Origin of the sequence: Burkholderia aenigmatica (assembly GCF_902499175.1) — a bacterium.
GTDB lineage: Bacteria > Pseudomonadota > Gammaproteobacteria > Burkholderiales > Burkholderiaceae > Burkholderia > Burkholderia aenigmatica.
Genome location: NZ_CABVQC010000040.1, coordinates 1 through 54,482, shown reverse-complemented (window position 1 = coordinate 54,482; position 54,482 = coordinate 1). Strand labels below are relative to the sequence as shown.

59 protein-coding genes, 2 pseudogenes and 1 riboswitch (1 of these 62 running past the window's edge) are annotated in these 54,482 nt (G+C 65.3%); of the genes and pseudogenes, 54 read left to right on the top strand and 7 right to left on the bottom strand.

The genetic code is table 11. The features are described from left to right. The 27 genes from rplB to dsbD form a co-directional block, all read left to right on the top strand. On the top strand, positions 1-420 hold the 3' portion of the coding sequence (rplB, locus tag BDO18943_RS25835; protein WP_006482900.1) for a 50S ribosomal protein L2. Its footprint begins 408 nt before the window's first position; 420 of the gene's 828 nt are visible here — the last part of the coding sequence; the start codon falls outside the window, past its left edge; it ends in the stop codon at positions 418-420. A gap of 10 nt (positions 421-430) precedes the next feature. Further along, complete coding sequence (gene rpsS / locus BDO18943_RS25830) at positions 431-706, top strand: 30S ribosomal protein S19 (RefSeq protein WP_004199273.1); 276 nt, start codon at positions 431-433, stop codon at positions 704-706. Between the two features lie 12 nt (positions 707-718). Beyond that, a complete protein-coding gene (rplV, locus tag BDO18943_RS25825) occupies positions 719-1,048 on the top strand; it encodes a 50S ribosomal protein L22 (RefSeq protein WP_004199272.1) in 330 nt (109 codons plus the stop codon). An 11-nt stretch (positions 1,049-1,059) separates the two neighbouring features. Next, positions 1,060-1,860, top strand: a complete 801-nt coding sequence (gene rpsC, locus BDO18943_RS25820) for a 30S ribosomal protein S3 (RefSeq protein ID WP_006482899.1) — start codon at positions 1,060-1,062, stop codon at positions 1,858-1,860. A 2-nt stretch (positions 1,861-1,862) separates the two neighbouring features. After that, positions 1,863-2,279: a 50S ribosomal protein L16 gene (rplP, locus tag BDO18943_RS25815; RefSeq protein WP_006752927.1), complete on the top strand. Its 417-nt coding sequence runs from the start codon at positions 1,863-1,865 to the stop codon at positions 2,277-2,279. A 9-nt stretch (positions 2,280-2,288) separates the two neighbouring features. Then, the gene (gene rpmC / locus BDO18943_RS25810) at positions 2,289-2,483 is read left to right on the top strand and encodes a 50S ribosomal protein L29 (RefSeq protein ID WP_006400652.1); all 195 of its coding nucleotides are present in this window, start codon (positions 2,289-2,291) and stop codon (positions 2,481-2,483) included. Continuing rightward, the gene (gene rpsQ, locus BDO18943_RS25805; protein ID WP_043191859.1) at positions 2,480-2,752 is read left to right on the top strand and encodes a 30S ribosomal protein S17; all 273 of its coding nucleotides are present in this window, start codon (positions 2,480-2,482) and stop codon (positions 2,750-2,752) included. The genes rpmC and rpsQ overlap by 4 nt, the downstream gene beginning before the upstream one ends. Positions 2,753-3,061: 309 nt before the next feature. Beyond that, the gene (gene rplN, locus BDO18943_RS25800) at positions 3,062-3,430 is read left to right on the top strand and encodes a 50S ribosomal protein L14 (RefSeq protein WP_006482918.1); all 369 of its coding nucleotides are present in this window, start codon (positions 3,062-3,064) and stop codon (positions 3,428-3,430) included. Between the two features lie 9 nt (positions 3,431-3,439). Then, positions 3,440-3,748, top strand: coding sequence for a 50S ribosomal protein L24 (gene rplX / locus BDO18943_RS25795; protein ID WP_006477187.1), 309 nt, complete (start codon positions 3,440-3,442; stop codon positions 3,746-3,748). Positions 3,749-3,764: 16 nt separating this feature from the next. After that, a complete protein-coding gene (rplE, locus tag BDO18943_RS25790) occupies positions 3,765-4,304 on the top strand; it encodes a 50S ribosomal protein L5 (RefSeq protein ID WP_006477186.1) in 540 nt (179 codons plus the stop codon). Between the two features lie 7 nt (positions 4,305-4,311). Then, positions 4,312-4,617 carry a 30S ribosomal protein S14 gene (gene rpsN, locus BDO18943_RS25785; RefSeq protein ID WP_011350676.1) on the top strand — a complete coding sequence of 102 codons (306 nt, stop codon included), beginning with the start codon at positions 4,312-4,314 and terminating at the stop codon, positions 4,615-4,617. Between the two features lie 14 nt (positions 4,618-4,631). Then, positions 4,632-5,027: a 30S ribosomal protein S8 gene (gene rpsH / locus BDO18943_RS25780; protein WP_011350677.1), complete on the top strand. Its 396-nt coding sequence runs from the start codon at positions 4,632-4,634 to the stop codon at positions 5,025-5,027. An 18-nt stretch (positions 5,028-5,045) separates the two neighbouring features. Beyond that, the gene (rplF, locus tag BDO18943_RS25775; RefSeq protein ID WP_006758786.1) at positions 5,046-5,576 is read left to right on the top strand and encodes a 50S ribosomal protein L6; all 531 of its coding nucleotides are present in this window, start codon (positions 5,046-5,048) and stop codon (positions 5,574-5,576) included. Between the two features lie 12 nt (positions 5,577-5,588). Further along, complete coding sequence (gene rplR / locus BDO18943_RS25770; RefSeq protein ID WP_006477183.1) at positions 5,589-5,954, top strand: 50S ribosomal protein L18; 366 nt, start codon at positions 5,589-5,591, stop codon at positions 5,952-5,954. A 14-nt stretch (positions 5,955-5,968) separates the two neighbouring features. Continuing rightward, positions 5,969-6,487: a 30S ribosomal protein S5 gene (gene rpsE / locus BDO18943_RS25765; RefSeq protein ID WP_006752931.1), complete on the top strand. Its 519-nt coding sequence runs from the start codon at positions 5,969-5,971 to the stop codon at positions 6,485-6,487. Between the two features lie 15 nt (positions 6,488-6,502). Next, positions 6,503-6,685, top strand: coding sequence for a 50S ribosomal protein L30 (gene rpmD / locus BDO18943_RS25760; RefSeq protein ID WP_006400644.1), 183 nt, complete (start codon positions 6,503-6,505; stop codon positions 6,683-6,685). A gap of 26 nt (positions 6,686-6,711) precedes the next feature. Beyond that, positions 6,712-7,146, top strand: a complete 435-nt coding sequence (rplO, locus tag BDO18943_RS25755) for a 50S ribosomal protein L15 (protein ID WP_006477180.1) — start codon at positions 6,712-6,714, stop codon at positions 7,144-7,146. A gap of 42 nt (positions 7,147-7,188) precedes the next feature. Continuing rightward, positions 7,189-8,538, top strand: coding sequence for a preprotein translocase subunit SecY (secY, locus tag BDO18943_RS25750; RefSeq protein WP_006482915.1), 1,350 nt, complete (start codon positions 7,189-7,191; stop codon positions 8,536-8,538). A 7-nt stretch (positions 8,539-8,545) separates the two neighbouring features. After that, entirely contained in the window at positions 8,546-8,764 is a 219-nt protein-coding gene (gene infA / locus BDO18943_RS25745; RefSeq protein ID WP_004521905.1) for a translation initiation factor IF-1, read from the top strand. Between the two features lie 20 nt (positions 8,765-8,784). Next, a complete protein-coding gene (gene rpmJ, locus BDO18943_RS25740; RefSeq protein WP_004199844.1) occupies positions 8,785-8,901 on the top strand; it encodes a 50S ribosomal protein L36 in 117 nt (38 codons plus the stop codon). A 38-nt stretch (positions 8,902-8,939) separates the two neighbouring features. Further along, positions 8,940-9,305 (top strand): 30S ribosomal protein S13, encoded by a 366-nt coding sequence (gene rpsM, locus BDO18943_RS25735; RefSeq protein WP_006477178.1) that lies wholly within the window; start codon positions 8,940-8,942, stop codon positions 9,303-9,305. A 28-nt stretch (positions 9,306-9,333) separates the two neighbouring features. Next, a complete protein-coding gene (rpsK, locus tag BDO18943_RS25730; protein ID WP_004197937.1) occupies positions 9,334-9,735 on the top strand; it encodes a 30S ribosomal protein S11 in 402 nt (133 codons plus the stop codon). Positions 9,736-9,889: 154 nt separating this feature from the next. Further along, a complete protein-coding gene (rpsD, locus tag BDO18943_RS25725) occupies positions 9,890-10,513 on the top strand; it encodes a 30S ribosomal protein S4 (protein WP_011350679.1) in 624 nt (207 codons plus the stop codon). Positions 10,514-10,637: 124 nt separating this feature from the next. After that, a complete protein-coding gene (locus BDO18943_RS25720; RefSeq protein WP_006477176.1) occupies positions 10,638-11,615 on the top strand; it encodes a DNA-directed RNA polymerase subunit alpha in 978 nt (325 codons plus the stop codon). Positions 11,616-11,753: 138 nt separating this feature from the next. Continuing rightward, positions 11,754-12,149, top strand: a complete 396-nt coding sequence (gene rplQ, locus BDO18943_RS25715) for a 50S ribosomal protein L17 (protein ID WP_006477175.1) — start codon at positions 11,754-11,756, stop codon at positions 12,147-12,149. A gap of 202 nt (positions 12,150-12,351) precedes the next feature. After that, positions 12,352-12,678: a divalent-cation tolerance protein CutA gene (cutA, locus tag BDO18943_RS25710; protein ID WP_043191857.1), complete on the top strand. Its 327-nt coding sequence runs from the start codon at positions 12,352-12,354 to the stop codon at positions 12,676-12,678. Next, a complete protein-coding gene (dsbD, locus tag BDO18943_RS25705) occupies positions 12,671-14,518 on the top strand; it encodes a protein-disulfide reductase DsbD (protein ID WP_175024574.1) in 1,848 nt (615 codons plus the stop codon). The genes cutA and dsbD overlap by 8 nt, the downstream gene beginning before the upstream one ends. A 155-nt stretch (positions 14,519-14,673) precedes the next feature. On the opposite strand, the gene hemB is transcribed toward dsbD, so the two are convergent. Both hemB and yihA read right to left on the bottom strand, forming a co-directional pair. Further along, positions 14,674-15,672, bottom strand: coding sequence for a porphobilinogen synthase (hemB, locus tag BDO18943_RS25700; RefSeq protein WP_174952939.1), 999 nt, complete (start codon positions 15,670-15,672; stop codon positions 14,674-14,676). A gap of 253 nt (positions 15,673-15,925) precedes the next feature. Further along, the gene (gene yihA / locus BDO18943_RS25695; protein ID WP_043191851.1) at positions 15,926-16,585 is read right to left on the bottom strand and encodes a ribosome biogenesis GTP-binding protein YihA/YsxC; all 660 of its coding nucleotides are present in this window, start codon (positions 16,583-16,585) and stop codon (positions 15,926-15,928) included. A 214-nt stretch (positions 16,586-16,799) separates the two neighbouring features. Here yihA and BDO18943_RS25690 point away from each other — a divergent pair, with 214 nt between their 5' ends. The 5 genes from BDO18943_RS25690 (at position 16,800) to msrQ (ending at position 22,943) form a co-directional block, all read left to right on the top strand. Further along, positions 16,800-17,453 carry a c-type cytochrome gene (locus BDO18943_RS25690; RefSeq protein WP_175024580.1) on the top strand — a complete coding sequence of 218 codons (654 nt, stop codon included), beginning with the start codon at positions 16,800-16,802 and terminating at the stop codon, positions 17,451-17,453. A 217-nt stretch (positions 17,454-17,670) separates the two neighbouring features. Further along, a complete protein-coding gene (locus BDO18943_RS25685; protein WP_089449755.1) occupies positions 17,671-19,887 on the top strand; it encodes a cytochrome c biogenesis protein ResB in 2,217 nt (738 codons plus the stop codon). 4 nt (positions 19,888-19,891) lie between these two features. Beyond that, the gene (gene ccsB, locus BDO18943_RS25680; protein ID WP_089449756.1) at positions 19,892-21,082 is read left to right on the top strand and encodes a c-type cytochrome biogenesis protein CcsB; all 1,191 of its coding nucleotides are present in this window, start codon (positions 19,892-19,894) and stop codon (positions 21,080-21,082) included. Between the two features lie 158 nt (positions 21,083-21,240). After that, positions 21,241-22,236, top strand: coding sequence for a protein-methionine-sulfoxide reductase catalytic subunit MsrP (gene msrP, locus BDO18943_RS25675; protein WP_175024573.1), 996 nt, complete (start codon positions 21,241-21,243; stop codon positions 22,234-22,236). 20 nt (positions 22,237-22,256) lie between these two features. Beyond that, positions 22,257-22,943: a protein-methionine-sulfoxide reductase heme-binding subunit MsrQ gene (msrQ, locus tag BDO18943_RS25670; RefSeq protein ID WP_175024572.1), complete on the top strand. Its 687-nt coding sequence runs from the start codon at positions 22,257-22,259 to the stop codon at positions 22,941-22,943. A 78-nt stretch (positions 22,944-23,021) separates the two neighbouring features. On the opposite strand, the gene lptM is transcribed toward msrQ, so the two are convergent. Then, complete coding sequence (lptM, locus tag BDO18943_RS25665; RefSeq protein WP_043191837.1) at positions 23,022-23,300, bottom strand: LPS translocon maturation chaperone LptM; 279 nt, start codon at positions 23,298-23,300, stop codon at positions 23,022-23,024. A 36-nt stretch (positions 23,301-23,336) separates the two neighbouring features. Here lptM and cyaY point away from each other — a divergent pair, with 36 nt between their 5' ends. Then, a complete protein-coding gene (gene cyaY, locus BDO18943_RS25660; protein WP_043191836.1) occupies positions 23,337-23,666 on the top strand; it encodes an iron donor protein CyaY in 330 nt (109 codons plus the stop codon). Positions 23,667-23,759: 93 nt separating this feature from the next. On the opposite strand, the gene BDO18943_RS25655 is transcribed toward cyaY, so the two are convergent. After that, a complete protein-coding gene (locus BDO18943_RS25655) occupies positions 23,760-26,144 on the bottom strand; it encodes a penicillin-binding protein 1A (protein ID WP_456151301.1) in 2,385 nt (794 codons plus the stop codon). A gap of 227 nt (positions 26,145-26,371) precedes the next feature. On the opposite strand from BDO18943_RS25655, the gene BDO18943_RS25650 reads away from it, so the two are divergent. The 12 genes from BDO18943_RS25650 (at position 26,372) to ugpQ (ending at position 38,490) form a co-directional block, all read left to right on the top strand. Beyond that, positions 26,372-27,298, top strand: coding sequence for a type IV pilus biogenesis protein PilM (locus BDO18943_RS25650; protein WP_175024570.1), 927 nt, complete (start codon positions 26,372-26,374; stop codon positions 27,296-27,298). After that, on the top strand, positions 27,295-27,903 hold the full coding sequence (locus BDO18943_RS25645) for a fimbrial protein (protein WP_235996192.1): 609 nt from the start codon (positions 27,295-27,297) through the stop codon (positions 27,901-27,903). Before BDO18943_RS25650 ends, BDO18943_RS25645 begins: the two co-directional genes overlap by 4 nt. After that, positions 27,900-28,766, top strand: coding sequence for a pilus assembly protein (locus BDO18943_RS25640; protein ID WP_175024569.1), 867 nt, complete (start codon positions 27,900-27,902; stop codon positions 28,764-28,766). Before BDO18943_RS25645 ends, BDO18943_RS25640 begins: the two co-directional genes overlap by 4 nt. Next, complete coding sequence (locus tag BDO18943_RS25635) at positions 28,763-30,397, top strand: type IV pilus secretin PilQ (protein WP_175024568.1); 1,635 nt, start codon at positions 28,763-28,765, stop codon at positions 30,395-30,397. The genes BDO18943_RS25640 and BDO18943_RS25635 overlap by 4 nt, the downstream gene beginning before the upstream one ends. Before the next feature lie 40 nt (positions 30,398-30,437). Next, positions 30,438-30,992: a shikimate kinase AroK gene (gene aroK / locus BDO18943_RS25630; RefSeq protein ID WP_175024578.1), complete on the top strand. Its 555-nt coding sequence runs from the start codon at positions 30,438-30,440 to the stop codon at positions 30,990-30,992. Beyond that, positions 30,989-32,068, top strand: coding sequence for a 3-dehydroquinate synthase (gene aroB / locus BDO18943_RS25625; RefSeq protein WP_175024567.1), 1,080 nt, complete (start codon positions 30,989-30,991; stop codon positions 32,066-32,068). Before aroK ends, aroB begins: the two co-directional genes overlap by 4 nt. Before the next feature lie 41 nt (positions 32,069-32,109). Continuing rightward, positions 32,110-33,318 carry a deoxyguanosinetriphosphate triphosphohydrolase gene (locus BDO18943_RS25620; RefSeq protein WP_175024566.1) on the top strand — a complete coding sequence of 403 codons (1,209 nt, stop codon included), beginning with the start codon at positions 32,110-32,112 and terminating at the stop codon, positions 33,316-33,318. A gap of 90 nt (positions 33,319-33,408) precedes the next feature. Further along, on the top strand, positions 33,409-34,743 hold the full coding sequence (gene ugpB / locus BDO18943_RS25615; protein WP_175024565.1) for a sn-glycerol-3-phosphate ABC transporter substrate-binding protein UgpB: 1,335 nt from the start codon (positions 33,409-33,411) through the stop codon (positions 34,741-34,743). A 103-nt stretch (positions 34,744-34,846) separates the two neighbouring features. Then, the gene (gene ugpA, locus BDO18943_RS25610; protein WP_175024564.1) at positions 34,847-35,731 is read left to right on the top strand and encodes a sn-glycerol-3-phosphate ABC transporter permease UgpA; all 885 of its coding nucleotides are present in this window, start codon (positions 34,847-34,849) and stop codon (positions 35,729-35,731) included. Further along, positions 35,728-36,573: a sn-glycerol-3-phosphate ABC transporter permease UgpE gene (gene ugpE / locus BDO18943_RS25605; RefSeq protein ID WP_175024563.1), complete on the top strand. Its 846-nt coding sequence runs from the start codon at positions 35,728-35,730 to the stop codon at positions 36,571-36,573. Before ugpA ends, ugpE begins: the two co-directional genes overlap by 4 nt. A 32-nt stretch (positions 36,574-36,605) precedes the next feature. Beyond that, positions 36,606-37,691 carry a sn-glycerol-3-phosphate import ATP-binding protein UgpC gene (locus tag BDO18943_RS25600; RefSeq protein ID WP_175024562.1) on the top strand — a complete coding sequence of 362 codons (1,086 nt, stop codon included), beginning with the start codon at positions 36,606-36,608 and terminating at the stop codon, positions 37,689-37,691. A 28-nt stretch (positions 37,692-37,719) separates the two neighbouring features. Beyond that, a complete protein-coding gene (gene ugpQ, locus BDO18943_RS25595; protein WP_175024561.1) occupies positions 37,720-38,490 on the top strand; it encodes a glycerophosphodiester phosphodiesterase in 771 nt (256 codons plus the stop codon). A 169-nt stretch (positions 38,491-38,659) separates the two neighbouring features. On the opposite strand, the gene BDO18943_RS25590 is transcribed toward ugpQ, so the two are convergent. After that, positions 38,660-39,391, bottom strand: a complete 732-nt coding sequence (locus tag BDO18943_RS25590) for an OmpW/AlkL family protein (protein ID WP_175024560.1) — start codon at positions 39,389-39,391, stop codon at positions 38,660-38,662. Between the two features lie 193 nt (positions 39,392-39,584). On the opposite strand from BDO18943_RS25590, the gene BDO18943_RS25585 reads away from it, so the two are divergent. The 5 genes from BDO18943_RS25585 to thpR all read left to right on the top strand — a co-directional run bounded on the left by BDO18943_RS25585 (position 39,585) and on the right by thpR (position 49,262). Next, positions 39,585-40,298: a transposase gene (locus tag BDO18943_RS25585; protein ID WP_006477151.1), complete on the top strand. Its 714-nt coding sequence runs from the start codon at positions 39,585-39,587 to the stop codon at positions 40,296-40,298. A 289-nt stretch (positions 40,299-40,587) separates the two neighbouring features. After that, positions 40,588-45,291, top strand: coding sequence for a glutamate synthase-related protein (locus tag BDO18943_RS25580; RefSeq protein ID WP_175024559.1), 4,704 nt, complete (start codon positions 40,588-40,590; stop codon positions 45,289-45,291). Positions 45,292-45,376: 85 nt separating this feature from the next. After that, positions 45,377-46,843: a glutamate synthase subunit beta gene (locus BDO18943_RS25575; RefSeq protein WP_043191801.1), complete on the top strand. Its 1,467-nt coding sequence runs from the start codon at positions 45,377-45,379 to the stop codon at positions 46,841-46,843. 365 nt (positions 46,844-47,208) lie between these two features. Then, a complete protein-coding gene (locus tag BDO18943_RS25570) occupies positions 47,209-48,699 on the top strand; it encodes an alanine/glycine:cation symporter family protein (RefSeq protein WP_175024558.1) in 1,491 nt (496 codons plus the stop codon). Beyond that, positions 48,696-49,262 carry an RNA 2',3'-cyclic phosphodiesterase gene (gene thpR, locus BDO18943_RS25565; protein WP_175024557.1) on the top strand — a complete coding sequence of 189 codons (567 nt, stop codon included), beginning with the start codon at positions 48,696-48,698 and terminating at the stop codon, positions 49,260-49,262. The genes BDO18943_RS25570 and thpR overlap by 4 nt, the downstream gene beginning before the upstream one ends. 199 nt (positions 49,263-49,461) lie before the next feature. Here thpR and BDO18943_RS42735 read toward each other — a convergent pair. Then, positions 49,462-49,634, bottom strand: a pseudogene (locus BDO18943_RS42735) (short-chain dehydrogenase); the annotation flags it as partial. A gap of 25 nt (positions 49,635-49,659) precedes the next feature. After that, positions 49,660-51,429 (bottom strand): ABC transporter ATP-binding protein/permease, encoded by a 1,770-nt coding sequence (locus BDO18943_RS25560; RefSeq protein ID WP_175024556.1) that lies wholly within the window; start codon positions 51,427-51,429, stop codon positions 49,660-49,662. Between the two features lie 269 nt (positions 51,430-51,698). Then, a riboswitch (TPP riboswitch) is annotated at positions 51,699-51,822 on the top strand. Positions 51,823-52,053: 231 nt separating this feature from the next. On the opposite strand from BDO18943_RS25560, the gene BDO18943_RS25555 reads away from it, so the two are divergent. The 4 genes and pseudogenes from BDO18943_RS25555 to BDO18943_RS25540 form a co-directional block, all read left to right on the top strand. Next, complete coding sequence (locus BDO18943_RS25555; RefSeq protein ID WP_175024555.1) at positions 52,054-53,190, top strand: FAD-dependent oxidoreductase; 1,137 nt, start codon at positions 52,054-52,056, stop codon at positions 53,188-53,190. Between the two features lie 32 nt (positions 53,191-53,222). Then, positions 53,223-53,420 (top strand): sulfur carrier protein ThiS, encoded by a 198-nt coding sequence (gene thiS, locus BDO18943_RS25550; RefSeq protein WP_043191789.1) that lies wholly within the window; start codon positions 53,223-53,225, stop codon positions 53,418-53,420. A gap of 38 nt (positions 53,421-53,458) precedes the next feature. Further along, complete coding sequence (locus BDO18943_RS25545; RefSeq protein ID WP_043191787.1) at positions 53,459-54,274, top strand: thiazole synthase; 816 nt, start codon at positions 53,459-53,461, stop codon at positions 54,272-54,274. After that, a pseudogene (locus BDO18943_RS25540) lies at positions 54,271-54,482 on the top strand (thiamine phosphate synthase); the annotation flags it as partial. The gene BDO18943_RS25545 and the pseudogene BDO18943_RS25540, both read left to right, overlap by 4 nt.

Here is a 54,482-nt window from a genome sequence, read left to right as displayed (position 1 = left end):
GTCGGTACGACGATCCACTGCATCGAGATGCTGCCGGGCAAGGGCGCGCAAATGGCGCGTTCGGCTGGTACGTCGGCCATGCTGCTCGCACGTGAAGGCGTCTACGCGCAGGTTCGTCTGCGTTCGGGCGAAATCCGCCGCGTGCACATCGAGTGCCGTGCAACGATCGGTGAAGTCGGCAACGAAGAGCATAGCCTGCGCCAGATCGGCAAGGCTGGCGCGAACCGCTGGCGCGGTATCCGCCCGACGGTGCGTGGCGTTGCGATGAACCCGGTTGATCACCCGCACGGTGGTGGTGAGGGCAAGACGGCTGCAGGTCGCGATCCGGTTAGCCCGTGGGGTACGCCGGCTAAGGGTTATCGCACCCGTAGCAACAAGCGCACGACGACGATGATCGTCCAGCGCCGTCACAAGCGTTAAGGAGTAGGCAATGGCACGTTCTGTTAAAAAAGGTCCGTTCTGCGACGCCCATTTGCTGAAGAAAGTTGAGGCGGCTGCAGCTTCGCGCGACAAAAAGCCGATCAAGACCTGGTCGCGTCGCTCGACGATTCTGCCGGATTTCATCGGCCTGACGATCGCTGTTCACAACGGCCGTCAACACGTTCCGGTGTACATCTCGGAAAACATGGTCGGCCACAAGCTTGGCGAGTTCGCACTGACCCGTACGTTCAAGGGTCACGCAGCCGACAAGAAGGCCAAGAAATAAGGGGCAATCAAGATGGAAGTGAAAGCAATTCATCGCGGTGCCCGCATCTCGGCGCAAAAAACGCGCCTTGTGGCTGACCAGATCCGCGGTTTGCCGGTCGACAAGGCGCTGAACGTTCTGACGTTCTCGCCGAAGAAAGCGGCTGGCATCGTGAAGAAGGTTGTGCTGTCGGCAATCGCGAATGCGGAGCACAACGAAGGCGCCGATATCGACGAGCTCAAGATCAAGAGCATCTACGTCGACAAGGCTGCATCGCTCAAGCGTTTCACCGCGCGCGCCAAGGGCCGCGGTAACCGCATCGAGAAGCAATCCTGTCACATCACTGTGACGGTCGGGAATTAAGGAGCCATACGATGGGACAGAAAATTCATCCGACTGGCTTCCGCCTGGCTGTCAGCCGCAATTGGGCTTCGCGTTGGTACGCGAACAACAACAATTTCGCGGCGATGCTGCAGGAAGACATCGGTGTTCGTGAATACCTGAAGAAGAAGCTGAAGAACGCTTCGGTCGGTCGGGTCGTCATCGAGCGTCCGGCGAAGAACGCGCGCATCACGATTTACAGCTCGCGTCCGGGTGTGGTCATCGGCAAGAAGGGCGAGGATATCGAGCAGCTGAAGACGGAACTGCAACGCCGCATGGGCGTTCCGGTTCACGTCAACATCGAAGAAATCCGCAAGCCGGAAACCGATGCTCAGCTGATCGCTGACTCGATCACGCAACAGCTCGAGCGCCGGATCATGTTCCGCCGCGCGATGAAGCGTGCGATGCAGAACGCGATGCGTCTGGGTGCTCAAGGCATCAAGATCATGAGCGCGGGCCGTCTGAACGGTATCGAAATCGCTCGTACGGAGTGGTATCGCGAAGGTCGCGTGCCCCTTCACACGCTGCGTGCCGATATCGACTACGCGACCTCGGAAGCGAAGACGACCTACGGGATCATCGGCGTCAAGGTGTGGGTTTACAAGGGCGACACGCTCGGCCGCAACGACGCACCGGTGGTGGAAGAAGTAGCCGAAGACAAGCGTCCGCGTCGCAATGCGCGTCCGGGCGACCGTCGTCCGCGCCGTGACGGCGAAGGCGGCGCTCCGGGTGCTCGCCGTGGCGCACCGCGCCGTGGCGCCGGCAAGCCCGAAGACGGCAAGACTGGAGAATAACGATGCTGCAACCGAAACGCAGGAAGTATCGTAAAGAGCAGAAGGGTCGTAACACCGGCAAGGCGACGCGCGGCAACGCAGTGTCGTTCGGTGACTTCGGCCTGAAGGCTATCGGTCGCGGTCGTTTGACCGCACGCCAGATTGAAGCGGCGCGTCGTGCAATGACGCGTCACATCAAGCGTGGCGGCCGCATCTGGATCCGGATCTTCCCGGACAAGCCGATTTCGCAGAAGCCGGCCGAAGTGCGTATGGGTAACGGTAAGGGTAACCCGGAGTACTACGTCGCCGAGATTCAGCCGGGCAAGATGCTCTATGAAATGGACGGCGTAACCGAAGAACTGGCACGCGAAGCGTTCCGTCTGGCTGCAGCCAAGCTGCCGCTGAAGACGGCATTCATCGTGCGCCAGCTCGGCGCCTAAGGAGAAAATATGAAGGCTTCCGAACTTCTCCAGAAAGACCAGGCCGCGCTCAACAAGGAGCTGGCGGACCTGCTGAAGGCGCAATTCGGCCTGCGCATGCAACTCGCGACCCAGCAGCTCACGAACACGAGCCAGCTGAAGAAGGTTCGTCGCGACATCGCACGTGTGCGGACCGTCATGACTCAGAAGGCGAACCAGAAATGAACGATAGCGTGAAAACCTCGCTGAAGCGGACGCTGGTCGGTCGGGTCGTCAGCAATAAGATGGACAAGACCGTCACCGTGCTGATTGAGCACCGCGTCAAGCATCCGATCTACGGCAAGTACGTCGTGCGCTCGAAGAAGTACCACGCGCACGATGAAGCGAACACCTACAACGAGGGTGACCTCGTTGAAATCCAGGAAACTCGTCCTCTGTCGAAGACGAAGGCCTGGACGGTGTCGCGCCTCGTCGAAGCCGCTCGCGTCATCTAAGCGGGCAGCGTAGTAGGCAGTAACAGGCACTTCTCCGCGAAGTGCTTGAAATCGCAAAGTTTTTGCTTGCGTGACCAGGATTATTTGTTATAATCCTGGTCTTCCCTCTTTATGGGAGCCCCGTCGCGGGCGAAGTTGGTGGGGGAAGCGGACTGGCGCCTGCCTGTCCGAAAGATTCACCGAATTGCGATGGCGGGTTTCGTTTGCCGTCGCTGCTGTTCCAACCCAAGCAGCCGATTGGCTGACGGGACCAAGACTGACCGAATGCATCATGGTGGTGCATCCGGATTAAGTTGGGAAAGACAAACCATGATCCAGACCGAATCTCGGCTCGAAGTAGCCGACAACACGGGTGCACGTGAAGTTCTGTGCATCAAGGTGCTCGGCGGCTCGAAGCGTCGTTACGCCGGCATTGGCGACATCATCAAGGTGAGCGTCAAAGAGGCAACGCCGCGCGGGCGCGTGAAGAAAGGCGAAATTTACAACGCCGTGGTGGTCCGCACCGCCAAGGGCGTGCGCCGTCAAGACGGCTCGCTGATCAAGTTCGACGGCAACGCCGCTGTGCTTTTGAATAACAAGCTCGAGCCGATCGGCACCCGTATCTTCGGGCCGGTCACGCGTGAGCTGCGTAGCGAACGATTCATGAAGATCGTTTCGCTGGCGCCGGAAGTGCTGTAAGGAGTCGCGATGAACAAGATTCGCAAAGGTGACGAAGTCATCGTCGTCACTGGCAAAGACAAGGGCAAGCGCGGCGTCGTGCTGGCTGTCGGTGCAGAACATGTGACGGTTGAAGGTATCAACCTCGTCAAGAAGCATGTGAAGCCGAACCCGATGAAGGGTACGACGGGTGGCGTGGAAGCGAAGACGATGCCCCTGCATATTTCGAACGTCGCACTGGTCGACGCGAATGGCAAGGCGTCGCGTGTTGGCATCAAGGTCGAGGAAGGCAAGAAGGTTCGCTTCCTGAAGACGACCGGTGCCGTACTGAGCGCCTGACGCAGCGGAGTAAAAAATGGCTCGTTTTCAAGAGTTTTACAAAGAAAAGGTTGTGCCCGGCCTGATCGAGAAGTTCGGTTACAAGTCGGTCATGGAAGTGCCGCGCATCACCAAGATCACGCTGAACATGGGTCTTGGCGAAGCGATCGCTGACAAGAAGATCATCGAGAACGCCGTTGGCGACCTCACGAAGATCGCTGGTCAGAAGCCGGTCGTCACGAAGGCACGCAAGGCAATCGCAGGCTTCAAGATCCGCCAGGGTTACCCGATCGGCGCGATGGTGACGCTGCGTGGCCAAGCAATGTACGAATTCCTCGACCGTTTCGTGACGGTTGCCCTGCCCCGCGTGCGTGACTTCCGCGGCGTGTCGGGTCGTGCTTTCGATGGCCGTGGCAACTACAACATCGGTGTGAAAGAGCAGATCATTTTCCCCGAAATCGACTACGACAAGATCGACGCACTGCGTGGGCTGAACATCAGCATCACGACGACTGCGAAGACCGACGACGAAGCAAAGGCTCTGCTCGCCAGCTTCAAGTTCCCGTTCAGAAACTGAGGTTACCGTGGCTAAACTGGCACTGATCGAACGTGAAAAGAAGCGCGCCCGCCTGGTCGCGAAGTTCGCAGCAAAGCGCGATGCGCTGAAGGCGATCGTCGAAGACCAAAGCAAGTCGGAAGAAGAGCGCTACGAAGCACGCCTGGAGCTGCAGCAACTGCCCCGCAACGCAAACCCGACCCGCCAGCGTAACCGCTGCGCGATCACGGGCCGTCCGCGTGGCACGTTCCGTAAATTCGGCCTCGCGCGTAACAAGATTCGTGAAATCGCATTCCGTGGCGAGATTCCTGGCCTGACCAAGGCGAGCTGGTAATAGGAGAAACGTAAATGAGCATGAGTGATCCTATCGCCGATATGCTGACTCGCATCCGCAACGGGCAGATGGTCGAGAAGGTATCGGTGTCGATGCCCTCGTCGAAAGTCAAGGTTGCAATCGCGCAAGTCCTGAAAGACGAAGGCTATATCGACGATTTCGCCGTGAAGGCGGAAGGTGCGAAGTCCGAACTGAATATCGCGCTGAAGTACTACGCTGGCCGTCCGGTTATCGAACGCATCGAACGCGTGTCGAAGCCTGGCCTGCGCGTGTACCGCGGCCGTAACGACATTCCGCAGGTCATGAATGGCCTCGGTGTGGCAATCGTGTCGACGCCGAAGGGCGTGATGACCGACCGCAAGGCGCGCGCTACCGGCGTCGGCGGCGAAGTCATCTGCTACGTCGCTTAAAGCCGAGGAGAGAGAAACATGTCTCGAGTAGGTAAGAGCCCGATCGCGCTGCAAGGCGCGGAAGTCAAGCTGGCCGACGGTGCAATCACCGTCAAGGGCCCGCTGGGCACCATCACGCAAGCGATCAATCCGCTCGTGAACGTGGCGAACAACGACGGCACGCTGAACCTGTCGCCGGTGGACGAAAGCCGCGAAGCAAATGCACTGTCGGGCACGATGCGCGCGATTATCGCGAATGCCGTGCACGGCGTGACCAAGGGTTTCGAGCGCAAGCTGACGCTGGTTGGCGTCGGTTATCGTGCGCAAGCGCAAGGCGACAAGCTGAACCTGTCGCTGGGTTTCTCGCACCCCGTGGTGCACCAGATGCCGGAAGGCGTCAAGGCAGAAACCCCGACGCAAACCGAAATCGTGATCAAGGGGATCAACAAGCAACAAGTCGGTCAAGTGGCTGCGGAAGTTCGCGGTTACCGTCCGCCGGAGCCCTACAAGGGCAAGGGCGTGCGCTATTCCGACGAGGTTGTGATCCTCAAAGAAACGAAGAAGAAGTAAGGGTGCGCAATCATGGATAAGACTCAATCTCGCCTGCGCCGCGCTCGCCAGACGCGTATCAAGATCGCTGAGCTGCAGGTCGCGCGTCTCGCCGTGCATCGCACGAACACGCACATCTACGCTCAAGTGTTCTCGCCCTGCGGCACCAAGGTGCTCGCCAGCGCGTCGACGCTCGAAGCAGAAGTGCGCGCCGAACTGGCCGACAAGTCGGGCAAGGGCGGCAACGTTAATGCCGCGACGCTGATCGGCAAGCGTATTGCCGAGAAGGCAAAGGCTGCCGGCATCGAATCCGTCGCCTTCGACCGCTCGGGCTTCCGCTACCATGGCCGCGTCAAGGCGCTGGCTGAGGCAGCTCGCGAAGCTGGGCTCAAGTTCTAAGGAAGGAATTCGTCATGGCAAAGATGCAAGCGAAAGTTCAGGCTGACGAGCGCGACGACGGCCTTCGTGAAAAGATGATTTCGGTCAATCGCGTGACCAAGGTCGTGAAGGGTGGCCGTATTCTCGGCTTCGCCGCACTGACCGTGGTTGGCGATGGTGATGGCCGCATCGGTATGGGCAAGGGCAAGGCGAAGGAAGTGCCGGTCGCTGTCCAGAAGGCAATGGAACAAGCTCGCCGCAACATGTTCAAGGTGCCGCTCAAGAACGGCACGCTGCAGCACGAAGTGCACGGCAAGCATGGCGCATCCGCTGTCCTCCTCGCTCCGGCGAAGGCAGGTACGGGCGTGATCGCCGGCGGCCCGATGCGCGCAGTGTTCGACGTGATGGGCGTTCAGAACGTCGTGGCGAAGAGCCACGGTTCGACGAACCCGTACAACCTCGTTCGCGCCACGCTGGACGGTCTGCGCAAGCAGTCCACCCCGGCAGACATCGCGGCGAAGCGCGGCAAGTCCGTCGAAGATATTTTGGGCTAAGCCCGGGTGGTCACCATGTCTGAAAAAACTGTCAAGGTTCAGCTCGTGAAGAGCCTGATCGGGACCCGCGAATCGCACCGCGCTACCGTGCGTGGCCTGGGCCTGCGCCGACTCAATTCGGTTAGCGAGCTGCAGGACACGCCGGCGGTCCGCGGCATGATCAACAAGGTCTCGTACCTCGTTAAGGTCATCGCGTAAGCGGCCCTACGGATCAAGGAGTTGATATGGAATTGAATAACCTGAAGCCGGCCGCTGGTGCAAAGCACGCCAAGCGTCGCGTCGGCCGCGGCATCGGTTCGGGCCTCGGCAAGACGGCTGGCCGTGGTCACAAGGGTCAGAAATCGCGTTCGGGCGGCTTCCACAAAGTCGGTTTCGAAGGCGGTCAGATGCCGCTGCAACGTCGTCTGCCGAAGCGCGGCTTCACGTCGCTGACGAAGGAATTCGTCGGTGAAGTGCGCCTGAGCGACCTCGAGAAGCTGCCGGTCGATGAGATCGATCTGCTCGCACTGAAGCAAGCCGGCCTGGTCGGTGAGCTGACGAAGAGCGCAAAGATCATCGCGACGGGCGAACTGAAGCGCAAGATCGTCGTGAAGGGTCTCGGTGCCACCAAGGGTGCGCGCGCTGCGATCGAAGCGGCTGGCGGTTCGTTCGCCGAGTGACACGCGTAGCGCGTCGTCACTTGCATTCATCGGAGAAGGTACTTGGCTAACAGCCCGAGTCTTGCAAAACCCGGTCGAAGCACGGCGAAATTCGGCGATCTGCGCCGGCGAGCGATGTTCCTGCTCCTGGCGCTGATCGTCTATCGCATCGGCGCGCACATTCCCGTGCCGGGCATCGATCCGGATCAACTGGCAAAGCTGTTCCAGAGCCAGGCGGGCGGCATCCTGGGCATGTTCAACATGTTCTCGGGTGGCGCGCTTTCCCGCTTCACGATCTTTGCGCTGGGGATCATGCCGTACATTTCGGCGTCGATCATCATGCAGTTGCTGGCGATTGTCTCGCCGCAGCTCGAGGCGCTGAAGAAGGAAGGGCAGGCAGGGCAACGGAAGATCACGCAGTACACGCGGTATTTCACCGTGGTGCTCGCGACCTTCCAGGCGTTCGGTATCGCGGCTGCGCTGGAAAACCAGCCCGGCCTCGTCACTGACCCCGGCATGCTGTTCCGTCTGACGACGGTCGTGACGCTGGTTACCGGCACGATGTTCCTGATGTGGCTCGGCGAGCAGATTACCGAGCGTGGTCTGGGCAACGGTATCTCGATCATCATCTTCGGCGGGATCGCAGCAGGGTTCCCGAATGCCGTCGGTGGGTTGTTCGAGCTGGTGCGTACGGGTTCGATGAGCATCATTTCGGCGATCATCATCGTCGTTCTGATTGCCGCGGTGACTTACCTGGTCGTGTTCATCGAACGCGGTCAGCGCAAGATCCTCGTGAACTACGCGAAGCGCCAGGTCGGCAACAAGATCTACGGTGGGCAGTCGTCGCATCTGCCGCTGAAGTTGAACATGTCGGGCGTGATTCCGCCGATCTTCGCATCGTCGATCATTCTGTTCCCGGCAACGATTCTCGGCTGGTTCAGTACCGGTCAGCCGACGGGAAGCTGGATTTCCAATACGTTGCATAACGTTGCGGAAGCGCTGAAGCCGGGCCAGCCGGTCTATGTGCTGCTGTACACGCTGGCGATCGTGTTTTTCTGCTTCTTCTACACCGCACTGGTGTTCAACAGCAGGGAAACCGCAGACAACCTGAAGAAGAGCGGCGCGTTTGTTCCGGGCATCCGTCCGGGCGATCAGACCGCACGATATATCGACCGCATCCTCACGCGTCTGACGCTGGCCGGTGCGATCTACATCGTCTTCGTGTGTCTGCTGCCGGAGTTTCTGGTGCTGCGCTGGAACGTGCCGTTTTATTTTGGTGGAACGTCGCTGCTGATCATTGTCGTCGTCACGATGGACTTTATGGCGCAGGTGCAGTCGTACGTTATGTCGCAACAGTATGAGTCACTGCTCAAGAAGGCGAACTTCAAGGGCGGCAACATCCCGATGCGTTGAAAGGACTATGGCCAAAGACGATGTAATCCAGATGCAGGGTGAGGTGATTGAAAACCTCCCGAATGCGACCTTCCGTGTGAAGCTGGAAAACGGCCATGTCGTGTTGGGTCATATTTCCGGAAAGATGCGGATGCACTACATCCGCATCCTGCCGGGCGACAAGGTGACGGTTGAGTTGACGCCTTACGATCTGTCTCGTGCGCGGATCGTGTTCCGGGCGAAGTGATTTGAAAAAAGGGTATTATCATGAAAGTGATGGCATCGGTTAAGCGCATTTGCCGCAATTGCAAGATCATCAAGCGCAAAGGCGTCGTTCGCGTGATCTGCAGCTCGGATCCGCGCCACAAGCAGCGCCAAGGCTGACCGCGCGTTTGTTTGCGCTTTTTGTTTGAGGAAAAACAATGGCTCGTATCGCAGGGGTTAACATCCCGAATCACCAGCACACCGAGATTGGCCTGACGGCAATCTTCGGTGTCGGCCGCACCCGTTCGCGCAGCATCTGCGTGGCAGCTGGCGTCGATTTTTCGAAGAAGGTCAAGGACTTGACCGACGCAGACTTGGAAAAGCTGCGTGAAGAAGTGGGCAAGTTTGTCGTCGAAGGCGATCTGCGCCGTGAAGTGACGATGAACATCAAGCGCCTGATGGACCTCGGTTGCTACCGTGGTGTTCGTCATCGCAAGGGCCTGCCGATGCGCGGTCAGCGTACGCGTACGAACGCACGTACTCGCAAGGGTCCGCGTCGTGCAGCGCAAGCGCTGAAGAAGTAAGCGGAACTGACAGTTACAGGAAAACGTAATGGCTAAGGCTTCGAACACCGCGGCGCAACGCGTTCGCAAGAAGGTTAAGAAGAACGTCGCTGAAGGCGTGGTTCACGTTCACGCGTCGTTCAACAACACGATCATCACGATCACCGATCGCCAAGGCAATGCACTGGCATGGGCGACGTCGGGCGGTCAGGGCTTCAAGGGCTCGCGCAAATCGACGCCGTTCGCTGCCCAGGTCGCAGCCGAGTCGGCTGGCCGCGTCGCGATGGAATACGGCGTGAAGAATCTGGAAGTGCGGATCAAGGGCCCGGGCCCGGGTCGTGAGTCGGCAGTGCGCGCACTGCACGGCCTCGGCATCAAGATCACCGCGATTTCGGACGTCACCCCGATTCCGCACAACGGCTGCCGTCCGCCGAAGCGTCGTCGTATCTAAAGATGTGCTGGCACGTTCGTGCTAGCACATTGCCTGTCGCCGCTCAGCGTCGACGGGCGTTGCTTTTTTGATTGACTAAGCCCACCGTTCGCCCCAAAGGGAGCGGACTAGCGCGGATTTCGATCCGCGTGACTGATTGATAAAGGAATGCAACGTGGCACGTTATATCGGCCCCAAAGCCAAGCTGTCCCGCCGTGAAGGCACCGACCTGTTCCTGAAGAGCGCACGCCGCTCGCTCGCCGACAAGTGCAAGCTCGACAGCAAGCCGGGTCAGCACGGCCGTACCTCGGGCGCACGTACGTCCGACTACGGTACGCAGCTGCGCGAAAAGCAGAAGGTCAAGCGTATCTACGGCGTGCTGGAGCGTCAGTTCCGCCGCTACTTCGCTGAAGCCGACCGCCGCAAGGGCAACACGGGTGAAAACCTGCTGCAACTGCTCGAGTCGCGTCTCGACAACGTCGTGTATCGCATGGGCTTCGGCTCGACCCGCGCTGAAGCGCGTCAGCTGGTCAGCCACAAGTCGATCACCGTGAACGGCGTCGTTGCGAACGTCCCGTCGCAGCAAGTGAAGTCGGGTGACGTCGTCGCGATCCGCGAAAAGGCGAAGAAGCAAGCGCGTATCGTCGAAGCGCTGTCGCTGGCCGAGCAAGGCGGCATGCCGAGCTGGGTTGCAGTCGATGCGAAGAAGTTCGAAGGCACGTTCAAGCAAATGCCGGAACGCGCTGAAATCGCAGGCGACATCAACGAAAGCCTGATCGTCGAATTGTATTCGCGTTAATCCGATTGACGGCCGAGGTACCCCGATTGCGTTACGCAAGGAGGGCCCTCGGCTGTTTATTTTCTGGTTGTTACCGGTCAGCCTTATCGGTGTAACGAGCCGAGGGTATTGAAAAGGAAAGCCCATGCAAACCAGTTTGCTGAAACCCAAGATCATCGCCGTGGAATCGCTGGGCGAGAACCACGCGAGGGTGGTCATGGAACCGTTCGAACGCGGTTACGGCCATACCTTGGGCAATGCGCTGCGTCGCGTGCTGCTGTCGTCGATGGTTGGCTACGCGCCGACCGAAGTGACGATCGCGGGCGTGGTGCACGAGTACTCGACGCTGGATGGCGTGCAGGAAGACGTCGTCAACCTGCTGCTGAACCTGAAGGGCGTGGTGTTCAAGCTGCATAACCGTGACGAAGTGACGGTTACGCTGCGCAAGGAAGGTGAAGGCGTTGTCACGGCCGGCGATATCGAGCTGGCTCACGACTGCGAAGTCATCAACCCGAATCACGTGATTGCGCACCTGTCGAAGGGCGGCAAGCTCGACGTTCAGATCAAGATCGAAAAGGGTCGCGGCTATGTGCCCGGCAACGTTCGTCGCTACGGCGAAGACACGGCCAAGATCATCGGCCGCATCGTCCTCGACGCTTCGTTCTCGCCGGTTCGCCGCGTGAGCTACGCTGTCGAAAGCGCACGTGTCGAGCAGCGTACCGACCTCGACAAGCTCGTGATGAACATCGAGACGAGCGGTGTGATCACGCCGGAAGAAGCGATCCGCCAATCGGCCCGCATCCTGGTCGACCAGCTGTCCGTGTTCGCGGCGCTGGAAGGCACGGAAACGGCAGCCGAAGCGCCGTCGCGTGCCCCGCAGATCGATCCGATCCTGCTGCGTCCGGTGGACGATCTCGAGCTGACGGTTCGTTCGGCGAACTGCCTGAAGGCCGAGAACATCTACTACATCGGCGACCTGATCCAGCGCACGGAAAACGAGCTGCTGAAGACGCCGAACCTCGGTCGCAAGTCGCTCAACGAGATCAAGGAAGTGCTCGCTTCGCGCGGTCTCACGCTGGGCATGAAGCTCGAAAACTGGCCGCCGGCTGGTCTCGACAAGTAAGCCTGGTTGTTGCTGTAGTTGGCAAAGATGCGGATTTTCCTTTAAAATCCGCATCTTGCTTTTTTTCGTTACCGGCCCGTGCACGCTTCGACGTGCGATAGAAGAGCTGGATCAAAACTTTGAATCAAGGAAACTGAAATGCGCCATCGTCATGGTCTGCGGAAACTGAACCGCACGAGCAGCCACCGTCTGGCTATGCTCCGTAACATGTCCAACTCGCTGATCGAGCACGAAGTCATCAAGACGACGCTGCCGAAGGCGAAGGAACTCCGTAAAGTCGTCGAGCCGCTGATCACGCTCGGCAAGAAGCCGTCGCTGGCAAACCGTCGCCTGGCGTTCAACCGCCTGCGCGATCGTGACTCGGTGGCGAAGCTGTTCGACGTGCTCGGTCCGCGTTTCGCGAACCGTCCGGGCGGCTACCTGCGCGTGCTGAAGTTTGGCTTCCGCGTGGGCGACAACGCACCGATGGCACTGGTCGAGCTGCTCGATCGTCCGGAAGTCGACGAAACGGAAAACGTGCAAGAAGCTGAGTAAGCTTCCGGTACGCAGCAGTATCTGAAAGGGGCCGAGCGATTGCTTGGCCCTTTTTGTTTTTCAGGCGCCAGCTGCGATCGATTGTCGCAGGGCGGTGCCGGCAGCGTTGCGCGGGCTGCGCTACGATACGGGGCAGCCAACGCGCTCCCCAGGTGGGCAATCCGCGTCGGCAGGAGCCGATAGACCAACAAGGAGGGCGCGGATGATAGTGGTGCTGATGCTGACGACGGTGCCCGATGCCGCGACCGCTCAGGCGCTTTCAGACGGTGCGCTCGATGCGCGGCTTGCCGCGTGCGTGTCGGAGCTCGGTGCGATCAAATCGCGCTATCACTGGCAGGGCAAGGTCGAAACGGCCGACGAGATCCAGTTGCTGTTCAAGACGAGCCCCGTGCGGGCGCTCGAACTGGAGCGATTTATTCTCGCGCATCATCCTTACGAGACGCCCGAAATCGTCTCGTGGCAGACGACGGCATCGGCCGCGTACGGTCAATGGGTGATCAACGAAACTCAACGTCTATTTCATGTTTAACGGTATGGCGCTTCCCGTGCGCGTGCGCGCGCTGCGATTCCTCGCAGTCCTGTTGTCGTTCATGCTCGTGCTGGGCGGCCTGTCGGTCGCGCGCGCGGCCGACGATTTCCTCGATCCGTCGGTTGCGTTCAAGTTCAGTGCGAGCGAATCGCCGGGACAGGTGGACGTCCGCTTCAAGGTCGCCAACGGTTATTACCTGTACCGCGAGCGTTTCGCGTTCGCGGTGAAGAGCGGACAGGCGACGCTCGGCGAGCCGCAATTCCCGGCCGGCCACGTGAAGTTCGATCAGACGTTCCAGAAGAACGTCGAGACCTACCGCGACGAAGTCATCGTTCACGTGCCCGTCAAGCAGGCGTCGGGGCCGTTCGAGCTCGCGGTGACGTCGCAGGGGTGCGCGGACGAGGGCATCTGCTATCCGCCGGCCGAGCACGTCGTGAAGGTCGACGGCGCCGCGCTGGGTGCCGCCTCGTCGTCCGGCGATACGGCCGCTGCGGGCAGCTGGTTCGACAAGGTCACCAGCGCCGATTTCGCGCAGTCGCTGCTCGAAGGGCACGGCTTCTTCACGATCGTCGCACTGTATTTCGTCGCGGGCGTCGTGCTGAGCCTGCTGCCGTGTTCGTACCCGATGATCCCGATCGTGTCGGCGATCATCATCGGCCAGGGCACGCGCGCGACGCATGCGCGCGGTTTCGCGCTGTCGCTGACCTACGTGGTCGGCATGGCGCTGGTCTACACGGTTCTCGGCATCGCCGCGGCGCTGGTCGGCCAGAGCCTCGGTGCATGGCTGCAGAACCCGTGGGTGCTCGGTGCGTTCGGCGTGCTGCTGACCGCGTTTGCCGTCTCGCTGATCTCGGGCAAGGACATCGCGCTGCCCGCACGCTGGCAGAACGGCGCGGCCGACGCATCGGGCGCGCGCCAGGGCGGCCATTTCGTCGCGGTCGCGGCGATGGGCGCGCTGTCCGCGCTGGTCGTCGGTGCGTGCATGACGGCGCCGCTATTCGCGGTGCTGGCCTTCATCGCCCACACGGGCAATGCGCTGCTCGGCGGTGCCGCGCTGTTCGCGATGGGGCTGGGGCTTGGCGTGCCACTGCTGGTCGTCGGCGTCGGCGCCGGGACCGTGCTGCCGCGCGCCGGCGCCTGGATGGATGGCGTGAAGGTGTTCTTCGGCATCGTGCTGCTCGCAGCCGCGCTGTGGATCGTGTGGCCGGTGCTGGCCGGTGGCCTGAAGATGGTGCTCGCTGCGTTATGGCTGCTGATCGCGGCCGCGGCGCTCGGGCTGTTCACGCCGAATGCCGGCGCCACGTCTATCTGGCGTCGCCTCGGCCGTGGCGTGGGCGCGGCGCTCGCGATCTGGGCGGCCACGCTGCTCGTCGGCCTGGCCGCGGGGTCGACCGATCCGGTCAAGCCGCTGGCGGTGCTGGCGGCACGCACGGTTGCGTCCGGCGGTGCTGCGACGGCAGGCGCGGCCGCAGCGCAGGATGGCCCCGCGTTCGCATCGGTGCGCTCGAGTGGCGAACTCGACGCGCTGTTGAAGACGTCCGGCCAGCCCGTGATGCTCGACTTCTACGCCGACTGGTGCGTGAGCTGCAAGGAGATGGAGCATCTGACGTTTACCGACGCGCGCGTGCAGGCGCGGCTCGCGCAGCTTCACCTCGTGCGTGCGGATGTCACCGCGAACAACCCGGACGACCAGGCGCTGTTGAAGCGCTTCAACCTGTTCGGGCCGCCGGGCATCATCTTCTTCGATCGCAATGGTAACGAGATCGGGCGTGTGGTTGGCTATCAGGCGGCCGAGACGTTCCTGCGCAGCCTGGACCGGGCTGCCGTTCCGACGGTATGACCATGCCTGTTGGGGGCGTGCCGGTGGCGAAGCGGCGCGCTCGTGCGGCATGAGCGGACGATCGACACGAGCAGACGGCTCCGGTCGACGGCAAACAAAAAACGGCGAGGCACCGAAGTGTCCCGCCGTTTTTCTTTCCGCCTGCCGGCGGGCAATCAGCGTTGCGCTTTCAGCAGACGCGCGGCGTCGAGTGCGAAGTACGTGAGCACGCCGTCGGCGCCCGCCCGCTTGAACGCGAGCAGCGATTCGAGCACGACCTTGTCGTGGTCGAGCCAGCCGTTCATCGCGGCGGCCTTCAGCATCGCGTATTCGCCGCTCACCTGGTACACGTAGGTCGGGAAGCGGAACTCGTCCTTCACGCGGCGCACGATGTCGAGGTACGGCATGCCGGGCTTGACCATCACCATGTCGGCGCCTTCGTCGATGTCGAGGCGCACTTCGCGCAGCGCTTCGTCGCTGTTCGCCGGATCCATCTGGTAGGTCATCTTGTTGCCCTTGCCCAGATTGGACGCCGAGCCGACTGCGTCGCGGAACGGACCATAGAACGCCGATGCGAACTTGGCCGAATAGGCCATGATCCGCGTGTGGATATGGCCGTCGCTTTCCAGCATTTCGCGGATGGCGCCGATACGGCCGTCCATCATGTCTGACGGGGCGACGATGTCGACACCGGCTTCAGCCTGCGCGCGCGCCTGATCGATCAGGATCTCGATCGTGTCGTCGTTGATCACGTAGCCATTTTCGTCGAGCACGCCGTCCTGGCCATGGCTCGTGTACGGATCGAGTGCGACGTCGGTCAGCACGCCGAGTTCGGGGAAGCGCTTTTTCAGCTCGCGCACCGCGCGCGGGATCAGGCCTGCCGGATTGGCTGCCTCGCGGCCGTCAGGCGTCTTCACCGACGGCTCGATGGCCGGGAACAGCGATAGCACGGGCACGCCGAGTTCGACGCATTGCTCGGCGACCTGCATCAGCAGATCGACGGACACGCGTTCGACGCCCGGCATCGACGGCACCGGCTGCCGTTCGTTGGTGCCTTCGACGACGAATACCGGATAGATCAGGTCGTCGGTGGTCAGGCGGTTTTCCCGCATCAGGCGGCGGGAGAAGTCGTCGCGGCGCATCCGGCGCGGACGATGAAGCGGATGGAAGCTCATGGCGATTGGGTAGAAATCAGGGCAGTAAGAACCTTACGGAACCCTTCGGTCATTTTCGGGAGCGTTGGTATATGATAGCGATCGAGCGGCGCGCGTTGCGTGCAGCTCCCCGCTTCTCCTCCCTGAGCGGGTGCCTGTCGTTTTTCGATTAGGCTGTTTGACCCGCCGTTCAACGGCGGGTTTTTTTATGAGCCGGCCGAAATCGCAGACGCCGTCAGGTGCGCGCCGCCGATCCCGGCCGCGCGTTGCCCGATCATTGTGCTACAGGCTCGCTTTTTTCGTCGGCGGCGGACGGCCGCACCCAGCTCTCGATCAGCGCGTGCGCCTCGTCGAGCCCCGTGCGCTTCATTGCCGAGAACAGCTGAACCGTCAGCTTGCCTTGGACACCCTGGTCACGATACGCATCGAGCCCCTTTTGCGCGGTCCGCAGCGCATTGATGCTTTCCTGCCGCGTCAATTTGTCGCACTTCGTCAGCAGCGTGTGGATCGGCTTGCCGGTCGGCACGAACCACTCGATCATGCGGCGATCGAGGTCGGTCAGCGGACGGCGCGAATCCATCATCAGGATCAGGCCGCAAAGCTGCGAGCGGGTCGCGAGATAGGACGACAGCAGCATTTCCCAGTGCGCCTTGGCGGCGCCGGGCACTTCCGCGTAGCCGTAGCCGGGCAGGTCGACGAGGTTCGCGACGGGCTCGTCGGCCGGGCCGACGGAGAAGTAGTTGATATGCTGCGTGCGGCCGGGCGTCTTCGACGCGAAGGCGAGCCGCTTCTGGTTGCACAGCACGTTGATCGCCGTCGACTTGCCGGCATTCGAGCGTCCCGCGAACGCGATTTCCGGCTGGACCGTCGGCGGCAGGTCGCGCAGATGGTTGACGGTCGTGTAGAAGCGGGCTTGATGGAGCAGAAAGGCCATGGGAACCGGAAGGACGGGCGGCGCAAGCCGCTTGGTGGAGGCGGGGTAGCCCCGATAGGCGCCGGAGCTTTCAACACGATATTGTACAATACGGCGGTTTTACCGAAGGCTACCGGGCGCCTGCCTCGCGCTTTTATGTAGCTTCTGCGGTAGACTGAACGCCGTCGTTTTTTGCAGAACCTCAAATTCCCACAAGACGAAACAGGGTGTGCGAATGAATCGACTGTGCAAGTCTCTGATGGTGCTTCAGGTTGCAGCAGGGTTCGTAGGTTTCGTAGCGGAGGCAAACGCGGCAGACGCGGCAAAGCCGGATCTCGACCGCGGCAAGGCGATTGCCGGGCAGGTCTGCGCGTCGTGTCACGGCGCCGACGGCAACAGCGCGTCGGGCAGTTTCCCGAAGCTTGCCGGCCAGCATCCCGAATATCTGGTCAAGCAGTTGAACGACTTCAAGACGCAGCCGGGCGCGAAGGGGCCGGTGCGGAACAACGCGGTGATGGTCGGATTCGCGAGCGCGTTGAGCGCGGACGACATGCGCAACGTCGCCGCGTACTACGGGTCGCAGTCGACGAAGCTCGGCACCGCACGCGATGCGGCAACCGTGCCGATCGGCCAGAAGATCTATCGCGGCGGCATCGCGGAGAAGGGCGTCCCCGCCTGCGCGAGCTGCCACGGGCCGACAGGGCAGGGGATCCCGGTCCAGTACCCGCGTCTGTCGGGGCAATGGGCCGATTACACGGTCGCGCAGTTGACCGCGTTCCAGCAGGGTGCCGGCGCGCGCAACAACAATGAGGCGATGCATCAGATCGCGACGCGGCTGTCGGACAACGAGATCAAGGCCGTCGCGGATTACATCGCGGGCCTGCGTTGAGCGGTCAGCCGCGAGAATGACCGGGCGCCCGAAGGGCGGCCGGAGTCAGAACAAGAAAAGGGTGGGGCGCCGCATCGTTGCGGTTGCCTCGCCCTTCTTTTTTGTCGGCACGCGCCAGGCCAAGCCAGGATGGAGCGGCTTGCCGGAGATGGGGGGCTGCGCTCCCCAAGCGAACAAAGTGAGCGTTGGGGGCTGTTTCCCCTGAGTCGGAGTTTGAATGAGCGTTACCACGTCGGGGTTGCAGTCGAAGTCGGGTCAGGGTGCGTCCAAGCGCGCGGTCGAGCTGCTGAGCTCGATGCGCTTCGCGATCGCGCTGCTGGTGGTGCTGTCGATCGCGAGCATCATCGGCACGGTCCTGACCCAGGACGATCCGTATCCGAATTATGTGAACCAGTTCGGGCCGTTCTGGGCGGACATTTTCCGCTCGCTCGGCCTGTACAACGTGTACAGCGCGTGGTGGTTCATGCTGATCCTGATCTTCCTCGTCGTGTCGATCTCGCTGTGCGTGATCCGCAACGCGCCGAAGATGCTCGCCGATGCGAAGAGCTGGAAGGACAAGGTTCGCGAAGGCAGCCTGCGCGCGTTCCACCACAAGGCCGAGTACACGGCGTCCGGCACGCGCGCGACCGTCGCGGCGACGCTCGCCACGTTCGTCACCAAGGCCGGCTACAAGCACGTCGTGCGTGAAAACGACGGCGCGACGCTGATCTCCGCGAAGCGCGGCGCGATGACCAAGTGGGGCTACATCTCCGCTCACCTCGCGATCGTCGTGATCTGTATCGGCGGCCTGCTCGACAGCAACCTGCCGATCAAATTCCAGATGTGGATGTTCGGCAAGAGCCCGGTCAACACGAGCGCGACGATCAGCGAGATCTCGCCGGATCATCGCCTGTCCGCGTCGAACCCGACGTTCCGCGGCTACGCGTGGGTGCCCGAGGGCCAGTTCGTGTCGACCGCGATCCTGAACCAGCCGAGCGGCTCGCTGATCCAGGATCTGCCGTTCTCGATCCAGCTCAACAAGTTCATCGTCGATTACTACACGACGGGCATGCCGAAGCTGTTCGCGAGCGACATCGTCGTGATCGATCGCGAGACCGGCCAGAAAATCCCGGCGCGCGTCGAGGTCAACAAGCCGTTCACGTACAAGGGCGTGTCGATCTACCAGTCGAGCTTCCAGGACGGCGGCTCGCAGATGCAGATGACGGCCTACCCGATGACGGGTGGCAACGCGAAGACCTTCCCCGTGCAGGGCACAATCGGCAGTTCGGCGCCGCTGCAGATGCCGGGCAACGATGGCGACACGATCGAGTTCTCCGATTTCCGCGCGATCAACGTCGAGAACATGGCCGACGCGAACGGCAAGCCGGACGTGCGCGGCGTGGCGACGACGAGCTCGCTGAAGGAAGCGTTCGACGAACGGCTCGGCTCCGGCGCGAAGACGTCGAAGCCGACGCAGCTCCACAACATCGGCCCGTCCGTGCAATACAAGATCCGCGGCAAGGACGGCCAGGCGCGCGAGTTCAACAACTACATGCTGCCCGTCGACATGAATGGCGTGCGCGTGTTCCTCGCCGGCGTGCGCGCGAGCCCGAACGACCCGTTCCGCTACATGCGGATTCCGGCCGACAGCCAGGATTCGATCGGCGAATGGATGCGCCTGCGCGCCGCGCTCGAGGATCCGACCGTGCGCGCCGAAGCCGCCGCGCGCTTCGCGCAGCGTTCGCTGCCGGGCACCGACGCATCGCTGCGCAGCCGCCTGCAGGACAGCGCATCGAAGGTGCTGACCCTGTTTGCGGCGAGTGACGACAGCGTCGGCCGCGGCGCCGACGGCCAGCCGATCGGCGGCTTCCAGGCGGTGGCGACGTTCATCGACCGCTCGGTGCCCAAGGCCGAGCAGGAGAAGGCCGCGAGCCTGCTGCTGCGGATGCTCGAAGGCTCGATGTGGGAGGTCTGGCAGATCGCGCGCGAGCGTGCCGGCGAGCCGGCGGCGCAGCAGGGCACCGACACGATCCGCTTCGTGCAGAACGCGATCAATGCGCTATCAGACAGCTTTTTGTATGGATCGCCGGTCTATTTGCAGCTTGACTCATTCAAGCAGGTGCAAGCTTCGGTATTTCAGTTGACGCGCGCACCCGGCAAGAATCTGGTGTATCTTGGCAGCCTGCTGCTGGTCGCCGGCATCTTCTCGATGTTCTACGTGCGCGAGCGGCGCCTCTGGTTCTGGTTGAAGGACGCCGGTTCGGGCGTCGATGTGGTGATGGCAATGTCCACGGCCCGCAAGACCTTCGATTTCGAGAAAGAATTCGTGCAGACGCGCGACGCGGCCGGTGCCGCCCTGCACGCCGCACCTCGCGACGCCGCGCCGGCCCGTGCGGCATCGACGGCCCGTCCGCCTGCCGGCGGCGGTTCCGATTCCGAGAATTCCACCCGGTAACATCATGGATCTCACGCAAGTTTCCTCTTCCCATCGGGCGTCGGCCCAGGCTCCAGTTGTGGCGCCGCTGTTCGACGACCGTCCGTTCCTCGCGCGCCTGTCGTTGCTCGACTGGCTGTTCGCGCTGGCGCTCGTGGTGGGCGCGGGCTATGCGCTCGTGCACTACAACGAGCACATGAATTACTACGACAAGGCCGTGATGATCGGCACCGTGCCGGCGCTCATCACGCTCGGCTGGCGCTGGAAGCCCGCGCGACTGATGATGGCGTCGATCACCGTGCTGGCGCTGCTGTCGATCCAGATCTACCAGGGCGATCTCGCGCGCGCCGATTCGGCGTTCTTCCTCAAGTACTTCCTGTCGAGCCAGTCGGCCATCCTGTGGATGAGCGCGCTGTTCGTGCTCGCGACGATCTTCTACTGGATCGGTTTGCTCGCACGCTCGGAGTCGGGCTCCGCGATCGGCCAGAAGCTCACGTGGGTCGCCGTGCTGATGGGCTTCACCGGCCTGATGGTGCGCTGGTACGAGTCCTACCTGATCGGCGCGGACGTCGGGCACATTCCGGTGTCGAACCTGTATGAAGTGTTCGTGCTGTTCAGCCTGATCACGGCGCTGCTCTATCTGTATTACGAAGGCCATTACGGCACGCGCGCGCTGGGCGCGTTCGTGCTGCTGGTGATCAGCGCGGCCGTCGGTTTCCTGATGTGGTATTCGGTCGCGCGCGATGCGCAGCAGATCCAGCCGCTCGTGCCGGCGCTGCAGAGCTGGTGGATGAAGATTCACGTGCCGGCGAACTTCATCGGCTATGGCAGCTTCGCGCTGTCGGCGATGGTGTCGGTCGCGTACCTGATGAAGGAGCGCGGCGTGCTCGCGGATCGCCTGCCGACGCTCGAAGTGCTCGACGACGTGATGTACAAGTCGATCGCGGTCGGTTTCGCGTTCTTCACGATCGCGACGATCCTCGGCGCGCTGTGGGCCGCTGAAGCCTGGGGCGGCTACTGGAGCTGGGACCCGAAGGAAACCTGGGCGCTGATCGTATGGCTCAACTACGCGGCGTGGCTGCACATGCGCCTGATGAAGGGCCTGCGCGGCTCGGTGGCCGCATGGTGGGCGCTCACGGGCCTGCTCGTGACGACCTTCGCGTTCCTCGGCGTCAACATGTTCCTGTCCGGGCTGCACAGCTACGGCAAGCTGTAAGATTTCCGCTGTTCGTCCGACTATGAGACCGCCGGTGCACCGTGTGCCCGGCGGTTTTCTTTTGTAACGGGCGGGCGGTCCGGGCGTCGAACGGCGCAAGACGGGTCGGGTCGAACGCTCATGAAGCTGCGCGCGGCGCATGCAGGAGGAGCAGCACGATGTGGATCAAACGCCCTTTGCGGAACGTACTGACCGGCGGCGATATTGCACCCGGCGAAATCACGCCGCGTGCGGTCTTCGAGAACCGGCGGCGCGCGTTGCAGGCGGCCGGCCTCGCGGCGGCGGGCGGGCTGCTCGGCGGCAGTGGCGCAGCATGGGCCGCCTATGCGTCGCCCGATGCGCGGGCCGCGAAGCTCGCGGCGAAGACGAATGCGAAGTTCGTCGCGGCCGACAAGGTGACGCCGTTCAAGGACATCACGTCCTACAACAACTTCTACGAGTTCGGCACCGACAAGAGTGACCCCGCGCAGAACGCCGGCACGTTGCGGCCGCGCCCGTGGCGCGTGAGCGTCGAAGGCGAGGTGCTGCATCCGAAGGTGTTCGATCTCGACGAACTGCTGAAGCTCGCGCCGCTCGAGGAGCGCGTGTACCGGTTGCGCTGCGTCGAGGGCTGGTCGATGGTGATCCCGTGGATCGGCGTGCCGTTGTCCGAGCTGATCAAGCGCGTGCAGCCGACCGGCAACGCGAAATACGTGCAGTTCATCACGCTGGCCGATCCGTCGCAGATGCCCGGCCTCTCGACGCCCGTGCTCGACTGGCCGTACTCGGAAGGGCTGCGGATGGACGAGGCGATGAATCCGCTGACGCTGCTGACGATGGGCGTCTACGGGCAGGTGCTGCCGAACCAGAACGGCGCGCCGGTGCGGATCGTCGTGCCGTGGAAGTACGGCTTCAAGAGCGCGAAGTCGCTCGTGAAGATCCGCTTCGTCGACAAGCCGCCGAAGACGAGCTGGAACACGTATGCGGCGAACGAGTACGGCTTTTATTCGAACGTGAACCCGAACGTCGATCATCCGCGCTGGAGCCAGGCGACCGAGCGGCGCATCGGCGAGGACGGCTTTTTCACGCCGAAACGCAAGACACTGATGTTCAACGGCTACGGCGATCTGGTCGCGTCGATGTATCAGGGCATGGACCTGAAGAAGAACTTCTGAGCGTGACGGTGAGAAACGACATGCCTCCTTCGACGCTGACACCCGCGCGCGCAGCCGGCGCCGGTTCGGCTGCACGTGCCGCGCGGTGCGGTGCGGTCCATCCCGCTGCGCCGCGCTGGCTCGCGCCGGCCAAGGTGCTGGTTTTCGCGGCCGGCCTTTATCCGCTCGCGCGTCTCGTGCTGTTCGGGCTGACCGACCGGCTCGGCGCGAATCCGATCGAGTTCATCACGCGTTCGACGGGCCTCTGGACGCTCGTCTTGTTGTGCATCACGCTCGCTGTCACGCCGCTGCGGCGCATGACAGGGTTCGCCGCGCTGCTGCGTTTTCGCCGGATGATCGGGCTGTTCGCGTTCTTTTACGCGACGCTGCACTTCACGACCTACCTGTGGTTCGACAAGTGGTTCGACGTCGTTGCGATCCTGAAGGACGTCGGCAAACGCCCGTTCATCACGGTCGGTTTCGCCGCGTTCGTGCTGCTGATTCCGCTCGCGGCAACCTCGCCGCGCGCGATGGTGCGCCGGCTCGGCCGCCACTGGGCGACGCTGCACAGCGCGATCTACGCGATCGCGCTGTTCGGCGTGCTGCACTTCTGGTGGATGAGGGCCGGCAAGCACAATCTTGCGCAGCCGAAGCTTTATGCGGCGATCGTTGCCGCGCTGCTTGGCTGGCGGGTCGTTGCATGGGGATGGCGGCGCGTGCGCGCGTGACGGCGCAGCCTGGAAAAACAAAAGGCGATGACCGGGAAGTCATCGCCTTGTTTCACGAGCGGTGCAGGCGGCGCGCCGTTACTTTGCGACGGCCGGGCTCGATGCCGGTGCGGGCTTGGCCGATGCGCCGCTCGACAATTCGGGCGACAGCGTGAGCGGCGTACCGGACGAATCGGGCACACTGTCGGACGACGCGTTTTCATCGGTCGGCTTCACGTCCGACGGCGGCGCGTCCTGCTGCTGGAGTGGCTTGGGCATCGGAGGCACGGTGGGCAGATAGAGCGCGCCGCTTTGACCGCAGCCGGCAAGAATCGCCAAAGCCGCTACAATCGCGCTCATCCGGAAAACGACTCGCATGATCGTCCCTGAACAATTGAACCGATAGAGTTTAGCATGTCCGATACCGAATACCTGACCCGTGCCGAGGCCGTGCTGGCGGCCGTCGAGCGTACCGTCGACGACGCCAACGACGGCGATCACGACATCGATCTGGAGCGCAACGGCAGCGTCCTGACGCTGACGTTCGAGAACGGCTCGAAGATCATCGTCAACCTGCAGCCGCCGATGAAGGAAGTGTGGATTGCCGCGAAGGCGGGCGGTTTCCACTACCGTTTCATCGACGGCGAATGGCGCGATACGCGCACGGGCACCGAGTTTTTCTCTGCGCTTACCGAATACGCGACGCAGCAGGCCGGCCTGGCTATCACGTTCAGCGCGCCGTAACGGCCACGGCCGAAGCCGGGGCCGCGCCCCGAGCTGTCGTGCCAAAGAAAAAGCGCCCCCGTGGGGGCGCTTTTTTCATGTCCGGGCCGGTGGTCAGTGCGCGAACAGGTTCATGATGTCCTGCTTTTCCTGCTCGTCGACGTGCGGCACGGTGGCATCGACGTTCTGCGCGGCCGGTGCCTGCGGTACGCCGACCGTCGACACGAAGCCGTGACCCGGCGCGAACTCGGTGAAGTACAGCTCGCCGCCGAGCGATTCGACGCCGTCCGGCACCGTCGGCTTGAACTCGGGCACGCCCTTCAGCGCGGCGCCCATGTATTCGATCCAGACGGGCAGCGACAGGCCGCCGCCCGTTTCGCGATCGCCGAGGCTGCGCGGGTTGTCGTAGCCGATCCACGCGATCGCGGCGAGCGTGTGCTGGTAGCCGGCGAACCACGCGTCGTGCGAGTCGTTCGTCGTGCCGGTCTTGCCCGCGAGGTCGGTGCGCTTCAGCACGTTGGTCCGTGCGCCCGTGCCGCGCTGCGCGACGCTCTGCAGCAGGCTGTTCATCACGTACGCGTTGCGCGCGTCGATCGCGCGCGGTGCGTTCTGCTCGGCGACGAGCGGCTGCGCGCGCACGACGATTGCCCCGTTCGGATCGGTGACTTCGGCGATCAGGTACGGATTGACGCGGTAGCCGCCGTTCGCGAAGACCGAGTACGCGCCCGCCATCTGCAGCGGCGTGACCTGGCCCGCGCCGAGTGCCATCGGCAGGTAGGCCGGATGGCGTTCGGCGTCGAAGCCGAAGCGCGTGATGTACTGCTGCGCGTACTTCGTGCCGATGTGGTTCAGGATCCGGATCGACACGAGGTTGCGCGAGCGCTGCAGCGCGGTGCGCATCGACATCGGGCCTTCGAAGCCGCCGCCGTAGTTCTTCGGTTCCCACGGCTGGCCGCCCGTTTCGGCGGCGCTGAAATACAGCGGGCCGTCGTTGATCACGGTTGCCGGCCCGAGGCCCTTGTCGAGCGACGCCGAATAGATGAACGGCTTGAACGACGAACCCGGCTGTCGCCACGCCTGCGTGACGTGGTTGAACTTGTTCTTGTTGTAATCGAAGCCGCCGACGAGCGAGCGGATCGCGCCGTCCTGCGGGACGATCGACAGGAACGCCCCCTCGACCTGCGGCAACTGCGTGATCGACCACTTGCCGGCGTCGTTCTTCACGACGCGGACGATCGCGCCCGGGCGGATGCGGCGATTCGGCTGCGCATTGGCCGACAGCGCGCCCGACGCGAAGCGCAGGTTGTCGCCTTCGATCGTCGCATTGCTGCCGTCGATGAACGCAACCGTGATCTGGCGCGGGGTGGCAGCCGTGACGACCGCGGCAATCAGTTCGCCGTTGTCGGGGTGTTCGAGCAGCGCATCGTCGATCGCCTGTTCGCGGTCGTCGGCACCGGCCGGCAGTTCGATGAAGCCTTCCGGCCCCCGATAGCCGTGCCGGCGTTCGTAATCCATGATGCCCTTGCGCAGCGCGGTGTATGCGACCTGCTGGTCCGCGGAGTCGATCGTCGTGACGACGTTGAAGCCGCGCGTGTAGGTTTCCTCACGGTACTGCGCGTACATCATTTGTCGGACCATTTCCGCGACGTACTCGGCGTGCACGCTGAAATCGCGGCCCGGACCCTTGACGACGAGCGGCTGTGCGACGGCCTCGTCGTACTGTTCGCGCGTGATGAAATTCAGCTCGAGCATCCGTTGCAGGATGTATTCCTGGCGCACCTTCGCGCGCTTCGGGTTCACGACCGGGTTATACGCGGACGGTGCCTTCGGCAGCCCGGCGAGCATCGCTGCTTCGGCGAGTGTGATGTCCTTCAGGTCCTTGCCGAAGTAGACCCGCGCGGCGCTTGCGAAGCCGTACGCGCGCTGGCCGAGATAGATCTGATTCATGTAGACCTCGAGAATCTGATCTTTCGTCAGCGCACGCTCGATCCGGTACGCGAGCAGCATCTCGTAGATCTTGCGCGTGTAGGTCTTCTCGCTCGACAGGAAGAAGTTGCGCGCGACCTGCATCGTGATCGTGCTCGCGCCCTGCGACGCATGGCCGTTCGTCAGCGCGACGAAACCGGCGCGGACGATGCCGGTGAGGTCGACGCCGCCGTGATCGTAGAAGCGCGCGTCCTCGATCGCGAGGATCGCGTTCTTCAGCGAGGCGGGCACGTCCTTGAAATGGACGACGTCGCGGCGCTCTTCGCCGAATTCGCCGATCAGCACGTGATCGGACGTATAGATGCGCAGCGGCACCTTCGGCCGATAGTCGGTCAGCGCGTCGAGCGACGGCATGTTCGGCCAGGCGACGACGAGCGCGTAGCCGAGCACGAGGCCGCCGGCCACGACGAGCGCCACGCACATCGTGGCGAATCCGAGCAGGACTTTTTGCCACCAGAGCCGCTTCTTCGGCTCCGGGGCAGGAGGCGGGGACGTAGGAGTCGTGGATTGCATAGGCATACCGGAAAACAGTCCCGCGATTATAGCTGCCCGGTAAGACCGGTCCTGACGCGGGGGGCCGCCCGCCGCGCAGGTGCGGGCTGGCGTGCTTCCAGCATAGCCCGCGCACGGCCGTCGCGAGCGGATACTGGCCGTTAGGCCGACTGTCGGCCGCACGCGCCGTTTTGCAGAATCAGGTCTCGGAAACGCGGCGTGGGCCGCGACGATCTCGGGAGGCTGCGATGGCAGGACGATGGGGAGCGCGGTTTGCGCGGGGCGGGCACCGGTCGACGGGAATCGACGTCGGTTCGGACGAGGTGAGGGTGGTCGTGCTGAGCCGGCGCGGCCGGGGCGCGGAGGTGTGCGTCGAGGGGCTCGAGCGGGAGCCGGTTGGGTTGGCGGGCGGGCCGGAGGATGCGCGTTGGGCGGCGGTCGCGCGTGCGCTGGCTGCAGCCGTGTCGAGGCTGTCGGCTGCCGATGTGCGGTGCGATGCGCGCGGGGTGATGGCGTTGCACGATGACGAGATGCGCACCGCGACGCTCGATCTGGCCGGGCGGGACGACATCCCGAACGCCGCGCGGCAGGCGGCCGAACGCATCTCGGGGCTGGCGCCGGACAGCCTCGCGTTCGACTGGCGGCAGGATGGCGGCGCGGAGGCGGGCGAGATCGAGGTTGCCGTGGCCCCGCTGGCGCTGCTCGAGCGTCGGATCGACGTGGCTGCGCAGGCCGGTGTCGACCTGACGGTGGTCGACGGCGAGTCGGCCGCCGCGCTGCGAGCGTTGCGCTACGCCGCGCAATTCGAACCCGACGCGCAGGCGGGCCCCTACGCGGCGCTCTGGTTTCACGACGCGGGCGTGCACGGCTGGCGAATCGACGGCCCGTTGGCCGTACCGGTGCTGACGCTGTCCGGCGCCGCGCCGGGGGCGTTTCCCGATGCGCTGCGCCGGCGCGCGCTCGGGGCCGTGCATTGCGTACTCGTGGCCGGGGACGAGCAGTGCATCGCCCGCTTCGATACGTCCGTCGCCGAGATTGGCGACGTGCTCGGCGCGGTTGCGGTGTCGTTCGACTGTACGGGCTGGAGCGGGCAGCCATACCTGCCCGCCGGCATGCCGGGCGGTCCGGCGCTGGCTGTCGCATTCGGGCTGGCATTGCGCGGGGTGTGGGAGTGACGGTCCATCGCGCGGAGCAGGGCGGCTTCAACCTGCTGCCGTATCGCGAGCGGCTGGCGCAGGCGTTGCGGCGTCGTCGGGCCGCGCAGTGCGGCATGGCGATTCTGTTCGGCGTGCTTGGCGCCGGCCTGTGGACGGGCGCCGCCACCGGGGCGCGGTGGCGGGTGGATGCCGAGCGCGCAAGCGTGGAGGCGCGGCTGCGGCAGTTGCAGCCGCAGGTGGGTGCTGCGACGCGCGCCGCCAACGCAGCGGCTGTTGCCGCGCAGCGCGACGCGCAGGCGGCTGAGCTTGCCGAGCCTTACCGGCACGTCACGGGGCTGCTGGCGACACTGGCGCAGGTGGGCGCCGGCACCGTCCGGCTCGACGCGCTGCGCACGACGTCGGCCGGTGCCGTGCTCGATGTGCGTGCCGCGAGCTACCCGGCGGCGGCGCGATGGCTCGCGGCGATGGCGCGCGAGCAGCGTGGCTGGCGGATCGATATCGATGCGTTGAAGCCTGCTTCGGATGCGCCGGTCGCGACGGGCGGGATGCCGTTCCGGTTCTCGGTCCAGTTGCGCTGGCACGATGCGCTGCCGTCCCGGAAAGCGTCGGGAGGTGGCGCATGACGGCGCTCGTGCATCGGCCCGCACCGCACGGCGGCAGGTGGCTCGGCGGCATGCGGCGCGTGTCGCCGGCGGCTACGCACATCGCAGGCTGCGTGGTCGCGTTCGCGGCCGTGCTGGCGGGCGGCATTCATCTGGCGAATGCCGCTGACTGGAGCGGGCTTGCACACGGCCGCGCATTGCTGGCAGCGGCGCAGATGCGTGAGGCCGACGCGCAGCGTGTCCTGGCAGCCGCTGTACGGCACCGGGACGTGTATCCGGCGGCGGCACACGGCGATCACTTGTCGCGTGCGCCGGAGTGGGCCGCGTTGATGCTGGAACTGGCAGATCGCGCCGCGTCGAGCGGGCTGCACGACGTATCGATCGAACCGCTGCGTGCCGATGGTGCCGAGCAGGACGGTCGGCGCACGGTGCGCATCGTCGCGGATGGCGGCTTTCGCGCGCTGCTGCAGATGGTCGGCGGGCTGGCGCGTTTCCCGGTGCTGGCGGTGCCGACCGCGCTGCGTGTCGAACGGGGAAAGGCGGCGGCGCGCGTGGAAATGTCTGTCGACGTGTTTCCGGGGTTGCCGGCGGCGACGTCTACGGCTGGGGAGGTGCCGGTTCTGGCTGACGCACCTGGCGCAGATCCGTTCGGCGTCACCGGCACGTCTGAAGCGGAGGGGGCGGCTGCTCGTCTGGCCGGCACGATTCGCGCCGGGCGCGCCGGACTCGCGCTGTTCGACGACGGTGACGGCGCGTTCGCGGCCGTGGTGCCCGGCGAAGCCCTCGGGGCCGCGCGGGTGGTGCGAGTCGAGCCTGTCGCCGTGACGCTCGCGACGGCGGACGGCGCGTACCGCGTCACGCTGGACGACGGGAGGCGGCCATGATGAAGCATGGATGTCGGGCACTCGCCGTCTGGGCCGGCTTGACGGCGGCCGGCGCAAGCGCCTCGTTGCCGCCGCTGCCGGCCGTCTGGCCTGCCGCTGCATCGATGGACATGCCGCTGCCTGGCCTGCCGCTGCCCCACGGTACGGTGGACGGTGCGGACAGCACCGTATCGGCGGACGCGGGCCCACCTCCGTTCGACCAGGCCGCTCGCGCGGCGCTTCAGGCGGCGGCCGCCACTCCGGCACCCGGGCTGGAGGGGCCGCCGATCCCGTTGGCGCCGCCGGCCCGGATCGGCGACGCCGCGGCACGGCAACCCGGCGATGCGGACGACGCGCGGCGGATCTCGCTGAATCTGCAGGGCGCGGGGCTCGCGGCCGCGTTCGATGCGTTCGCGCGGTTCACCGGGCTCAATATCGTCGTCGGCGAACAGGTGCGCGGCACCGTCACGTTACGTCTGAACAATGTGCGCTGGCGCGACGCCTTCGACACGCTGCTGGACACGCACGGGCTCGCGATGTCCCGGCGGGGCAACGTGATATGGGTCACGCCGGCGGCCGAGCTGGCTGCGCGCGAACGCGAGCGCTTCGAAATGCACGCGCGGGCCGCCGATCTGGAGCCGCTCGCGAGCCGTACGTTCGCGCTGCACTACCCGCGCGCGCAGGACGTGCAACGGCTGCTGGCCGGCGCGACGGGCCAGCGCCTGCTGTCGAAGCGTGGCGCTGCGGCGGCCGATCCGCGTACAAACCTGCTGTTCGTCACCGATCTCGCGCCGCGTCTCGACCAGATCGCGAGCCTGATCGATGCGATCGACCGGCCGTCGCGGCAGGTCCGGATCGAGGCCCGCATCGTCGAGGGCGAGCAGGGTTTTTCGCGCAACCTCGGCGCTCGCGTTGCGCTGCGGGCGCAGGAGAGGCCGCCATCGGGCGAGAGCGCCACGTTCACAGCCGGCGCGCGCAATGCGCTCGACCTTGCTGCGCGGCCGCTCAGCGGCTTCGAAGCGGCAACCGCGGGCTTCACGTTGTTCGCCGCGCCGCTCAGCCGCGTGCTCGACGTCGAACTGAGCGCGCTCGAGGCGCAGGGGCGGGGTCAGATCGTTTCGCGGCCGCGTGTGGTGACCGCCGATCGCGTCAAGGCCATCGTCGAACAGGGGTCGGAGCTGCCGTACCAGGCGAAGGTCGGCAACGGCGTGAGCGGCGTGCAGTTCCGCCGGGCGACGCTCAAGCTCGAGGTCGAGCCGCAGATCACGCCGGACGGGCGCGTGGTGCTCGACCTGGACGTGACGAAGGACAGCATCGGCGAGCCGACGGCGGCCGGCCCGGCGATTCACACGAAGCATGTCCAGACGCGCGTCGAGGTCGAGAACGGCGGGACGGTCGCGATCGGCGGGATCTATGAGCAACTGAACAGGAACGATGTGACGCGCGTGCCGCTCTTGGGCAAAATACCGTTTCTGGGCGCGCTTTTCCGGCACCGCGCGCAGCGCGACCAGCGCAACGAATTGGTCGTCTTCATCACGCCGACCGTCGTCGATGCGCGCTGCGATACGCGCGGCGCGGGCAGCGCGGATGTCGGAAAAACAGGGCCGGAAGCCGCCGGCGCAGGCTCGACAAGGCAGCCGCTTTGCCAGTAAGCTGCGCCACACACCAGCAAGATTGAAGCAGAGGAAGCCGTTGCAAGCGCGGGACCCACATGCAAACGTATTTTTCGTCGGCCTTATGGGAGCGGGTAAGACCACCGTGGGCCGTGCGGTCGCGCGTCGTCTCGACAGGACGTTCTTCGACTCCGACCACGAAATCGAGGCCCGCACGGGCGCGCGCATTCCGGTGATCTTCGAGATGGAGGGCGAGGCCGGGTTTCGCGATCGCGAAACGCAAGTGATCGCCGAGCTCACGCAGCGCGAGAACATCGTGCTCGCGACGGGCGGCGGCGCGGTGCTGCGCCCGGAAAATCGCGACTACCTGAAAAGCAGCGGCATCGTCGTCTACCTGCGCGCCAATCCGCACGATCTGTGGCTGCGTACACGCAAGGACAAGAACCGCCCGCTGCTGCAGACCGAAGATCCGAAGGGGCGTCTCGAAGCGCTGTACGAAGTGCGCGACCCGCTGTACCGCGAATGCGCGGATTTCGTCATCGAGACCGGTCGTCCGTCGGTCAACGGTCTCGTCAACATGGTGCTGATGCAACTCGAACTGGCCGGCGTCATCGCCAAGCCGCTACAAGCATGATTACTGTCAACGTCGATCTGGGCGACCGCGCCTACCCGATTCACATTGGCGCTGGCCTGATCGGCCGCGCCGAGCTGTTCGCCCCGCACATCAAGGGTTCGTCCGTCACGATCGTCACGAACACGACGGTCGATCCGCTCTACGGAGATGCACTGCGCGCGGCGCTTGCACCGCTCGGCAAGCGCGTGTCAACGGTCGTGCTGCCGGACGGCGAGGCGTACAAGAACTGGGAAACGCTGAACCTGATCTTCGACGGCCTGCTGACCGACCGCGCGGACCGCAAGACGACGCTCGTCGCGCTCGGCGGCGGCGTGATCGGCGACATGACGGGCTTTGCCGCTGCGTGCTACATGCGCGGCGTGCCGTTCATCCAGGTGCCGACGACGCTGCTGTCGCAGGTCGACTCGTCGGTCGGCGGCAAGACGGGCATCAACCACCCGCTCGGCAAGAACATGATCGGCGCGTTCTACCAGCCGCAGGCCGTGATCGCGGACATCGGCGCGCTGACGACCCTGCCTGACCGCGAGCTGGCGGCCGGCGTCGCCGAGGTCATCAAGACCGGTGCGATCGCCGACGCGGAATTCTTCGACTGGATCGAGGCGAACGTCGACGCGCTGAACCGCCGCGACCCGGCTGCGCTCGCACACGCGGTGAAGCGCTCGTGCGAGATCAAAGCGAGCGTGGTGGCGGCCGACGAGCGCGAAGGCGGCCTGCGCGCGATCCTGAACTTCGGCCATACGTTTGGCCACGCGATCGAGGCCGGGCTCGGCTACGGCGAATGGCTGCACGGCGAGGCGGTCGGCTGCGGGATGGTGATGGCGGGCGACCTGTCGGTGCGGCTCGGCCTGCTCGACGAAGCGTCGCGGCAGCGCCTCGATGCGGTGATCGCGGCCGCGCACCTGCCGACCCGCGGGCCCGCGCTCGGCGACGCGCGTTACATGGACCTGATGCGCGTCGACAAGAAGGCCGAGGCCGGCGCGATCAAGTTCATCCTGCTGAAGCGATTCGGCGATACGCTGATCACGCAGGCGCCGGACGAAGCCGTGTTCGCTACACTGGCACAGACGACCGGCTAACGGCGGCCCGGATGCCCCGGCGCCCCTGACATGGAGGAGACGTGAGCGAGACATCCAGCAGCACACTGCACGAAGCCGGCAGCGCATCCACTGCGCCGGTGGCCGAGCCGCCGACACTGGCGGCGCTGGAAGCCCATCTCGCTCCGTATGCCGCTCACGCATCGCAGTCGCGCGGCCGTCGCCATCCGGAAACACCGCCGGCGGCGCGCACCGAATTCCAGCGCGACCGCGACCGCATTGTTCATTCGACCGCATTTCGCCGGCTCGAATACAAGACGCAAGTCTTCGTCAATCACGAAGGCGACCTGTTCCGCACACGCCTCACGCACAGCCTCGAAGTGGCGCAGATCGCACGCTCGGTCGCGCGCAACCTGCGCCTGAACGAGGATCTCGTCGAGGCGATCTCGCTCGCGCACGATCTCGGCCATACGCCGTTCGGCCATGCGGGGCAGGACGCGCTGAATGCCTGCATGCGCGAGCACGGCGGCTTCGAGCACAACCTGCAGAGCCTGGCGGTCGTCGACGAGCTCGAGGAGCATTACGGCGCGTTCAACGGGCTGAACCTGTGCTTCGAGACGCGCGAAGGCATTCTGAAGCACTGCTCGCGCGAGAATGCGCGCAAGCTCGGCGCGCTTGGCGAGCGCTTCCTGCAGGGCCGCCAGCCGTCGCTCGAAGCGCAGCTTGCCAACATCGCGGACGAGATCGCCTACAACAACCACGACGTCGACGACGGCCTGCGTTCCGGTCTGGTCACGATCGAACAGCTCGCGGAAGTCGAGTTGTGGCAGCGCCACTACGAGGCGGCGCTCGCCGAATTCCCGCACCTCGAAGGCCGTCGTCTCGTGCACGAGACGGTGCGCCGCATCATCAACACGCTGATCGTCGACCTGATCGACGAGACGACGCGCAACCTCGCGCGCGTCGCGCCCGCGTCGCTCGACGACGTGCGCACCGCGCCGCCGCTCGTGTCGCACAGCGAGACGGTCGCCGCCCAGGCGGCCGCCCTCAAGCGCTTCCTCTTCAAGAACCTCTATCGCCACTACAAGGTGATGCGCATGGCGAGCAAGGCGCAACGCGTCGTCACCGGGTTGTTCGATGCGTTCATCGACGATCCGCGCTTGCTGCCGCCGCCATACCAGTCCGACGACGCCGCACAGCAGCCGCGTCTCGTCGCGCACTACATCGCCGGCATGACCGACCGCTTCGCGCTGAAGGAGTACCAGCGCCTGTTCGTCATCAGCGACAACTGACTGTCACAAACGATCACTAGACTTCGCCGGTTCAATGGCGACGGGAATGTTGCACACGCTGTTGGTAACGTTTTCATAGGAGAGAGATCGATGAAGAAGCAGCCTGCGGGGACCATGGTTCGTTCGATCGCGCTCGGCGGCGCGCTGATGTTCGGGGCGCAGCACGTGGCGTTCGCCGCGACGGAGATCCAGTTCTGGCATGCGATGGAGGCCGCGCTCGGCGAGCGGGTCAATGCGATCGCCGACCAGTTCAACGCGTCGCAGAGCGACTACAAGATCGTGCCGGTCTTCAAGGGCACCTACGACCAGGCGCTCGCGGCCGGCATCGCCGCCTATCGTAGCGGCAACGCGCCGGCGATCCTCCAGGTCTATGAAGTCGGCACGGCCACGATGATGCAGGCGAAGAAGGCCGTCGTGCCCGTCTACGACGTGTTCAAGCAGGCCGGCGTGCCGCTCGACGAAAAGGCGTTCGTGCCGACCATCGCGAGCTACTACAGCGACGCGAAGACGGGTCATCTCGTGTCGATGCCGTTCAACAGCTCGACGCCGGTGCTGTACTACAACAAGGACGCGTTCAAGAAGGCCGGGCTCGATCCGAACCAGCCGCCGAAGACGTGGGCAGACGTGCAGGCCGATGCCGAGAAGCTGCGCAAGTCGGGGATGGCGTGCGGCTTCACGACCGGCTGGCAGGGCTGGGTCCAGCTCGAGAACTACAGCGCGTGGCACGGGCTGCCGTTCTCGAGCCGCAACAACGGCTTCGACGGCACCGACGCGGTGCTCGAATTCAACAAGCCGCAGCAGATCGCGCACGTCACGTTCCTGCAGCAGATGGCGAAGGACGGCACGTTCACGTACGCGGGCCGCAAGGATGAAGCGTCGGCGAAGTTCTACAGCGGCGACTGCGGGATCATGACGACGACGTCGGGCGCGCTCGCGAACGTGCAGAAGTTCGCGAAGTTCAGCTACGGCACGGGCATGATGCCGTACGACGCGAACGTGAAGGGCGCACCGCAGAACGCGATCATCGGCGGCGCGAGCCTGTGGGTGCTGGCCGGCAAGGATCCGGCGACCTACAAGGGCGTCGCGAAATTCCTCGCGTACCTGGCCTCGCCGGCCGTCGCCGCGAAGTGGCACCAGGACACGGGCTACCTGCCGGTCACCACGGCCGCGTACGACCTGACGCGCCAGCAGGGCTTCTACGCGAAGAACCCGAGCGCCGAAACCGCGATCAAGCAGATGCTGAACAAGCCGCCGCTGCCGTACACGAAGGGGCTGCGCCTCGGCAACATGCCGCAGATCCGCACGGTGGTCGACGAGGAATTCGAGCAGGTCTGGGCGCAGAAGAAGTCGCCGAAGGATGCGCTCGATTCCGCAGCTTCGCGCGGCGACGAACTGCTGCGCCGCTTCGAGAAGTCGGGCGGCTGAGCCCGCATCGCACCGTGTCGCCGGCCGCATCGCATCCTGTACGGATGCACGCGCCGGCTGGCGGCACGCCCCCCTTTCCGTTACGTCTGACCGGATCTCCGCGATGCAATCCCGTTCCCGTTTCGGCACGAGCCTGTTGCCGTACCTGCTGATCGCACCGCAGCTCGCGATCACCGCCGTGTTCTTCCTGTGGCCGGCCGGCGTCGCGCTGTGGCAGTCGACGCAGATGCAGGACGCGTTCGGCACGTCGAGCGAATTCGTCGGCCTCGCGAACTTCACGCACCTGTTTGCCGATCCGCTGTATCTCGATTCGTTCCGCACGACGCTCGTGTTCAGCTCGCTCGTTACGGTGAGCGGGCTCGTCGTATCGCTGCTGCTCGCCGCGTGCGCCGACCGCGTGATCCGCGGTGCGCGCGTGTACCGCACGCTGCTGATCTGGCCGTATGCGGTCGCGCCGACGATCGCCGCCGTGCTGTGGGCGTTCCTGTTCAATCCGAGCATCGGCCTGATCACCTATGCGCTCGCGAAGAGCGGCATCGTGTGGAACCACGCGCTGAACGGCGGCCAGGCGATGTTCCTGGTCGTGCTCGCGTCGGTGTGGAAGCAGGTGAGCTACAACTTCCTGTTCTTCTACGCAGGCCTGCAGGCGATTCCGCGCTCGCTGATCGAGGCGGCGGCGATCGACGGCGCCGGGCCGGTGCGGCGCTTCTTCAACATCGTGCTGCCGCTGCTGTCGCCCACCAGTTTCTTCCTGCTGGTCGTGAACCTCGTGTACGCCTTCTTCGACACCTTCCCGGTGATCGACGCGGCCACCGGCGGCGGCCCGGCGCAGAGCACCAAGACGCTGATCTACAAGATCTTCGCGGAGGGCTTCCAGGGGCTCGACATCGGCAGCTCGGGCGCGCAGTCGGTCGTGCTGATGATCATCGTCGTCGGGCTCACGGTGATCCAGTTCCGCTTCGTCGAACGCAGGGTGCAATACGCATGATCGAGAATCGCAAGGGCTTCGACCTGTTCTGCCACGCGGTGCTGATCGCGGGTGTCGTGCTGATCGTGTTTCCCGTCTACGTCGCGTTCTGCGCGGCGACGATGAACGCGCAGGAAGTGTTCACGGTGCCGCTGTCGCTGGTGCCGAGCACGCACCTGTTCGAGAACGTCGCGTACATCTGGGGGCACGGCAGCGGCGGTACGACGGCGCCGTTCGGCCGCCTGCTCGTGAACAGCTTCGCGATGGCGCTCGGCATCGCGGTGGGCAAGATCGCGGTGTCGATCCTGTCCGCGTACGCGATCGTCTATTTCCGCTTCCCGTTCCGCAACACGGCGTTCTGGCTGATCTTCGTCACGCTGATGCTGCCGGTCGAGGTGCGGATCTTCCCGACCGTGCAGGTCGTGTCGACGCTGCACCTGACGAACACCTATGCGGGGCTCACGCTGCCGCTGATCGCGTCGGCGACCGCGACGTTCCTGTTCCGCCAGTTCTTCATGACGCTGCCCGACGAGCTGATGGATGCCGCGCGCATCGACGGCGCGGGGCCGCTGCGGTTCTTCTGTGACGTCGTGCTGCCACTGTCGAAGACGAGTATCGCGGCGCTGTTCGTGATCACGTTCATCTACGGCTGGAACCAGTATCTGTGGCCGATCCTGATCACGACGGAGGCATCGCTGTCGACGGCGGTGGTGGGTATCAAGACGATGATCGCGAGCGGCGACGCCGCGACCGAATGGCAATACGTGATGGCGGCGACGCTGCTGGGGATGATTCCGCCGCTCGTCGTCGTATTGGCGATGCAGCGCTGGTTCGTGCGCGGCCTCGTCGATTCCGAGAAATAAACAACGGACGGTAACCGGGAGAAGGACCAGGTATGGCTGCGTTGAGCTTGAAGGGCGTCAGGAAATCCTACGACGGCAAGCAGCACGTGCTGCACGGCATCGACGTGGAGATCGCGGACGGCGAATTCATCGTGCTGGTCGGCCCGTCGGGCTGCGGCAAGTCGACGTTGCTGCGGATGATCGCGGGGCTCGAGACGGTGACGGATGGCGAGATCGCGATCGGCGAGCGCGTGGTCAACGCGCTGGAGCCGAAGGATCGCGACATCGCGATGGTGTTCCAGAACTATGCGCTGTATCCGCACATGACGGTCGCGCAGAACATGGGCTACGGGCTGAAGATCCGCGGGCTCGAGCGCGCGACGATCGACTCGCGGGTGGCCGCGGCCGCGAAGATCCTCGAACTCGAGCCGCTGCTCGCGCGGCGGCCGCGCGAGCTGTCGGGCGGCCAGCGGCAGCGCGTCGCGATGGGGCGTGCGATCGTGCGCGAGCCGTCGGTGTTCCTGTTCGACGAGCCGTTGTCGAACCTCGACGCGAAATTGCGCGTGCAGATGCGGCTCGAGATCCAGCGGCTGCATGCGCGGCTTGCGACGACGAGCGTCTACGTGACGCACGATCAGATCGAGGCGATGACGCTCGCGCAGCGCGTGATCGTGATGAACCGCGGCTATGCGGAGCAGATCGGCGCGCCGGTCGACGTGTACGAGAAGCCGGCGACGGTGTTCGTCGCGGGCTTCATCGGCTCGCCCGCGATGAACCTGATGCACGGCCGGCTGTCGGACGACGGCGCGACATTTACGGTTGCAGGCGGCGGCCCCGCGCTGCCGGTTGCCGGCGCGCCCGGCATCGGGACGGCGATCGCCACCGGGCGCGACTGGGTGCTCGGCGTGCGTCCCGAACACATGACGCCGCAGCCGGGCGTCGCGCAGGCGACGCTGCCGGTCGATTCGTGCGAGCTGCTCGGCGCGGACAATCTCGCGCACGGCCGCTGGGGCAATCACGACGTTGCGGTGCGCCTGCCGCACGCAGACCGCCCCGCGCGCGGCACGGCGCTGGCGGCCGCGCTGCCGGCGCACCGGCTGCACTTCTTCGATCCCGAGACCGGCAAGCGTGCCGCCTGAACCTGCTGCACCTGCCGAGAGACCGACGATGACAACCCGTACCGACTGGCCGTATCCGCGCGTCGTCGCCCATCGCGGCGGCGGCACGCTCGCACCGGAGAACACGCTCGCCGCGCTCGACGAAGGCGCGCGTCGTGGCCACCGGATGGTCGAGTTCGACGCGAAGCTGTCGGCCGACGGCGTGACGTTCCTGCTGCACGACGACACGGTCGACCGCACGTCGAACGGTCATGGCGCGGCGGCGGGCATGCGTTATGACGCGCTGGCCGCGCTCGACGCGGGCGGGTGGCTCGACGCGCGCTTCGCGGGCGAGCGGATGCCGACGCTCGAGGCCGCGGCGGCGCGCTGCCTTGCCCACGGGCTGACCGCCAATGTCGAGATCAAGCCGTGCCCGGGACGCGAGCGCGAGACCGGGCAGCGCGTGGCGGCCGACGCGGCCACGTACTGGCGCGATGCCGCGGTCCCACCGCTGTTGTCGTCGTTCTCGTTCGATGCGCTGCAGCAGGCGCGCGCGACCGTGCCGGCGCTGCCGCGCGGGATGCTCTACGAGGCCGTGCCGGACGACTGGCATGCGCAGGTCGTCGGTGCGCTCGACTGCCGATCGTTGCATGCAGACCACAGCCGGCTCGACGAACCGCTCGTGCGCGCGATCAAGGCGGCCGGGCTGCGCATCCTGGTTTACACGGTGAACGACCTTGAACGGGCGCGCGAACTCGCGCGCTGGGGCGTCGATGCGGTCTGCACGGACCGCATCGACCTGATTGCCCCCGATGCGCTGGACGACATCGACATCGTCTAGCAGCCGCTTCAGCGCCCGGCCCAGCCCTTGCAAGAACGTGCCTGACGCGAAAAAACGACGCCCCGGCGGGATTCCCGCCGGGGCGTTTTGCATCGTGGAGACGTTACGCCAGGAAAAATCCGCTACAAATTGCAGCAGGATTAACCATTCCCCAAATATTCGACTACGCTTAGAAGCGGTAACCGACGTTCAGGTACGTCACGATCGGGTTGAGCGAGATCTTCGCTTTCGACGTTTCCGTCAGCGTGCCGACCGGTGTCCGGCGGGCCGTCGTGAAGGTCGCGGTCACGCTGACCGGGATGTACGACATCGAGAAGCCGGCGAACCAGTGTTTCGTGAAGTTGTACGTGAAGCCGGCGTTGAACACGGGCGCCCACTGGTTGCTGGTCTGGGCGGTGGTCGGGCCGCCGAGCACGCCGTTTTCGAACGCACTGTTCGTGATCTTCGCGCCGGTGAACCAGATATACGTTGCGCCGACGCCGACATACGGACGGAACTTCGCGTTGGCGTCGTTGAAGTAGTACTTGAGGAGGAGCGCGGGGCTCCACTGGTACGCGCGGCCAAGCGTACCAAAATTCGCGAACTGGCCCTTGCCGGTGATGTCGAACTTCGGCGGAATGCCGGCGATGAACTCGGTGGCGATGTGGTCGGTCACGAAGTAACCGGTCGCCAGTGCGAGCGTGTCGGCGTCGCTGATGCCGGCGCCCGTGTTGGGAACCGATTGGTTGACGGGCGTGCCGCCTACGCCGTAGACGAACAGCGGGTCGCTGCTGTCCTGCGGCGCGAGGTGCAGCCAGCCGGTGCTGACGTAGAAATCACCTGCGGATTGTGCATGTGCCGTACCGCCCGCGAACGTGAATGCGAGCGCTGCAGCCCCCGTAATGGCCAGTTTTCGTTTCATTGTGTCTCCTCCGATCTAAGGCGTGCTCATTATGACGACTGCGTTTAAAACCAAACAAGCTCGTAAGTTAGAGTTTTCACCCTAGGATTAGTACGACCGTACGCTTCCGCGCCCTGTCGGGACAGGCATTCTACGCAGGTGCGCACTATCGGACCCCCGGGTATTTCCTAACGCGTTCAAACGGACATTCAGCATGGCACGGTTAGCACGACTCTACGTTCCCGACCAGCCGCAGCACGTGATACTGCGCGGCCTGGATCAGCAACCCGCGTTCGTCGACGACCAGGACTACGAACTCTTCATCGATTGCCTGAAGGCCGCCGCGCGCGATCATCACCTGTCGGTGCACGCCTACGTGCTGCTGCCGCGCCAGGTGCAACTGCTCGTGACGCCGAGCGACGAGGCGAGCCTGCCGAAAGCGATGCAGGCTGTCGGCCGGCGCTACGTCGCGCATTTCAACCGGCGCTATTCGCGGCGCGGCACCCTGTGGGAAGGCCGTTACCGCGCGACGGTCATCGAAGGCGAGCGCTATTTCCTGCTCGCGAGCCGCGTGGTCGAGATGAGCCCGGTGCGCGCGCAGCTCGTCGCGACGCCCGAGGCTTATCGCTGGTCGAGCTACCGGCATCACGTCGGGCTCACCGTCGACAGCCTGATCACCGACCATCCGCTCTACTGGGCGCTCGGCAATACGCCGTTCGACCGCCAGCGCGCGTACAAGGAGCTGTGCGAGCAGCCGCTCGACGAGCGGCAGGCCGACCAGTTGCAGCAGGCGACGTTGAAGGGCTGGGTGCTCGGCGGCGAGAATTATCGCGAGTGGGCGGCGCGTACCGCGAACCGGCGCGTGTCGCCGCTGCCGCGCGGACGCCCCAGAAAGGTGCGTGAAAACACGCCGCCGATCCAGCAGTAATCCGGGAACGACGGTTCAGGAGGCGGCGCTGCGGGCGCCGCTTCTTTTTGCACTAAAATGATACGGCCCCAATAAAATGGCACCAGATCGAGGCATCCATTTAAATGGGGTTCTATCAAACGGTTTTTGTTGCTATTCCTTTGATTCGTCGCGTATATTCCGAATTCCGGTGGCCCGGGCGAAGCTTGCCCATCCACTGTCGGCCGCGCCGTCTCCCGTCGGGAGCGGGAACGATGGCAACAAGAAAATGGTTCAACGGCCTCCAGGCCCCCTTTACGACGGTGTCCCCATGAACGACCACCAGCAGCCGCTCGCCGCGGTGCCCGCCGCACAAGGTCTGTATGACCCGCAAAACGAACACGACGCCTGTGGCGTCGGCTTCGTCGCTCACATCAAGGGCAAGAAGAGCCACGAGATCATTCAGCAGGGTCTGAAGATCCTCGAGAACCTCGATCACCGTGGCGCGGTCGGCGCCGATCCGCTGATGGGCGACGGCGCGGGCATCCTGATCCAGATCCCCGACGCGTTCTATCGCGAGGAAATGGCGAAGCAGGGCGTGATGCTGCCGCCGGCCGGCGAATATGGGGTCGGCATGATCTTCCTGCCGAAGGAAAACGCATCGCGTCTCGCGTGCGAGCAGGAGCTCGAGCGGACGGTGAAGGCAGAGGGCCAGGTCGTGCTCGGCTGGCGCGACGTGCCGGTCGACCATGCGATGCCGATTTCGCCGACCGTGAAGGCGAGCGAGCCGCTGATCCGCCAGATCTTCATCGGCCGCGGCAAGGACATCATGGTGACGGACGCGCTCGAGCGGAAGCTGTACGTGATCCGCAAGACGGCGAGCCACCGCATCCAGGCGCTGAAGCTCAAGCACGGCAAGGAATACTTCGTGCCGTCGATGTCGGCGCGCACGATCGTCTACAAGGGGCTGCTGCTCGCGGGCCAGGTCGGCGTGTATTACCGCGACCTGCAGGACACGCGTGTCGTGTCGGCGCTCGCGCTCGTGCACCAGCGATTCTCGACCAACACGTTCCCGGCGTGGGAGCTGGCTCACCCGTACCGGATGATCGCGCACAACGGCGAGATCAACACCGTGAAGGGCAACGTGAACTGGCTGAACGCGCGTACCGGCGCGATCGCGTCGCACGTGCTCGCCGACGATCTGCCGAAGCTGTGGCCGCTGATCTACCCGGGCCAGTCGGATACCGCGTCGTTCGACAACTGTCTCGAACTGCTGGTGATGGCCGGCTACCCGCTCGTGCACGCGGTGATGATGATGATCCCGGAAGCGTGGGAACAGCACACGCTGATGGACGAGAACCGCCGCGCGTTCTACGAATACCATGCCGCGATGATGGAGCCGTGGGACGGCCCGGCCGCGATCGCGTTCACCGACGGCCGCCAGATCGGCGCGACGCTCGACCGTAACGGCCTGCGCCCGGCGCGCTACCTCGTCACCGACGACGACCTCGTCATCATGGCGTCGGAAGCCGGCACGCTGCCGATCCCCGAATCGAAGATCGTCAAGAAGTGGCGTCTGCAGCCGGGCAAGATGTTCCTGATCGACATGGAACACGGCCGCATCATCGACGACAAGGAACTGAAGGACAACCTTGCGAACGCGAAGCCGTACAAGAGCTGGATCGACGCCGTGCGCATCAAGCTCGACGAGATCGAGCCGAAGGCCGAGGAAGTCGCGGCCGGCCGCACGCAGGGCGCCGCGCTGCTCGACCGCCAGCAGGCGTTCGGCTACACGCAGGAAGACCTGAAGTTCCTGATGGCGCCGATGGCGCAGCAGGGTGAGGAAGCCGTCGGTTCGATGGGCAACGATTCGCCGCTCGCGGTGATGTCGAACAAGAACAAGACGCTCTATCACTACTTCAAGCAGCTGTTCGCACAGGTCACGAACCCGCCGATCGACCCGATCCGCGAGAACATGGTCATGTCGCTCGTGTCGTTCATCGGCCCGAAGCCGAACCTGCTCGACACGAACAACATCAACCCGCCGATGCGTCTCGAAGTGTCGCAGCCGGTGCTCGACTTCAAGGACATCGCGAAGATCCGCGCGATCGACCAGTACACGGGCGGCAAGTTCAGCGCGTACGAACTGAACATCTGCTACCCGGTTGCCTGGGGCAAGGAAGGCATCGAGGCACGCCTCGCGTCGCTGTGTGCGGAAGCCGTCGACGCGGTGAAGTCGGGTTACAACATGCTGATCGTGTCGGACCGCAAGACGGACGCCGAGCATGTCGCGATTCCGGCGCTGCTCGCCACGTCGGCGATCCACTCGCACCTCGTCCAGCAAGGGCTGCGCACGAGCACGGGCCTCGTCGTCGAGACGGGCTCCGCACGTGAAACGCACCACTTCGCGTTGCTCGCGGGCTACGGCGCGGAAGCCGTGCACCCGTACCTCGCGATGGAAACGCTCGCGAAGATGGCCGAAGGGCTGCCGGGCGACCTGTCGCCGGAGAAGGCCGTCTACAACTTCACGAAGGCGGTCGGCAAGGGCCTGCAGAAGGTGATGTCGAAGATGGGCATCTCGACGTACATGTCGTACACGGGCGCGCAGATCTTCGAAGCGCTCGGCCTGTCGAGCGACCTCGTCGAGAAGTACTTCAAGGGCACCGCGTCGAAGGTCGGCGGCATCGGCCTGTTCGAAGTGGCGGAAGAAGCGATCCGCCTGCACCGCGATGCGTTCGGCGACAACCCGGTCCTGCGCGACATGCTCGACGCGGGCGGCGAGTACGCGTACCGCGTGCGTGGCGAAGACCACATGTGGACGCCGGATTCGATCGCGAAGCTCCAGCACGCGACGCGCAGCAATTCGTACCAGACGTACAAGGAATACGCGCACCTGATCAACGACCAGACCAAGCGTCACATGACGTTCCGTGGCCTGTTCGAGTTCAAGGTCGAGCCGACCAAGGCGATCCCGATCGACGACGTCGAATCGGCGAAGGACATCGTCAAGCGCTTCGCGACGGGCGCGATGTCGCTCGGTTCGATCAGCACCGAAGCGCACGCGACGCTCGCGGTTGCGATGAACCGGATCGGCGGCAAGTCGAACACCGGCGAAGGCGGTGAGGACCAGAAGCGCTATCGCAACGAACTGCGCGGCATTCCGATCAAGGCCGGCGAGACGCTGAAGTCGGTGATCGGCGACGAGATCGTCAGCGACATTCCGCTGAAGGACGGCGATTCGCTGCGCTCGAAGATCAAGCAGGTCGCGTCGGGCCGCTTCGGCGTCACCGCCGAGTACCTGGCATCGGCCGACCAGATCCAGATCAAGATGGCGCAGGGCGCGAAGCCGGGCGAAGGCGGCCAGTTGCCGGGTCACAAGGTGTCCGAGTACATCGGCAAGCTGCGTTACTCGGTGCCGGGTGTCGGCCTGATCTCGCCGCCGCCGCACCACGACATCTACTCGATCGAGGATCTGGCGCAGCTGATCCACGACCTGAAGAACGTGAACCCGAGCTCGAGCATCTCCGTGAAGCTCGTGTCGGAAGTGGGTGTCGGCACGGTCGCGGCCGGTGTCGCAAAGGCGAAGGCCGATCACGTCGTGATCGCCGGCCATGACGGCGGCACGGGCGCGTCGCCGCTGTCGTCGGTCAAGCACGCGGGCACGCCGTGGGAACTCGGCCTCGCCGAAACGCAGCAGACGCTGGTGCTGAACCGCCTGCGCGGCCGCATCCGCGTGCAGGCCGACGGCCAGATGAAGACGGGCCGCGACGTCGTGATCGGCGCGCTGCTCGGCGCGGACGAATTCGGCTTCGCGACGGCACCGCTCGTCGTCGAGGGCTGCATCATGATGCGCAAGTGCCACCTGAACACGTGCCCGGTCGGCGTCGCGACGCAGGATCCGGTGCTGCGTGCGAAGTTCAAGGGCCAGCCCGAGCACGTCGTGAACTACTTCTTCTTCGTCGCCGAGGAAGTGCGCGAGATCATGGCGCAGCTCGGCGTCGCGAAGTTCGACGATCTGATCGGCCGCGCCGACCTGCTCGACACCCGCAAGGGCATCGAGCACTGGAAGGCGAAGGGCCTTGACTTCTCGCGCGTGTTCTACCAGCCGGAAGAGTGCGAGGACGTCGCGCCGCGTCACGTCGACGTGCAGGATCACGGCCTCGAGCGCGCGCTCGACCACGTGCTGATCGAGAAGGCGAAGGCCGCGATCGAGAACGGCGAGCATGTGTCGTTCATCCAGCCGGTGCGCAACGTGAACCGGACGGTCGGCGCGATGCTGTCGGGCGTGATCGCGAAGAAGCACGGCCACGACGGCCTGGCCGACGACGCGGTGCACATCCAGCTGAAGGGCACGGCCGGCCAGAGCTTCGGCGCGTTCCTTGCGAAGGGCGTGACGCTCGACCTCGTCGGCGACGGCAACGACTACGTCGGCAAGGGCCTGTCGGGCGGCCGGATCATCATCCGTCCGACCAACGACTTCCGCGGCAAGTCCGAGGAAAACATCATCTGCGGCAACACGGTGATGTACGGCGCAATCGAAGGCGAATCGTTCTTCCGCGGCGTCGCGGGCGAGCGCTTCTGCGTGCGCAACTCGGGTGCGACGGCGGTCGTCGAAGGCACGGGCGACCACGGTTGCGAATACATGACGGGCGGCACGGTCGTCGTGCTCGGCGAGACCGGGCGCAACTTCGCGGCCGGCATGTCGGGCGGTCTCGCGTACATCTACGATCCGGAAGGCACGTTCGCGGCGAAGTGCAACAAGGCGATGGTCGCGCTCGAGCCGGTGCTGCAGCAGGCCGAGCAGGAGCGCACGGTCGACCGCGCGCTCTGGCATGCGGGCACGACGGACGAAGCGCTGCTCAAGGGGCTCGTCGAGCGTCATTTCCAGTTCACGGGTTCGCCGCGCGCGAAGTCGCTGCTGGAAAACTGGGACGCGGCGCGCCGCCAGTTCGTGAAGGTGTTCCCGCACGAATACAAGCGCGCGCTGGGCGAGATCGGTGCGAAGAAGGCGGCGAAGGAAGTGCTGGCCGCCTGAGCGACGAACGACATAGCGAAGGCCGCGCGCGCATGATTGCCGCGCGCGGCTCCCCCACCCGATACACCGAACAGAAGAGCACCTTATGGGCAAGGCAACCGGTTTTCTGGAGTTCGAACGCCGCCACGAGGCGTACGAAGCACCGCTCACGCGCGTGAAGCACTACAAGGAATTCGTCGCGGCACTGACCGACGCGGACGCGAAGGTCCAGGGCGCGCGCTGCATGGATTGCGGCATCCCGTTCTGCAACAACGGCTGCCCGGTCAACAACATCATTCCGGACTTCAACGATCTCGTTTACCGCCAGGACTGGCAGCAGGCGATCGAAGTCCTGCACTCGACCAACAACTTCCCGGAATTCACGGGCCGCATCTGCCCGGCGCCGTGCGAGTCGGCATGCACGCTCGGGATCAACGACGATCCGGTCGGCATCAAGTCGATCGAGCACGCGATCATCGACAAGGCCTGGGCGGAAGGCTGGGTGAAGCCGCTGCCGGCCGAGCACAAGACGGGCAAGAAGGTCGCGGTCGTCGGTTCGGGCCCCGCAGGCCTCGCCGCCGCGCAGCAGCTCGCGCGTGCCGGCCACGACGTGACGGTGTTCGAGAAGAACGATCGCGTCGGCGGCCTGCTGCGTTACGGGATTCCCGACTTCAAGCTGGAGAAGTGGCTGATCGACCGCCGCATGCGCCAGATGGAAGCGGAAGGCGTGACGTTCCGCACCAGCGTGTTCATCGGCAAGGATCCGCTGCCCGAGTCGATCGGCAGCCTCGCGAAGGAAACCATCTCGCCGGAGACGCTGAAGGAAGAATTCGATGCGGTCGTGATCGCCGGCGGTTCGGAAACGCCGCGCGACCTGCCGGTGCCGGGCCGCGAACTCGCGGGCGTTCATTACGCGATGGACTTCCTGCCGCAGCAGAACCGCGTGAACGCGGGCGACAAGCTGGTCGACCAGCTGCTCGCGAAGGGCAAGCACGTGATCGTGATCGGCGGCGGCGATACGGGTTCCGACTGCGTCGGTACGTCGAACCGTCACGGCGCGAAGCAGGTCACGCAGTTCGAGCTGCTGCCGCAGCCGCCGGAAGAAGAGAACAAGCCGCTCGTGTGGCCGTACTGGCCGATCAAGCTGCGCACGTCGTCGTCGCACGAGGAAGGCTGCGAGCGTGACTGGGCGGTCGCGACGAAGCGCCTCGAAGGCAAGAACGGCAAGGTCGAGAAGCTGATCGCAGTGCGCGTCGAGTGGAAGGACGGCAAGATGCAGGAAGTGCCGGGCTCCGAGTTCGAGATGAAGGCCGACCTCGTGCTGCTCGCGATGGGCTTCACGCAGCCGGCGGCACCCGTGCTCGAAGCGTTCGGCGTCGCGAAGGACGCGCGCGGCAACGCACGTGCTGCGACCGAAGGCGATCGTTCGTACTACACGTCGGTCGACAAGGTGTTCGCGGCGGGCGACATGCGCCGTGGCCAGTCGCTCGTCGTATGGGCGATCCGCGAAGGCCGCCAGTGTGCGCGGTCGGTCGATGCGTACCTGATGGGGCATTCGAGCCTGCCGCGATAAGCGCAGGTCGGTAGCCGTCGTAGAAACCGGGCGTCCGAAAGGGCGCCCGGTTTTTTTATGCGTGCGATTCGGTGTCGTACCGCGCGTGCGCAGCGCGCTCCGTAGCGGGCGAGCGCCCGGCGTTTCGGCGCGCTGCTACCGCGCCGCGCGCATCGCGACATGGCCCGGTGTCGCGGCTTCGAGATCCTGGTGCCCCCGCAATTTCGCGAAGCGTCGCCTAATCTGATCACATCCGGCGGCGATTTCCCGGCATCTCAAATCTTTCGTTTTGTAATGATCCTTGCAAATTGTCATATCATGTCGCCCCTCCGGCCGTGAAGCGAGCGGCCATCACATATGACTGACCCTATTTACAAGGATTCTGGATGGAAGCACTCGCGCAAGGGCTGATCGACGCCGTCAACGGCGTGTTGTGGAACTACGTGCTGATTGCGCTGCTGCTCGGCGTGGGCGCGTGGTTCACGCTGCGGTTCCGGATGATCCAGCTGAAGGCGCTGTTCCTCAGCATGAAGCTGGTCGGCAGCAAGGGCGAGCCGGGCAGCATCTCGTCGTTCCAGGCGTTCGCGACCGGGCTCGCGAGCCGCGTGGGCACCGGCAACATCGCCGGCGTCGCGGTCGCGCTGACGGTCGGCGGGCCGGGCGCGATTTTCTGGATGTGGATGACGGCGCTCGTCGGGATGTCGTCCGCGTTCGTCGAGGCGACGCTCGCGCAGATCTTCAAGGTGTCACACCCGGACGGCAGCTATCGCGGCGGCCCCGCGTACTACATCCAGACGGGCCTGCGCTCGCGCGGCTTCGGCGTGCTGTTCTCGCTGTCGCTGATCCTCGCGTTCGGCTTCGTGTTCAACGCGGTGCAGGCCAACGCGATCGCCGATGCGTTCGACACGTCGTTCGGCTGGAGCCGCGCGAGCGTCGGTCTTGGGCTCGTGCTGCTGACCGCGCCGATCATCTTCGGCGGGATCCGTCGGATCGCGGCGGTTGCGCAGGTGATCGTGCCGCTGATGGCCATCGGCTACCTCGCGCTCGCGGTCTATGCGGTCGCGACGCACATCGCGCTGGTGCCGGGCGTGATCGAATTGATCGTGAAGAGCGCGTTCGGTCTCGAGCAGGCAGCGGGCGGCCTGACGGGCTATGCGGTCAGCCAGGCGGTCGCGATGGGCGTGAAGCGCGGGCTGTTCTCGAACGAGGCCGGCATGGGCAGTGCGCCGAATGCGGCGGCGACCGCCAGCACGCGGCATCCGGTCGTGCAGGGGCTGATCCAGATGCTCGGCGTATTCGTCGACACGATCGTGATCTGCAGCGCGACCGCCTTCGTGATCCTGCTGTCGGGCCAGTACGAACTGGGCACCGGCATGGAAGGCGCGGCGCTCACGCAGCGCGCAATCGCGAGCCACGTCGGCGGCTGGGGCGGCATCTACATGGCGTTCGCGATCTTTTTCTTCGCATACTCGTCGGTGATCGGCAACTACGCCTATGCGGAAGGCAACGTCGAATTCATCACGAAGCGGCGCGGCGTGCTGCCGCTGTTCCGCATCGCGGTGCTCGGCATGGTGATGTTCGGCAGCGTCGGGCAACTGCCGCTCGTGTGGGCGATGGCCGATACGAGCATGGGGCTGATGGCGATCATCAACCTGATCGCGATCCTCGCGCTCGGCAAGTATGCGCACGCCGCGTGGGCCGACTATCGCCGCCAGCGCGCGGCAGGTGTTGCCGATCCGGTGTTCACGCGCAACACGATTCCGGAACTCGCGAACGTGCTGCCGACCGACGTGTGGGGCGAGCATGGCCCGCTGCCGCAGCGTCCGGCCGTGGTCGATGCCGACAGCGTGCCGCGTGCGGTGGTGCGCGAGTCATGAACGGCGACCGGCTGCGCGTGTTCGTCGCGCTGATGCCCGATGTGGCATCGCGCGACGCGCTGCACGCGTTGCCGGTTACCCGTGGCGCGCGGCGTCCGCTGCCCGCGCAACTGCATGTGACGCTCGCGTTCGTCGGCGCGATCGAGCGGGCGTGCTGCGACGCGCTGGCCGCATACCTGCCGGCGCTCGCGGCCGCGCATGCGCTGCCGTTGGTGCCGGTCGAACGGATCGCGTGGTGGCCGAGCCTGCCGCGCGCGCGGCTGATCGTCGCGGAACTGGCCGTCGAGCCGGCGTGTGCGGCGTTGAATGTCGCGCTGTCCGCGAAGCTGCGCGAGCTCGGCGTGCCGGCTGACCGGCGGCCGTTCCGTCCGCACGTGACGCTCGCCCGGCTGCCGCACGATGCGGTCGGGCAGCCGGCGCACGGCGGTGCGGTGAAGCGGCCGGTCGCGCTGCGGTTCGACGCGCTCACGCTGTTCGAAAGCCGGTTGTCGCACGAAGGGGTGTCGCATCGTCCGATCGTGTCGGCGCCGATTGCACGGGCGGACGGCGCGGCTGCGGGTTGAGCCGCTTCGGCGAGGCCCGGCGAAGGCCGGCCGCCATCCTTGTCATGCGGCAGGCGGGCTTGCCGCTGCATCGGTTCGGCGACGTCGCGCGACGTCCGGCCTGCTACCCGTGGCGGGCGAGCGTCAATCCCGATGGACCGAGCTTAGATTCTCTCCCGGTGACGAGATCCGCCACCACGTTCCCCGACCCTATCGACATCGCCCAGCCGGGCTCACCGAGATCGCTGGAGAGCGTGACACATGCCGCGCCGGCCGTGGTGTACGCGCGGGCGACTTCGGCGCGCCGGGCGCGTGCAGCGCTAATGCCATGCGGGGCGCCGCGAGCCGCCGCGCGCACGCCGCGCCGATCCCCGAACCGGCGCCGGTGATCAGCGCGCTCCGCGCGCGGTGCGTGCGCTTACGCGGCGACCTTGTCGCTGTCGTTCACGCGCTCGACGTTGATCGTGCCGACGTGGAACGCGGCCAGCGACTCGCGGTGCGCGATGCTGATGATCGCGGCCTTCGGCAGCCGTTCGGCGAACAGGTGATAGAGGCGTGCCTCGTTGTCGGCGTCGAGCGCGCTCGTCGCTTCGTCGAGGAACAGGAAGTCGGGCTTGTGCAGCAGCACGCGTGCGCCAGCCAGGCGCTGCTGTTCGCCCGGCGACAGCACGCGGGTCCAGTGCGCGGTCTCGCCGAGGCGCTCGACGTAATCCTCGAGGCGGCATGCGCGCAGCGCGTCGCGGCAGGCTTCGTCGCTGAACGCGTCGGCCGTCGCCGGATAGGTGAGCGCGGCCTTCAGCGTGCCGATCGGCAGATAGCTCGTCTGCGGCACGAACATCATCCGCGCGCCGACCGGCGCATCGATCGCGCCGTCGCCGAACGGCCACAGGCCCGCGAGCGCGCGCATGAACGTGCTCTTGCCGGAACCCGACTTGCCGATCACGAGCCAGCGCGAGCCGGGCTCGATCGTGACGCTGCCGATGTTCGCGAGCGCGTTGCCGTTCGGCAGCGCGAGCTTGAGCGACGACGTCGACAGCGTCGTGTCGTCGACGTAGTGCAGGTTGATGCCGCCGTGCTCGGTCGCGGGCGACAGGCTTTCCTTCAGGTGCGACGTGCCCATCACGCGCTTGAATTCGCGCAGACGGTTGACGGTGGCGCGCCATTCGACGAGGGTCGAGTAGCTGTTGATGAACCACGAGAACGAATCGCTGACGGTGCCGAACGCGGACGAGATCTGCATCAGCACGCCGAACGAGAACGCGCCCGCGAAATAGCGCGGCGCGGCGACGACGAGCGGGAAGATGATCGCGATCTGCCCGTAGAAGCTCAGCACGAACGTGAGTCGCTTCGTGTACTTCATCACGCGCCACCAGTTGTCGCGGATGCGCATGAAGAGGTTTTGCGCGTTGCCGGTCTCGGTCTTCTCGCCGTCGTAGAACGCGATCTGCTCGGCGTTCTCGCGCACGCGGATCAGCCCGAAGCGGAAGTCGGCCTCGACGCGCTGCTGCTGGTAGTTGATCGACACGAGCGGATGGCCGACCTTCTGGATGATCAGCGAGCCGATCACCGCGTACAGCGCGGCCGCCCACACCATGTAGCCGGGGATCGCGATCGGCGTCGCGCCCAGCGAAATCGTCAGCGCGCCGGCGAGCGACCACAAGATCGTGATGAACGACACGAGCGTGACGACCGTCGACAGCAGGTCGAGCGACAGCGCGAGGGTGGTCGTCGCGAACGACTGGAGGTCGTCGGTGATCCGCTGGTCGGGGTTGTCGGCGAGGCGGTCACGTTCGATCCGGTAGAACGCGCGATCGCCGAGCCACTGGCCGAGAAAGCGGTCGGTGAGCCACTGGCGCCAGCGGAAGCCGAGCATCTGCCGCAGGTAGCGGCCGTATACGGCGAGGATGATGAAGGCGAACGCGAGCGCGGAGAACTGCATCAGCAGGTTCGGGAAGTCGTGGACGTCCTTCGACTGCAGCGCGTTGTAGAACTCCGCGTTCCACTTGTTCAGCCGGACGTTGATCCAGACCACGCAGAGGTTGATCGCGATGATCGAGACCAGCAGGCCCCATGCGATTTTCCATTCGGACGATACCCAGTAGGGCTTGATGAGGCTCCATGCGGATACCGGGCGCTCGTCCTGCGGCGCGTCGGAGGCGGAGCGGACGGGATCGATCGATTGGGTCATGTGCTTCCTGATGAGTAGCCGGCGCGCGGGCCGGGCGAAGCCGGGCGCGCGCCGCGATACGGCATGCCGGGACGCGGCGCCGACTGACGGCGGGCGTCCGGATGGTCGCCCGCGCGTCTTAAACGGCACTTAAGGCCGGCGGTGACGCGGCAACCGGCCGCTCGCGCGGCCGGCCTGCGGGCATTGTGCCAGAGCGGCGCGGCACGACGGCGAATTTGCCGCAAGGGGGACAGTTTGCGGCGCTTTCCGCTTTTATGGTCTAATGGCCGACGACGAAACAGGGGTGCTTTGTGGCGCGGCCGGCAGATGTTCCAGCCAGCGCGATGAGGCTGAGAAAGACCCTTCGCACCCGATCCGGGTAATACCGGCGAGGGAAGTTTCTGATCCCGCCGGGTCGCGCTGGCTGCCATCCCACATGGTCAGCGCCCTTGTCCCGCCCGGCCGGCCTTTGCTGCCGGTTTCGTCCTTTTGGGTACGCGCTTTGCGCGTTACGGAAGGAATGATGACCGCACAATCTTCAGTCTTTTGCATGGTTCCCGGCCCGATGTCGCGTGCGTTCGCGCACGGCGGCGCGTGTGCGTGCGCATCGACGTTCGTCGTGCGCGCTTGCGCGGAGGGTGCGCGATGAACACCCGGGATTCCCGCCCCGACTTCGCGGTGCTCGGCGGCGGCCTCGTCGGCCGCCTGATCGCATGGCGGCTCGCTGGCGACGGGCATCGTGTCGCGCTTTACGAGCGCGGCGGCCCCGACGGCGAGCAGTCGGCCGCGTGGATCGCGGCAGCGATGCTCGCGCCGCTCGCGGAAGCGGCGAGCGCGGAGCTGCTGATCACCGAGCTCGGCGCCGCGTCGCTCGCGCGCTGGCCGCAGTGGCTCGCGGAACTGCCCGAACCCGTCTTCTTCCAGCATCACGGCACGCTCGTCGTCTGGCATCACGCGGATCGCGCGGAGGCGCCGTTGTTCGAGCGGCGCGTGCGCGCGAACGCGCCGGCCGACCTGTTCGACAGCGGGTTCGTGACGCTCGCCGGCGCGCAGGTCGATGCGGCCGAGCCGGTGCTCGCGGGTCGCTTCGCGCGCGGCCTGCTGCTGCCGAACGAAGGTCAGCTCGACAATCGCCAGGCGCTGCGCGCGCTCGCGGCCGGCCTCGCCGAGCGCGGCGTCGACCTGCACTGGCACGTCACGATCGACGACGCGAACCTGCCCGCCGCGCATTTCACGATCGATTGCCGCGGGCTCGGCGCGAAACCCGCGCTGCCCGCGTTGCGCGGCATCCGCGGCGAAGTCGCGCGCGTGCGCGCGCCCGGCATCGGGCTCACCCGGCCCGTGCGGCTGCTGCATCCGCGCTACCCGTTGTACATCGCACCGAAGCAGGACGATCTCTATGTGATCGGCGCGACCGAAGTGGAGGGCGAGGACATGTCGCCCGTCAGCGTGCGCTCCGCGCTCGAACTGCTGAGCGCGGCGTTCTCCGTGCATCCGGCGTTCGGCGAGGCGCGCATCCTCGAGCTCAATGCGCAGTGCCGGCCGACGCTGCCCGATCATCGCCCGGCGGTGATCTGGGACGGCGCGTCGACGCTCGCCGTCAACGGCTTGTACCGGCACGGCTTCATGATCGCGCCGGAAGTCGCGCACGCGGCGGTCGCGGTCGCCGAAGCCGCGCTCGGCGGCACGTTCGGCGACGCCGGCGCGTTTGCCGCGTGGCGCGACGCGGCGCGCTGGCCGACGCTCCTTCATCACCGCAACGACGCGCGCCAGCCGGCCTGACGCGCGCCGCCGACCGAATTCGACGAAGCCTCATGGATATCCAGATCAACCAACAGACCCTGACGTTGCCCGACGGCGCAACGGTGTCCGACGCGCTCGCCGCGTACGGCGCGCGTCCGCCGTACGCGGTCGCGCTGAACGGCAACTTCGTCGCGCGCACGCAGCACGCGGCGCGCGCACTCGCGGCGGGCGACAAGCTCGACGTCGTGCACCCCGTCGCGGGCGGCTGAGCGCCGCCGGATCGTCCCCGCTCTTCCAGGAAAACGACATGACGTCCCACACCTCCGCCGACGCGTTGACGCTGTACGGCGAAACTTTCGCAAGCCGCGTGCTGATCGGCACGTCGCGCTATCCGTCGCTGCAGTCGCTGTCCGATTCGATCGCCGCGTCGCGGCCTGGGATGGTGACGGTCGCGCTGCGCCGCCAGATGACGGGCGGTACGGCCGAAGCCGGCTTCTTCGACCTGCTCAAGCGCCACGCGGTGCCGCTGCTGCCGAACACGGCCGGCTGCCAGACCGTCGCCGAAGCCGTGACGACCGCGCACATGGCGCGCGAGGTGTTCGGCACCGACTGGATCAAGCTCGAACTGATCGGCGACGACTACACGCTGCAGCCCGACCCGGTCGGCCTGATCGAAGCGGCCGCGCAACTGGTCAAGGACGGTTTCAAGGTGCTGCCGTACTGCACCGAAGATCTGGTGATCGGCCGGCGCCTGCTGGACGTCGGCTGCGAGGCGCTGATGCCGTGGGGCGCACCGATCGGCACGGGCAAGGGCGTCGTGAACCCGTACGGCCTGCGTGTGCTGCGCGAGCGGCTGCCCGACGTGCCGCTGATCGTCGATGCGGGGCTCGGCGTGCCGTCGCACGCGTGCCAGGTGATGGAGTGGGGCTTCGACGGCGTGTTGCTGAACACCGCCGTGTCGCAGGCCACGCACCCCGAGATCATGGCGCGCGCGTTTGCGCAGGGGGTCGAGGCCGGTCGTGCCGCGTATCTCGCCGGGCCGATGGACGCGCGCGAGACCGCGCACGCGAGCACCCCGGTCGTCGGGATGCCGTTCTGGCACCAGGACGGGGGCGGCGCATGAGCACGCGTTTCGCGGATGCATTCTGGCCGCCGGCCGACGAACTGGCCGAAGCGGCCGAACGGATTCGCGTGCGGCTCGGCGACTGGCCGGGCGGCGCCGCGCCGTGGCGGCTCTGCGTTGCGGTGCCCGACGCGCCGGCCGACGGCGACGTGCTGATCGTATCGGCAGGCGACCGCGCCGCGCAGGCGCGTGCGTCGGCCGCATCGCG

Coding starts and splice junctions, on each gene's coding strand:
- rpsS (WP_004199273.1), top strand. CDS start 431: ATGGCACGTTCTGTTAAAAAAGGTCCGTTCTGCGACGCCCATTTGCTG.
- rplV (WP_004199272.1), top strand. CDS start 719: ATGGAAGTGAAAGCAATTCATCGCGGTGCCCGCATCTCGGCGCAAAAA.
- rpsC (WP_006482899.1), top strand. CDS start 1,060: ATGGGACAGAAAATTCATCCGACTGGCTTCCGCCTGGCTGTCAGCCGC.
- rplP (WP_006752927.1), top strand. CDS start 1,863: ATGCTGCAACCGAAACGCAGGAAGTATCGTAAAGAGCAGAAGGGTCGT.
- rpmC (WP_006400652.1), top strand. CDS start 2,289: ATGAAGGCTTCCGAACTTCTCCAGAAAGACCAGGCCGCGCTCAACAAG.
- rpsQ (WP_043191859.1), top strand. CDS start 2,480: ATGAACGATAGCGTGAAAACCTCGCTGAAGCGGACGCTGGTCGGTCGG.
- rplN (WP_006482918.1), top strand. CDS start 3,062: ATGATCCAGACCGAATCTCGGCTCGAAGTAGCCGACAACACGGGTGCA.
- rplX (WP_006477187.1), top strand. CDS start 3,440: ATGAACAAGATTCGCAAAGGTGACGAAGTCATCGTCGTCACTGGCAAA.
- rplE (WP_006477186.1), top strand. CDS start 3,765: ATGGCTCGTTTTCAAGAGTTTTACAAAGAAAAGGTTGTGCCCGGCCTG.
- rpsH (WP_011350677.1), top strand. CDS start 4,632: ATGAGCATGAGTGATCCTATCGCCGATATGCTGACTCGCATCCGCAAC.
- rplF (WP_006758786.1), top strand. CDS start 5,046: ATGTCTCGAGTAGGTAAGAGCCCGATCGCGCTGCAAGGCGCGGAAGTC.
- rplR (WP_006477183.1), top strand. CDS start 5,589: ATGGATAAGACTCAATCTCGCCTGCGCCGCGCTCGCCAGACGCGTATC.
- rpsE (WP_006752931.1), top strand. CDS start 5,969: ATGGCAAAGATGCAAGCGAAAGTTCAGGCTGACGAGCGCGACGACGGC.
- rpmD (WP_006400644.1), top strand. CDS start 6,503: ATGTCTGAAAAAACTGTCAAGGTTCAGCTCGTGAAGAGCCTGATCGGG.
- rplO (WP_006477180.1), top strand. CDS start 6,712: ATGGAATTGAATAACCTGAAGCCGGCCGCTGGTGCAAAGCACGCCAAG.
- infA (WP_004521905.1), top strand. CDS start 8,546: ATGGCCAAAGACGATGTAATCCAGATGCAGGGTGAGGTGATTGAAAAC.
- rpmJ (WP_004199844.1), top strand. CDS start 8,785: ATGAAAGTGATGGCATCGGTTAAGCGCATTTGCCGCAATTGCAAGATC.
- rpsM (WP_006477178.1), top strand. CDS start 8,940: ATGGCTCGTATCGCAGGGGTTAACATCCCGAATCACCAGCACACCGAG.
- rpsK (WP_004197937.1), top strand. CDS start 9,334: ATGGCTAAGGCTTCGAACACCGCGGCGCAACGCGTTCGCAAGAAGGTT.
- BDO18943_RS25720 (WP_006477176.1), top strand. CDS start 10,638: ATGCAAACCAGTTTGCTGAAACCCAAGATCATCGCCGTGGAATCGCTG.
- rplQ (WP_006477175.1), top strand. CDS start 11,754: ATGCGCCATCGTCATGGTCTGCGGAAACTGAACCGCACGAGCAGCCAC.
- cutA (WP_043191857.1), top strand. CDS start 12,352: ATGATAGTGGTGCTGATGCTGACGACGGTGCCCGATGCCGCGACCGCT.
- dsbD (WP_175024574.1), top strand. CDS start 12,671: ATGTTTAACGGTATGGCGCTTCCCGTGCGCGTGCGCGCGCTGCGATTC.
- hemB (WP_174952939.1), bottom strand. CDS start 15,672: ATGAGCTTCCATCCGCTTCATCGTCCGCGCCGGATGCGCCGCGACGAC.
- yihA (WP_043191851.1), bottom strand. CDS start 16,585: ATGGCCTTTCTGCTCCATCAAGCCCGCTTCTACACGACCGTCAACCAT.
- BDO18943_RS25690 (WP_175024580.1), top strand. CDS start 16,800: ATGAATCGACTGTGCAAGTCTCTGATGGTGCTTCAGGTTGCAGCAGGG.
- BDO18943_RS25685 (WP_089449755.1), top strand. CDS start 17,671: ATGAGCGTTACCACGTCGGGGTTGCAGTCGAAGTCGGGTCAGGGTGCG.
- ccsB (WP_089449756.1), top strand. CDS start 19,892: ATGGATCTCACGCAAGTTTCCTCTTCCCATCGGGCGTCGGCCCAGGCT.
- msrP (WP_175024573.1), top strand. CDS start 21,241: ATGTGGATCAAACGCCCTTTGCGGAACGTACTGACCGGCGGCGATATT.
- msrQ (WP_175024572.1), top strand. CDS start 22,257: ATGCCTCCTTCGACGCTGACACCCGCGCGCGCAGCCGGCGCCGGTTCG.
- lptM (WP_043191837.1), bottom strand. CDS start 23,300: ATGCGAGTCGTTTTCCGGATGAGCGCGATTGTAGCGGCTTTGGCGATT.
- cyaY (WP_043191836.1), top strand. CDS start 23,337: ATGTCCGATACCGAATACCTGACCCGTGCCGAGGCCGTGCTGGCGGCC.
- BDO18943_RS25655 (WP_456151301.1), bottom strand. CDS start 26,144: ATGCAATCCACGACTCCTACGTCCCCGCCTCCTGCCCCGGAGCCGAAG.
- BDO18943_RS25650 (WP_175024570.1), top strand. CDS start 26,372: ATGGCAGGACGATGGGGAGCGCGGTTTGCGCGGGGCGGGCACCGGTCG.
- BDO18943_RS25640 (WP_175024569.1), top strand. CDS start 27,900: ATGACGGCGCTCGTGCATCGGCCCGCACCGCACGGCGGCAGGTGGCTC.
- BDO18943_RS25635 (WP_175024568.1), top strand. CDS start 28,763: ATGATGAAGCATGGATGTCGGGCACTCGCCGTCTGGGCCGGCTTGACG.
- aroB (WP_175024567.1), top strand. CDS start 30,989: ATGATTACTGTCAACGTCGATCTGGGCGACCGCGCCTACCCGATTCAC.
- ugpB (WP_175024565.1), top strand. CDS start 33,409: ATGAAGAAGCAGCCTGCGGGGACCATGGTTCGTTCGATCGCGCTCGGC.
- ugpA (WP_175024564.1), top strand. CDS start 34,847: ATGCAATCCCGTTCCCGTTTCGGCACGAGCCTGTTGCCGTACCTGCTG.
- ugpE (WP_175024563.1), top strand. CDS start 35,728: ATGATCGAGAATCGCAAGGGCTTCGACCTGTTCTGCCACGCGGTGCTG.
- BDO18943_RS25600 (WP_175024562.1), top strand. CDS start 36,606: ATGGCTGCGTTGAGCTTGAAGGGCGTCAGGAAATCCTACGACGGCAAG.
- ugpQ (WP_175024561.1), top strand. CDS start 37,720: ATGACAACCCGTACCGACTGGCCGTATCCGCGCGTCGTCGCCCATCGC.
- BDO18943_RS25590 (WP_175024560.1), bottom strand. CDS start 39,391: ATGAAACGAAAACTGGCCATTACGGGGGCTGCAGCGCTCGCATTCACG.
- BDO18943_RS25585 (WP_006477151.1), top strand. CDS start 39,585: ATGGCACGGTTAGCACGACTCTACGTTCCCGACCAGCCGCAGCACGTG.
- BDO18943_RS25580 (WP_175024559.1), top strand. CDS start 40,588: ATGAACGACCACCAGCAGCCGCTCGCCGCGGTGCCCGCCGCACAAGGT.
- BDO18943_RS25575 (WP_043191801.1), top strand. CDS start 45,377: ATGGGCAAGGCAACCGGTTTTCTGGAGTTCGAACGCCGCCACGAGGCG.
- BDO18943_RS25570 (WP_175024558.1), top strand. CDS start 47,209: ATGGAAGCACTCGCGCAAGGGCTGATCGACGCCGTCAACGGCGTGTTG.
- thpR (WP_175024557.1), top strand. CDS start 48,696: ATGAACGGCGACCGGCTGCGCGTGTTCGTCGCGCTGATGCCCGATGTG.
- BDO18943_RS25560 (WP_175024556.1), bottom strand. CDS start 51,429: ATGACCCAATCGATCGATCCCGTCCGCTCCGCCTCCGACGCGCCGCAG.
- BDO18943_RS25555 (WP_175024555.1), top strand. CDS start 52,054: ATGAACACCCGGGATTCCCGCCCCGACTTCGCGGTGCTCGGCGGCGGC.
- thiS (WP_043191789.1), top strand. CDS start 53,223: ATGGATATCCAGATCAACCAACAGACCCTGACGTTGCCCGACGGCGCA.
- BDO18943_RS25545 (WP_043191787.1), top strand. CDS start 53,459: ATGACGTCCCACACCTCCGCCGACGCGTTGACGCTGTACGGCGAAACT.